This window comes from Halomonas almeriensis (genome assembly GCF_030409235.1).
Classification (GTDB): domain Bacteria; phylum Pseudomonadota; class Gammaproteobacteria; order Pseudomonadales; family Halomonadaceae; genus Halomonas; species Halomonas almeriensis.
Map to the genome: position 1 here is coordinate 1 of NZ_JAUFPO010000014.1, position 55,873 is coordinate 55,873.

A 55,873-nucleotide genomic window follows, 5' to 3' on the forward strand; every position below is an offset into this window, starting at 1 on the left:
AGGTGTTCTTGGGAGAGTACTCAGGAGGCCTGGACACTGCAGGTGCTGCACTTATTGATTGAATTCAGGAAAGGAAGCTACTCATGAGCCATTATCAGCGTGTCGTCATTACCGGCCATGGCGGTGTGGATGTCCTCGATACGGTCCAAGAGGCGATTCCCCAGCCGGGTGGAGGAGAGGTTTGTGTCAGGGTGTTGGCGGCGGGAGTGGGTTATGCTGACGTCATGGCCCAACACGGAGGCTATCCCTTGGCCCCGGGTGTGCCTTTTACACCGGGTTATGACCTTGTGGGCATCGTTGAGCAGGTGGGTGGCGACGTTGTCGGCATTGAAACAGGCCAGTATGTGGCGGCGCTGAATCCTGAATTTGGTTGTTACGCTGAGTACGCATGTGTGCCCCATGAGCTGTTGGTTCCTGTCCCGGATGAGCTGGACCCCGTGGAAGCAGTCAGCCTGATCCTCAATTATTTAACGGCCCATGCCCTTCTTCATGAAAAGGGGCAGCTTCATCACGGGGAAACCGTGTTGATTCACGCTGCCGCGGGGGGCGTCGGCACCGCGCTCCTGCAATTGGGCGGTCTGCTTGACCTGACAATGTACGGTACGGCTTCTGCCCGCAAGCATGTGACGGTTCGTGAAAATGGCGGGATTCCGATCGACTATCAAAACCAGGATTTCGTTGAAGCGGTCCGCCGTGATATTCCGGGAGGCGTTGATGCTGCGTTCGATCCATTTGGTGGGCCGAATCTGAGGCGTTCGTATAAAGCGGTACGAAAAAGTGGCCGTGTTATCAGTTATGGCTTTGCCGGTGAGCGCTTCGGAGGCATGAAGCAAATGGTCCTGGGTATGCTGCAAATGGCCGCTCTCAATAGCTGGCCTGACGGCAAGCGGGTCACGCTCTGCGCCACTCCCGGTGAAGTCAAGAAGGATTCATCATGGTACCGGGAAACGCTTGCCGAACTCTTTGCCATGCTGGCGTCAGGCAAGGTGAAGCCAGTCATTGGGGCGAGGGTACCGTTAGCCGACGTCCAGCGGGCGCATCGGATGGTCGAAAAGGGCGAGGTGAGTGGCAAGGTCGTACTGGTCTGCGGATCTTGAATCACCTCATGGCCTGGTGATTCCGAACTGTTCGGCGCTGCCATCATTCGGGTCTGGTACAGGAAGGGCCCCTTGATGCGGCCGTGAGCGGGCGACATCGCGCTTGCCCCGGAGCGGATACAGCGGGCAGTTCTGGCGGGTAACCTAGTGTAGTGCAATCGTAGTATGCTGAACCTCCAGCCCGCCCGGAGCCAGCTACTACCATGTCGTTACCGCCTTGCCCGCAATGCCAGTCCGAATTCGTCTATCAGGATCAGCGGCTTCTCGTATGCCCCGAGTGTGCTCATGAATGGGATCCTTCGATCGTCGAGCCCGAGGAGGGCGTGGCCATCAAGGATGCCAATGGTAATCCGCTGGCCGAAGGCGACAGGGTTACGCTGATCAAGGACCTCAAGGTCAAGGGAAGCTCCCAGGTCATGAAGATCGGCACCCGGGCTTTCATTCGGCGCATCAAGGATGGCAAGGACCATCAGCTCGACTGTCGGGTTGATGGGGCCGGCGAGATGATGATCACGGCGAGCTTCGTGAAGAAGGCATAAGGCTTCTCACCAGGAAGACACTATGACGTGGACCGGAGGTAAGCTATGCCAGTCCTTACAAGAGGAAGCTTGCAGGTCGATTACACGGACGAGGGACAGGGTCCGGTTGTCGTCTTGATACATAGCTCCGTCAGCGCCAATCAGCAGTGGCGGGCGCTCACTGAGGCGCTGAAGGACCGCTACCGAGTCCTGGCGGTCAATCTATTTGGCTACGGAGAAACGCCCCCCTGGCCGGGAAACTCCCCGCAGTCCCTGTATGCACAGGCTCAACCGGTTCTTGCCTTGAGCGAGGAAACAGCTGGTCCTGTCCATTTGGTCGGGCATTCCTTCGGCGGTACGGTCGCACTTAAGGCTGCAATGCTACTGGGGCCAAGGGTTGGCAGCCTGGTTCTGCTGGAACCGAATCCGTTTTACTTGCTCCAGCAAAACGGTCGCACGCGAGCATTACTGGAAGTATGCGGCCTGCGAGATCATGTGAAATGCTTTGGCGCATTGGGAGACTGGTCAAGAGTGGCGGAACGCTTTGCCGACTACTGGCTAGGCGACGGGGCGTGGCGTGCCATGCCCGAAAAGCGGCGAGCCGCCTTTATCAAGGCGTTGCCACCCAACTTCCACGAATGGGATGCCGTAATGAACGAGGAGACCACCATTGAGGAATGCAAGGGCCTGACGGCGAGAACATTAGTGGTCAGCGATCAGGCGACCCGACTTCCCATACGCGAGATCGTCGATATCCTTGCCGAGGCCTGTCCTCACTGGTCTTTCCATTCCGTGGCCAAGGGTGGCCATATGGCGCCGCTCACTCACCCGGAACTGGTCAATCCGGTCATACGTGACTTCCTTGACGCCGATCCTGCCTGATCCAGATTGGAAACACGCTCCAGCCAGTGGCTTCCACTGCGCGCTCTGACCGGGCCCCTCCATGGCGTTACCGCCTTGCCGGCAATGCCGGCCCACGCAAAAGGAACCCGCCGGTCTCGAGTGTGTGCTCGAGGTCGGCGGGTTCTTTACGTCTGACGCTGGGAAGCGCTGCTACCGGATCAACCGGCGATCTTGTCTTTCAGCACGCTGACGATGTCGTCGATCGGGATCATGGTGGCTTCGCTATCGCGGCGGCCCTTGTATTCCAGCTCGCCGTTGTCGAGGCTGCGGTCGCCAATGACGATGCGGTGGGGGATGCCCATCAGTTCCTGGTCGGCGAAGCGCACGCCGGGGCGCAGGTCGCGGTCGTCGAGCAGCACGTCGATACCGGCGTCGCTGAAGGCCTGGTAGAGGCGTTCGCTTTCGTCGCGCACGCGCTGCGACTTGTGGGCGTTCATCGGCACCAGGGCGACGTTGTAGGGGGCGATGGCGTCGGGCCAGATGATGCCGGCGTCGTCGTGGTTCTGCTCGATGGCGGCGGCGACCACGCGGGTCACGCCGATGCCGTAGCAACCCATCAGCAGCGGCACGGCCTTGCCGTTTTCGTCCAGCACGGTGGCGTTCATCGCCGTGGAGTACTTGGTGCCCAGCTGGAAGACGTGGCCGACCTCGATGCCGCGGGCGATGGCCAGGGTACCCTTGCCGTCCGGCGAGGGGTCGCCTTCGACGACGTTGCGCAGGTCGGCGACCCTGGGCAGGGCGACGTCACGCTCCCAGTTGATTCCGAAGTAGTGCTTGTCCTCGATGTTGGCGCCGGCGCCGAAGTCGCTCATCAGCGCCACGCTGCGGTCGATGACCAGCGGCATGTCGAGGTTGACCGGGCCCAGCGAGCCGGGGCCAGCGCCCACGGCGGCGCGGATTTCTTCCTCGGTGCCCATGGTCAGCGGCGCGGCCACCTCGGGCAGGTTCTCGGCCTTGACCTCGTTGAGCTCGTGGTCGCCGCGCACCAGCAGGGCGACGAGGCCGCCTTCGCTACCCTTGACCATCAGCGTCTTGATGGTCTTCTCGATGGGCAGGTTGTGCTTCTCGACCAGCGCCGCGATGGTCTTCACGTTGGGCGTGTCGACCAGCTCCAGGCTTTCCTGCGGGGCAGGGCGCTCGGGCGTCTCGCCCAGTGGCGCGGGCAGGGCCTCGGCCTTCTCGATGTTGGCGGCGTAGTCGGACTCGGTAGAGAAGATCACGGCGTCTTCGCCGGACTCGGCCAGCACCTGGAACTCGTGGGAGCCGGTGCCGCCGATGTCGCCGTTGTCGGCTTCCACGGCACGGAAGTCCAGCCCCAGCCGCGTGAAGATGCGCACATAGGCGTCGTACATGGCGTCGTAGGAACGCTGCAGGCCGGCCTGGTCGACATCGAAGGAGTAGGCGTCCTTCATGATGAACTCGCGGGCACGCATCACGCCGAAACGCGGGCGCGTCTCGTCGCGGAACTTGGTCTGGATCTGGTAGAAGTTCGAGGGCACCTGCTTGTAGGAGCGGATCTCGTTGCGCACCAGATCGGTGATGACTTCCTCGTGGGTCGGGCCATAGCAGAAGTCGCGGTCGTGCCGGTCGCGGATGCGCAGCAGCAGGTTGCCGTACTGGTCCCAGCGACCGGATTCCTGCCACAGGTCGGCTGGCTGAATGGCCGGCATCAGCACTTCCTGGGCATGGGCGCGATCCATCTCCTCGCGGACGATGTTCTCGACCTTGCGCAGCGTACGCAGCCCCAGCGGCAGCCAGGTATAGAGGCCGGCGTTGAGGCGACGAATCATTCCCGCGCGCAGCATCAACTGATGACTGACGATATCGGCGTCGGCGGGCGTTTCCTTCAGAGTGGCGATCAACAGTTGACTGGCGCGCATGAGGGGTCCGTGAGAGCTTGTTGGTTTGTGGCTATTAAAGCGGCATTGTACGACCTGGCGTGGATGGCGGCAAAAGGAGCCGGGATGCCTAGACCAGCTGGCGTACCTCGATGCCATCGGCAAGCCGCTGGGCCTGACGCAGCCAGTCGGCGTGGTTGTCGACCTGGCCGGTGTCGCGCAGTGCGGCGATGGTGGCCAGGTCGAGGGTGGCGAACTGCCAGCCCGGCGTGGCGTCGGCGCTCTGCACCAGAATGCCGTCCGGCGGGAAGCCGTGATCGCAGGGCGTGTAGACGGCGGCATGGCCGATATTGATGTCCACCGCCGGCGACCACAGGGCCTCGCCGATGGTCGGCGAATGAATCACCGCCACCTGCTGCTCGATGGCGCGGGCCTGGGAGCTCAGGCGCACGCGCTGGTAGCCGGCCTGGGTGTCGGTGCAGCTGGGTACCAGCAGCAGTTCGGCACCGGCGTCGATCAGCGCCCGGGCCAGCAGCGGAAACTCGCTGTCATAGCAGATCAGTACGCCCAGTTTACCGGCCGGGGTGTCGAAGACGCGCAGGCCGTCACCCGGCGAGATGCCCCAGTCGCCCCGCTCGAAGCGCGTCATCAGCTGCTTGTCCTGATGGTCGAAGCGGCCATCCGGGGTGAACAGCCAGGCGCGATTGACGAAGTGATCGTCGTCGATGGCCCAGGGCAGCGAGGGCGCCAGCAGGGTCACGCCATGCGCCATGGCCAGCTCCCGCCAGGTCTCGTGGAAGACCTCCCGCCAGGCCTGCAGGCCGTGCCGCTGAGCCCGGATATCGTCGCGTTCGGCCTCGGGCAGCAGCGAGGTCAGTTCCATGCCGCCGTACTCCGGAAAGACCAGCAGTTCGGCGCCCCGGCTGGCGGCGTCACGCACCCAGCGTGCGGCCTTGTGACGAAAGGACTCGATGTCGTCGAAGGCCTCGATGGGGTACTGGGCGGTGGCGACCCGCAGCGAGTGACGCGTCATGCCGACGCCTCCCGAATGTTGTCGATGCGATTGAGCCAGAACACCATGGGTTTGTCAGTCTCCTCGGTGTGTCCGACGTCCTTCCAGGCAAAGCTGGTGGCCAGTTCGGGGTGTCGCTGGTAGCCGCGCCCTTGCCAGAAGTCATGCAGCGGGCGGTAGTCTGCCGGCTTGAGGGGGTGATCCGCCGGGCGCTCCACGGCACAGAAGGCCACCCAGGCATAGCCGGCGGCCGCGGCGTGCTGCTCGCGGGCATCCATGAAGGCATGCCCGAGGCCGTGTCCGCGATACTCGGGCAGCAGCACCGACTCGCCGTAATAGAAGACATCGGCGACCCGGTAGCCCTGGGCCTCGAAGGGCGCGCGGAATTCCTCGACCTCATCGCTCAGCGGCTGCGCCGTGGAGGCGCCGACCAGCCGCTCGCCATCCAGCGCCAGCACGAAGAGGCTGCGCGGGTTCTCGGCATAACGCTTGAGATATTCGCCCTCATAGGCCGGATCGCCGTCATAGAGATAGGGGAAGTCGCGGAACACGCGAATGCGTAGGTCGGCGAGCCCTTCCAGGTAGGGGGTGATCTCGGCGCCCTGGCAGGTCGTCAGTCGGGGTTGCGGCATGGCTTGTCTCCTCGGCATCGCGGCGGGATGTCGGGCCCCGGGCCTGGCCCGGGGCTGGCCATGAGCCTATCAGGCTGTGGCGTGGCTGCCCATCCGGCGAGCGCGCAGCGGCCACTCAGTGACGCTGTCGCAACACCCAGAGGCTAACCAGACCCCAGAGGCTAACCAGACCATGGTGGCCACGAACAACGGTACGCCGACGATTATGGCAAGGCCTCCAGCGCGTAGGGTCGATAACCTTCGAGCAGGGCCCAGAGCCGCGCGGCCGTGTGGACGACCAACTGGAAGACGTGCCGCTCTTCGGGCCCGGCTGGCAGCCGGCCAGCCCGGCCGTCAGTGCCAGCAGCAGCGTGAACCGCGCGGGTGCCGAATGCATCAGCCAGGCGCGCCGCATGTGTCAGCCGCCCCAGATCAGCGAGCGCGCCAGCAGGCCGATCACCAGTGTCAGGGAGACGCTCAGCAGCGTGCCCAGCAGCACGTACTCGGTGAGCTTGCGCTCCTTGCGTTCGCGCAGGTCGCCGTAGCGCAGTACCGACTTGGCGGTCAGCAGGAAGCCCACGGCAATCAGCTCGTGCTGCAGCACCAGGGTCAGCACCAGCAGCCGTTCGAGCATGCCGATGCGCGCCCCGGCCGCCACCAGGGTGCCCTGGTCACTGACATCCTGACTCCAGGGCCGCAGGGCCAGCGCGATGGCCAGCGATAGCGGCCGCGTGACGATCAGGTAGGTCAGCAGCAGGCCCAGGGTCTCGGGGCGGGTGAGCCAGGCTGCGGCGGCCTGCAGCGGGGCGCTGTCGTCCAGCCAGACGGCCCAGACCGCCACCAGTACCAGCACGTGCAGGGCCTGGTCGAGCAGGAACCAGCGCAGCTTGTCCGCCGCCAGTTGTGCCTTGCCCAGATCGATCAGCCAATGGCTGACGGCCACCACCAGCGCCGCCAGGATGGCGAAGCCCACGCCGGCCCCCGCCAGACCCAGCACCGGCAGCACCAGCAGGCCGTGCAGGCCGGCATGCAGATAGAGGGCCGTGGAGCGGATGCCGTCCTGCTGGCGGGAGTCGACCCAGTGTTTCGGCTGCAGCAGGAAGTCGCCCAGCAGATGCGCCAGCAGCAAGCCGAGCAGGGGTGCGGTGGTCATCGGGTTGGGCCCTCCATGGCCAGTCGTTCGCGGAAGTAGGCCAGTGTATCGCCGAGCAGTGCCCAGCGAGCGGTCCGCAGCCGCTTGTGCACGCTGGGCTGGCGAATGCCCAGGCGCCTGGCCAGGGCCTGCTGGGATTCATCGTGCCACAGCCGCAGGTGGGAAATCTCGGCGGCGTGCGTCGTCCAGCCCTCGATCAGCTCATCGACATAGCGTAACAGCAGACCTAGGCCCGGGTCCGGCTCGGCATCCGGGCGCGTCAGGCTGAGGTGGGTGTCCTCCGCCATAGTGTCGAGCCCCTGTCCCGATGCCACGAAGACGGGGCCATCGGCGGCCGCCAGGGGCGCCTCGGGCTGCCAGTCATCCTCGCCCACGGCGATGGCGATGCGCGCATCCCAGCGTTGGTCTTGACCCTGGTGGATCAGTCCGGCGCGCAGCATCACGGCGGCTTCCAGGGCCGCGGCGGGCTCGGGCAGGGCCAGTTGAAAGCCGTCGCCGCGGAAACGCTCGAAGCGACCGTCATGGGCCCGGGCCAGGCGCTCGAGGGTCTCGTCCAGCACCGCGAACAGGGCCTGGCTATCATCCAGGCCGCGAGAGTCGATGATATCGCCGGTCAGCACCGCAATGGCTTGCGTCATGAGTAGGCATCCACGGGAATGTGGCTCACATTATAGCCCAAATAAGCTATACCATCGAATTATAGCCATTAAAGGCTATTATTTAATGATATAGCCCAAAAAGGCTATCGGGCGGCGTGCCGACCAGGCCGGGAAGCGCTGATTCATCTTGCGAGCTCCGTCATGGCGTCCTCCAACCCCGCCAGCGTCATCGGATACATGCGGTCCTCGATCAACTCGCGGATCAACCGGGTGGAGTGCGTGTACTCCCAGTGACGACGCGGCATGGGGTTCAGCCACACCAGTCTGGGGAAGGCGTGGGTCAGGCGCTGCAGCCAGACGGCGCCGGGCTCGTCGTTCATGTGTTCGACGCTGCCCCAGGGATGAGTGATCTCGAAGGGCGACATGGCGGCATCGCCGACCACGATCACCTGATAGTCGGCGCCATAGGTATTGAGCAGCTCCCGGGTGGGCAGGCGCGCCTGTTGATGACGCGATTGCCAGCTACCATTGGAATGCCAGACGCCTTCATACAGGCAGTTGTGGAAATAGAAGTGTTCGAGGTGCTTGAACTCGGCGCGGGCGGCGGAGAACAGCGCCTCGCAGTCACGGATATGGTCATCCATGGAGCCGCCCACATCGAGGAACAGCAGCACCTTCACGGCATTGCGCCGCTCGGGGCGCATGCGCACGCTGAGCAGCCCGCCGTTGCGCGCGGTATCGCGAATCGTGGTGTCGACATCGAACTCTTCCGCCGCTCCCTGGCGGGCAAAGCGCCGCAAGCGCCGCAGCGCCATCTTGATGTTGCGGGTGCCGAGCTCGCGGTCGGCGTCATAGTCGCGGTAGCGGCGCTCATCCCAGACCTTGGCGGCGCGGCGATGGCGAGAGCCGTCCTGGCCGATGCGGATCCCCTCGGGATGGTAACCATGGGCACCGAAAGGGCTGGTGCCGCCGGTACCGATCCACTTGTTGCCGCCGGCATGGCGCTCCTTCTGTTCCTCGAGGCGCTGCTTGAAGGTCTCGAGCAGGGCATCCAGGCCGCCCAGCGACTCGACCTGAGCCTTCTCTGCCTCGCTGAGCCGTTTCTCGAACTCGCGGCGCAGCCAGTCATCCGGGATCAGGGCGTCGATGGAGGCGTCCTGCGCCTGCACACCTTCCAGCCAGGCGGCGAAGGCGCGATCGAAGCGGTCGAAATGCCGCTCGTCCTTGATCATCACGGTGCGCGCGAGATGATAGAAGGCATCGAGGTCGGCGAACACCACGTCGTGCTCGAGCGCCGCATTGAGGTCGAGAAGCTCGCGCAGCGAGACCGGCACCTCGAAGCGCCGCAGGGATTCGAACAGGCCGATGAACATGGCGCTCAGCGCCTCTGCCGACGCATCATGAAGGCCAGGCGCTCAAGCAACTGGGTGTCCTGCTCGTTCTTGACCAGGGCCCCGGCCATGGGCGGCAGGGCACTGGCGGGGTCGCGCTGGTGCAGGGTCTCCTGGGCCAATTCATCGGCCATCAGCAGCTTCAGCCAGTCGACCAGCTCCGAGGTCGAAGGCTTCTTCTTGAGCCCCGGCGCCTCGCGCAGCTCGAAGAAGACTTCCAGTGCCCGGCTGACCAGCTGAGGGGCGATGTCCGGGAAGTGCACATCGACGATGGACTGCATGGTCGCCCTGTCGGGAAAGTCGATGTAGTGGAAGAAACAGCGGCGCAGGAAGGCGTCGGGCAGTTCCTTCTCGTTGTTGGAGGTGATCACCACCACCGGGCGGTGCCGGGCCCGGATGGTCTCGCCGGTCTCGTAGACGTGGAACTCCATGCGGTCGAGTTCCTGCAGCAGGTCGTTGGGGAACTCGATATCCGCCTTGTCGATCTCGTCGATCAGCAGCACCACGCGCCGGTCGCTGGTGAAGGCCTCCCACAGCTTGCCGGGATGCAGGTAGTTGGCCACGTTCTCGACGCCCTCGATGCCCAGCTGCGAGTCGCGCAGCCGGCTGACCGCATCGTATTCATAGAGGCCCTGGGCGGCCTTGGTGGTCGACTTGATATGCCAGGTGATCAGTTGGGTGTCCAGGGAAGCCGCCAGTTCCTCGGCCAGCAATGTCTTGCCGGTGCCGGGCTCGCCCTTGACCAGCAGCGGGCGCTGCAGGGTGACCGCGGCGTTGACCGCCTGTTTCAGGGACTCGGTGGCGACATAGGTCGCGCTGCTGTCGAACGCCATGAGTTGCCTCGCAGGAAGAAGGAGCGAAATTCAAACGAGTGTACGGAAGGTGGGGGGCGGCGACAATCTTCCCGGGGCCAGACCCGCAGTCCGTCCTGATCCCGGGTGGCGTGGCAAGGCAGGGAAGGGCGGCAGGAGGAAAACTGCCACCAAGGTCGGATTGTTGGCGTCGCCGATATGGCGTTTCATATACATCAACAACGACAGCGAATTCGGTCGTCGGTTTTCCGGCCACCCAAAAAAATGTCCCCCGAAGGGGACACAAGAGGAGCACGCCAGCTCACACCTTTTACTATCCGAAAAGCATGCTAGGATAGTGGGTCAATCAACAAAAACAACAAGATATCTATTCGAAGGCGGCGATCCAGGAAATTGGGTCGCCGCCTTTTCATGCTGTGCTGCACCATTGGGAGGCATCCAAGGGCCTGTATGCGCACTTGTGGGGCGCAGAGCAGGGCGTCTGGCCAGGGTCTTCGCGGGTGCAGCACCACTTGCCCGGGCGTGGTCCGGCAGGCAAGCTCGAGGCATGTGCAGCTTGTCTGATCACCACAGGAGCCAGAGCGCCATGCTGACCTATTCACTCGCCCACTGGATGGCCTTTCTCTCGACCGCGGTCCTGCTGAACCTCTCGCCGGGACCGGACATGGCCTTCATCCTCGGCCAGACGGCGCGGCATGGGCGACGCGGTGGTGTGGCGGCCATGTTCGGCGTGTGGAGCGGGGCGGCGTTGCATGTGGCGATGGCGGCACTGGGCCTGTCGGCGATACTCGCCACCTCGGCGCTGGCCTTCTCGCTGGTCAAGTGGGTGGGGGCCGCCTACTTGATCTGGCTGGGCCTGCAGATCCTGTTGAGCCGCGACAACGGCGATGCGCCCGACGTCAGCGTGGCCAGCACGCCGAAAACCGGCGCCATCTACCGCCAGGGCATCCTGGTCTCGGCGCTCAACCCCAAGGTGGCCATCTTCTTCCTGGCCTTCCTGCCCCAGTTCGTGGTGCCGGGAGCCGGCCCCGCCGCGCTGCAGCTCGCCTTTCACGGCGCCTTGATCATCGCCGTCGCCGCCGCCATCGAACCACCGCTGGTGCTGCTCAGCGCCCGCATCGCCCGCGCCATGCAGAACCAGAAGCGCCTCGGCCGCTGGCTGGAAAAAAGCCTGGGCGGGGTGTTTGTGGGGTTGGGGGTGAAGCTGGCGCTCAGTCAGCGCTAGGGAAATGAGCTTGAAGCTGGAAGAACGCGGCTGGCGCCGCAGCGAGAGTGAAGAGGGAAGAACGGCGCTATGCGCCTTGAAGAGGGAAGAACGGCGCTTCACGCCTCGAAGAGGGAAGAACGGCGCTACGCGCCTGGAAGAGGGAAGAACGGCGCTACGCGCCTTGAAGAGGGAAGAACGGCGCTTCGCGCCTGGAAGAAAACTCTTGACACCACAACCCCTGGCATCAGCCTGGCTTCTTCCTTCTTCCTTCTTCCTTCTTCCTTCTTCCTTCTTCCTTCTTCCTTCTTCCTTCTTCCTTCTTCCTTCTTCCTTCTTCCTTCTTCCTTCTTCCTTCTTCCTTCTTCCTTCTTCCTTCTTCCCTCTTGCCCTTGACTTACGGCTTACAGCTTACAGCTCATCCTACTCCCCCTTCTTCAACTGCTTGCGCAGGCCCTGGGGTACCTGCTTGATGATCAGCCGGTCGTTTTCCTCGTCGTATTCCACCGCGGCGCCGAGCAGGTGGGAGTCGAAGCTGATGGAGACGCCGGCGGCGCGGCCGGTGAAGCGTTTGAAGGCCTTGAGGGTGCGCTTGTCCGGGGGGATTTCCGGTGACAGGCCGTAGTCGCTGTTACGGATGTGGTCGTAGAAGGCCTTGGGTTGCTGTTCGTCGACGACTTCCGAGAGTTCGTCCAGGGTCATGGGCTCGCCGCGGCTGGCCTGTTCGCTGGCGTAGCCGATCAAGGCGTCGGTCTTCTCGCGGCTGGTTTCCTCCGCCATGTCGGTGCTTTCCACGTAATCGCTGAACGCCTTGAGCAGGGTTCGGGTTTCCTGGGGTGTGTCCACCGGCTGGCTGGCGCCGAGCACCTCGGCGAAGGCATCGGCAAGCTTGCGGCCGCCGCGATCCCGGGTGTAGGAGAGATATGGGTGTGAGGCGTTGCCCTGACGCCACTGGGTGATGTCGATCCTGGCGCCCAGCGTCATTTGCGCCAGGTTGAGCTGCGGGCTGGGCACGATGTCGAGATGATCGCCGATGCCGAAGCCGTCGCGCTGGAGGAGCAGGGCCATGAGCAGGTAGCGGGACTCGCCCTTTTGGTGATCGATGATCAGGAGGTGGCCGCCCAGCGGCAGGTGGGCATCAATCAGCGGGGCGATGGCACTGGCCAGTTCGCGGGTCAAGGTGGTGAAGTCCAGCTCACCGTCGAGGAAGCTGGCCAGGGCGCGGGGCAGACGGGCTGAGGTCTCGTCGCTGAACTGTCCCCAATCCTTGGCCTTGGCGTGATAGGCGGTGTTGAGTTCGGCGAGCAGGTCATCGAGGGTCGCGGAGGCCGCCAGCTCGCCTTCCGCCGGCACGACGCGCGCGCCCTGTTCGCCGGATGTGTCGATGCGATGAATGATGCTGTGCAGGATGGGCATGAGGACCTCGCGGCTCGCGGATGACGGCCGGCGATGATACCGCATCATCCCCGGCCGGGGCTGCCCCGAATGCGTCAGACAGCCCAGCGCGATTCAGCGCGGGTCGCGCTTAAGGCTTGAGACCATAGCCGCTGCGAAAGATCCAGTTGACCACGGCCAGCGAGATGGTCAGGAAGAGGGCGATCATGCCCAGACTGGCCCAGATGCTGACATCGCCCATGCCGTAGAAGCTCCAGCGGAAGCCGCTGACCAGGTAGACCACCGGGTTGGCCAGGGTCACGATCTGCCAGGCCGGTGGCAGCATGTCGATGGAGTAGAAGGTGCCGCCCAGGAAGGTCAGCGGCGTGATGACCAGCAGCGGCACCAGTTGCAGCTTCTCGAAGCCGTCGGCCCAGATGCCGATGATGAAGCCCAGCAGGCTGAAGGTCAGCGAGGTCAGCACCAGGAACAGCAGCATCATGAAGGGGTGCGCGATCTCGAAGGGCACAAAGAGCCGCGCCGTGGCCAGCACGATCAGCCCCAGGACGATCGACTTGGTGGCCGCCGCGCCCACATAGCCGAGCACCACCTCGAAGTAGGAGACCGGCGCCGAGAGGATCTCGTAGATGGTGCCGGTGAAGCGCGGGAAGAAGATGCCGAAGGAGGCGTTGGACACACTCTGGGTCAGCAGCATCAGCATGATCAGCCCGGGGACGATGAAGGCCCCGTAGCTGACGCCGTCCACCTCGCTGATGCGGGTGCCGATGGCCGCACCGAAGACCACGAAATACAGTGAGGTCGAGATGACCGGCGAGACGATGCTCTGCAGGATCGTGCGCAGGCTGCGGGCCATCTCGGCGGCGTAGAGGGTCTTCACGGATCGGAAGTTCATGCGTTCTCCTGCACCAGGCTGACGAAGATTTCCTCCAGGGAGCTCTGCCGGGTGTGCAGGTCCTTGAAGTGGATGCCAGCGGCCTGCAGGTCGGCCAGCAGCTCGGCGATGGCCGCTGGGTCGCCCTCACTCTCGCCGGGGCGCGAGGCATCGTAGGTATACACCAGGGCATGGCCGTCATCGGCAATCGTCAGGTTGTGGTCGGCCAGGGCCTCCGGGATGCCCGACAGCGGCTCGCTGAGGTGCAGGGTCAGGGCTTTGCTGCCCAGCTTGCGCATCAGCTCTCGCTTCTCCTCCACCAGCACCAGCTCACCGGCGCGTATCACGCCGATGCGGTCGGCCATTTCCTCGGCCTCCTCGATGTAGTGGGTGGTGAGAATGATGGTGACGCCATTCTCGCGAAGCTGGCGCACCACATCCCACATGTCGCGGCGCAGCTCGACGTCGACGCCGGCGGTGGGCTCGTCGAGGAAGAGGATCTGCGGCTCATGGGCCAGGGCCTTGGCGATCAGCACCCGGCGTTTCATGCCGCCGGAAAGCGTGATCAGCTTGTTGCGGCGCTTTTCCCAGAGGCTCAGCGAGCGCAGCGTCTTCTCGATGTGCAGTGGCGAGGCGGGCTTGCCGAACAGGCCGCGACTGAAGCTGACCGTGTCCCAGACCGTGGAGAAGGCTTCGCCGGTCAGCTCCTGGGGCACCAGGCCGATGCGCGAGCGGGCCTCGCGGTAGTCGCTCACGTTGTCGTGGCCGTCCACCAGCACCCGGCCTCCGCTGGCATTGACCAGGCCGCAGATCACACTGATCAGGGTGGTCTTGCCGGCCCCGTTGGGGCCCAGCAGGGCGAAGATCTCGCCGCGCTGAATGTCCAGGTCGATGCCTTTCAGGGCCTGGAAGCCGCTGTCATAGACCTTGGACAGGTCTTCGACTCGAATGACCGTCACGGTCTGTCTCCTGTCGCGGGGGTGTCATGCATCATGCCTTGCCGCTCAGGAGGGCAGGGCGGGGGCATCGAACTCGGCGGGCTCATCACTGTAGACGCAGACATTGGCTTCCTCGATCAGGCCGTCCGGCGACTGCACCTGTTCCTCGAAGAACGCCTGGATCTCGCGGCGCTGGCAATGCGCTTCGAAGGCCTCGCGGTTGGCCCAGGTCTCGTGGAAGACGATGGGGTAGCTGTCGCCCTGGGCAAAGGGGCTCTCGATACGCCGCGTCACGGTATAGCGCAGGCAGCCGTCCTCGCGATGGGTGTTCGGCTCAAGTGCCTGCAGGGCGGAGAAGGCGGCGGCTTCCTGCCCGGGCTTGGGCTTGAAGCTGGCGATGCAGTAGATCTTGCTCGACATGGGTTTCCATCGGTACGAGTAAACTGACAAGGCAGATGATGACCTTAACATGCGGCTGATATTGCGGGGGAGTATGACATCCCCCTGGCACCTTCCTTAGCCTATCGTCGTCTGGCGAAGCAACCCGTCACATTAGACATTGAGGGCATCGATTACCCATACAACAACAGTGGTGCCCCTATGCGTTACTCAGAGACCTACTCAGCGTCCATCGAACAGCCGGAGGCCTTCTGGCGGGACAAAGCGTCCTGGATAGACTGGTTCGAGGCTCCCGAGACCATTGTGTCGCGGCGTGAGGATGGCCACCATGACTGGTTTCCCGACGGCAGGCTCAACACCGCCGATCTAGCGCTTGATGCGCAGGTCCGGGCCGGCCGGGGTGATCAGCTGGCGCTGATTCATGACTCCCCCGTCACGGGCACGGTCCAGCGCTTCACCTATGCCGAACTTACCGCACGGGTAGCATGTTTTGCCGGGGCGCTGCGTGACAAGGGAGTGGGACCGGGTGACAGGGTGATCCTGTACATGCCGATGATCCCGGAGGCGGTGATCGGCATGTTGGCCTGTGCCCGGCTGGGTGCCATCCATTCGGTGGTGTTTGGTGGTTTCGCGGCGCACGAACTGGCGGTGCGCATCGACGATGCCCAGCCCAGGGTCGTGCTGACGGCTTCCTGCGGGATCGAGGTGGATCGCGTCATCGCCTACAAGCCGCTGGTGGATGCGGCTCTGGAAGAGTCCGTGCACCAGCCGGAGGCGTGCATCGTCTTTGCGCGGCCACAGGCCAGTGCTGAACTGCAGGCCGGCCGGGACTTCGACTGGGCCGAGCTCGAGGCCGCTGGCCAGGCCGTCGAGCCGGTGCCGGTGCGCGCGACGGATCCGCTGTACATTCTGTATACGTCCGGCACCACCGGCAAGCCAAAGGGGGTGGTGCGCGACAATGGCGGTCATGCCGTGGCCATGCGCTACAGCATGGCCGTGGTCTATGACGCCAGTCCCGGCGATGTGTTCTGGGCCGCCTCGGATGTGGGCTGGGTGGTGGGCCACAGCTATATCGTCTATGGCCCGCTGATCACCGGTTGCACCACCATCCTCTACGAGGGCAAGCCGGTGAAGACCCCGGATGCCGGGGCCTTCTGGCGCGTCTGCGCAGAGCATGGCGTCAATGTGCTGTTTACCGCTCCGACGGCGTTCCGCGCCGTGCGCAAGGAAGATCCCGAGGCAGAGGAGCTGTCCCGGTATGACATCCGATGCCTGAAACGCATCCTGCTGGCCGGTGAACGCCTGGACCCTACTACCCATGCGTGGCTGAGCGACAAGACTGGCCTGCCGATACTGGATCACTGGTGGCAGACCGAGACTGGCTGGGCCATCTGCTGCAATCCGGTGGGGATCGAGAAGCTACCGACGCAGCCCGGCTCGGCCGGTATGCCCACGCCGGGGTTCGATGTGGCCATTCTGGATGCCAGCGGCCAGCCCGTAGGCCCCGGCGAGCAGGGGCAGGTGGCGGTTCGCCTGCCGTTGCCACCGGGATGTCTGACGACCATCTGGGGCGATGATGAGCGTTTTCGCCACGCCTACCTCGATCCCGTACCCGGCTACTATTACTCGGGGGATGGCGGTTACCGCGATGCACAAGGCAACGTCTTCATCATGGGGCGCATGGATGACGTGATCAATGTGGCGGGTCATCGCTTGTCCACCAGCGAGATGGAGGAGGTGGTGGCGGCGCATCCGGCCGTGGCCGAGTGCTGCGTGATCGGCGTGCGCGATGAGTTGCGCGGCCAGCTCCCCGTTGGCCTGGTGTTGCTCAAGGATGGCGCGACCATCGCGGCCGATGACCTGGAAGACGCGCTGGTCGAGATGGTACGTCAGCGGATCGGCGCGGTGGCCTGCTTTCAGCGTGCCGAAATCGTCGAGCGCCTGCCCAAGACGCGTTCCGGCAAGATCCTGCGGCGGGTGCTGCGCGACATCGCCGATGGCGAAGACTACGCCGTCCCCTCGACCATCGATGATCCCGCCATTCTGGAGGACATCGAGAAACGGCTGCATTCCTGAGTGCGTCGTGCCCCCAGGCACGGCTCGACCACGGCCCGCGCCAAAGGATGCACCGCCCGGCAGGCCGGGCGGCGGGCCCTGCCCGGCACATCAGAGGAAGACCGCGAAACTCTCGGCGTTGATCAGCATGTGCGCCACCACACTGGCCGCGTAGCCCAGGGCGATGATCGGTGCCCAGCGCATGTGGCCGGCAAAGGTGTAAATGCCGCGTGCCTGACCCATCAAGGCCACGCCGGCGGCGGAGCCCACCGACAGCAGGCTGCCGCCGACGCCGGCGGTCAGGGTGATCAGCAACCAGTTGCCCAGGGACATGTCGGGCTCCATGGAGATCACCGCGAACATCACCGGGATGTTGTCGACCACCGCCGAGATCATGCCCAGCACGATATTGGCCCAGACCGGGTCCCAGCCCGTGTAGAGCGTCTCGGACAACAGGCTCAGGTAGCCCATGAAGCCGAGGCCGCCCACCGACATCACCACGCCATAGAAGAACAGCAGGGTGTCCCACTCGGAGCGCGCCACACGAGTGAAGACATCGAATGGCACCACGCTGCCCAGCGCTTCGAGCTTGCGCCAGTCCCCGCGCTTGCTGTAGCGCGTGCGTTTGCGCTCCAGTGAGCGGGGCAGGCTGCGCCGCAGGTAGAAGCCGAAGAACTGCAGGAAGCCAAGGCCGGTCATCATGCCCAGTGCCGGCGGCAGGTTGAGCATGGTGTGGCAGAGCACCGAGATGACGATGGTCACCAGAAACAGGCCAACGATGCGCCGCGCACCGCGCTTGAGCCAGATGTCCTCTTCCAGGGCCGCCGGCTTGCGGTTCTTGATGAACAGGCTCATGACGACGGCCGGCACCAGATAGTTGACCAGCGAGGGTCCCAAGAGCTTGAAAAACTGCTGGAACTCCACCAGCTTGGCCTGCCAGACCATCAGGGTGGTGATGTCACCGAAGGGACTGAAGGCGCCGCCGGCATTGGCAGCCACCACGATGTTCACACAGCAGATGTTGATGAAGCGCTTGTCGCCCTCGGCCACCTTGAGCACCACGGCGCACATCAGCATGGCGGTGGTCAGGTTGTTGGCGATGGTCGAGATCCAGAAGGCCAGAATGCCGGTGATCCAGAACAGCGAGCGATAGCTGAAGCCCGTCTCGATCAGCCAGGCGCGCAACTTCTCGAAGACGCGGCGCTCTTCCATGGCATTGATGTAGGTCATGGCCACCAGCAGGAAGAGCAGCAGTTCACTGTATTCCAGCAGGGTGTCGCTGAAGGCCTCTTCCGCGGTATTGGGCAGGCCCGAGCGCATGTAGGTCCAGCCGATGAGCGCCCAGATCAGACCGGCGGCGACGAGCACCGGCTTGGATTTGCGCATGTGCAGCTTTTCCTCGGCCATGACCAGGGCATAGGCGGCGAGGAAGAGGGTGACGGCGATAAAGCCGGGGATGGTATAGGTCAGGTCCAGCTCGCCGGCGGAAGCTGCCTGGGCAAGGGGGCTGAACAGCAAGATACAGAAAGCGAGCACGCAAGAACCTGGCCACCGGGCGCTGTGCCGGGGCCAGTAGGGGTCACGATGGCGAGTCAGCATGACTGAGGCATCCTGAGGTCTGGAGGGAGAATGGGGCGAAATCGCGGCGTATTCTATACTAATCAAACACTGTTCGCTATTAGTTAGGCGACTAATAGGGTGCCCGATGAGGACACGCTGGTTGCGGCATGCGGGTGCTGGCCGGTGGCCACGGCAATCGCGCAGGCCCCTGTCTGACGTTATCCTGTATGGAGGAAAAGCCGCAGATCACAGGAGTGCGACATGCAGCAAGCCGCATCTGATACCGCCATTCCGGTGGGCATCAGCGCCTGCCTGACCGGTGCCGAGGTGCGTTACAACGGCGGTCACAAGCGGTCGCGTTACTGCCTGGAGGTGCTCGGAGAACGGCTGCGCTTCGAGACCTTCTGCCCAGAGCTGGAAGCCGGGCTCGGTGTTCCCCGGGAGCCTGTGCGGCTGGTCGGCCGTGCCGGTGAGACACCCCGTGTGCGTGGCACCCAGAACACCGAGCGGGATGTCACGGCGAGTATCGAGCAGGTCGGCATCGACTTCGTCGGGGCGCATCGTCACCTGCGTGGTTTCATTCTCATGAAGGGGTCGCCGAGTTGCGGCCTGGAAAGGGTCAAGGTCTACCACGAGAACGGCATGCCGAGTCACACGGATTCCGGCGCCTTCGTGCGCGTCATGCGCGAGCATTTCCCCGAGCTGCCGCTGGAAGAAGAGGCCAGGCTCAATGACCTGGGGCTGCGCGAGAACTTCATCTCGCGCATCTACGCCCTGGATGACTGGAAGCGCAACGTCGAGCCGGATCCCAGCCATCACGCCATGCTGCAGTTCCACAGTCGCCAGAAGTTTTTGCTGATGGCCCACCGAGTGTCGGCCTATCGCGAGCTGGGGCGCTATCTGGCAGAAGCGCATCAGCGGCCACTGGCCGAGACCCGCCACTACTATCTGCAAGCCTTTATGCAGGCGATCTCGCGGCCGGCCACGCGCAAGTCGCACACCAATGCGTTGATGCATGTGCTGGGGTATCTGAAGCATGCCCTGGATGGCCAGACGCGACGCGATCTGCGCCAATCCATCGAAGAGTATCGCCTCGAACAGGTGCCGCTGGCCGTGCCCATGCGCCTGCTGAATCACTATCTGAAACGTCACGGTTCGGACTACATCCTTCAGCAGTCCTACCTGGATCCGCATCCCTATGAGCTGGGGCTGCGCAATGCGATATGACGCCGAGCCATGCGGCCTGCCGGGCCTCCGAGGTCACGGTGGCCACTGACGGCGGGACGCTCGACCATGCCACACGCTTGCGTCGTCTGGGCGAGGTGCTGGAGGCTTGGCACAGTGTCTGGCAGCCACTGCCGTTCCAGCATCCCCTGCTGCCCTGGGAGGCAGACCACGGCGAGCTGGCCGCGGCCCTGCGCGACTTGTCCGATGCCGAGGCCGAGCGCCTGCAGGATGCGCCGCTCTCGGCCAGCGCGCTGTCGCAATGGCTACCCGTCGAGGAACTGGCCACTCTGGTCGAGCTGCCGGATCTCGCTGCAGGTGGCGAGCCGACACTGCCCGATGGCTGGGGCGTCTTCGTCGGCGGTCGCAAGTGGCGGCAGATTCAGGCCTTTGCGCCCCTGGTCAGTGCCGACCGGCCACTGCTGGAGTGGTGCGCGGGCAAGGGGCATCTGGCGCGAGGGCTGGCGCGTTGGCATGACAGGCCGGTCGACGCCCTGGAGTGGCAGCCCGCGCTCTGCGAGGCGGGCGGGGCGCTGGCGTATCACCAGTCGGCTGCGGTAAGGCTACATCAGCAGGATGTTATGGCCGCGGATGCCGAGTGCTGGCTGAACGAAGAGCGGCGTGTCATGGCGCTGCACGCCTGCGGGGATCTGCATGTGAGGCTGCTGCATCTGGCCGCCCGCCGGCGCGGTGCCGTGACCCTGGCTCCCTGCTGTTACCAGCGCACGGCCGACGCCTGGTACCAGCCAATATCGTGTCAGGCCCGCCGCGAGATGAACTGGTCGATGTCACGGGACGACCTTGCCATGGCGGTGCAGGAGACCGTCACGGCCCCCGGTAAGGTGCGTCGCGAGCGGCGCCTGGCCAATGCCTGGCGCCTGGGCTTCGATGCCCTGCAGCGTTCGCTCACCGGGCGCGACCGTTATCTGCCTGTGCCCAGCCTGGCCTATGGCCAGTTGCCGACAACCTTCGCTGGCTTCTGCCGCTGGGCTGGCGAACGCAAGGCGGTGGAGCTGCCCGGCACAATCGATTGGGCGGCGCATGAAGCCGAGGGCTGGCGCCGGCTGGCTGAGGTCACGCGCCTCGAACTGGTGCGGCATGTCTTTCGGCGTCCTCTGGAGGTCTGGCTGGCGCTGGATCGGGTCAGGCTTATGGAAGAGGCGGGCTTTGACGTGCGTCTGGGTACCTTCTGTGACCGCCAACTGACGCCACGTAACCTGGTGATCGAGGCCGAGCCCTGGGCCTGAGCATTGATGTCAGTGCGCCACGCGCCCGGTGGCGCCGCTATGGCGCTTTCATGGCCGGCCAAAGCGGGCTAGCATGTCGGCCACGCGGCGAGAGTCAGTGAACAAGCGTCCAGCTGGGGAATAAAGGGAATGAAGATCACGATTTTTGGTACCGGGTATGTGGGCCTCGTCACGGGAGCCTGCCTGGCGGATGTGGGGCATGAGGTGCTGTGCATGGATGTCGATGCCGACAAGATCGCACGCCTGGAAGCTGGAGAGATTCCCATCTACGAGCCGGGGCTGGAAGAGTTGGTGAGTCACAACATGGCCTCGGAACGATTGGCGTTCACGACCCGGGCGGATCGAGCCGTCGAATTCGGCACTCTGCAGTTCATCGCGGTGGGCACGCCCCCGGACGAAGACGGCAGTGCCGATCTGCAGTACGTGCTTTCGGTGGCCCGGACCATCGGCGAGCACATGAACGACTTCAAGGTGGTGATCGACAAGTCCACTGTGCCGGTCGGCACCGCTGGTCGCGTGCGCCACACGATCAAGGAAGTACTCGAGCAGCGCGGCGCGAGCCTCGAGTTCGAGGTCTGCTCGAACCCGGAGTTCCTTAAGGAGGGAGCCGCCATCGAGGATTTCTCGCATGGTGCCCGCATCGTCGTTGGTACCGAGTCCGAACGCGTGCGTGAGCTGATGCGCGACTGCTACGGCCCCTATATCCGCCTGCAGGAAAAGCTGATGTTCATGGACGTGCGTGCCGCCGAGTTGACCAAGTACGCGGCCAACGCCATGCTCGCCACCAAGATCAGTTTCATGAACGAGATCGCCAATCTGGCCGAGCGCCTGGGCGCGGATGTCGAGCAGGTGCGACGCGGTATCGGCTCGGATCCGCGTATCGGCTACCACTTCATCTACCCCGGCTGTGGCTACGGCGGCTCCTGTTTTCCCAAGGATGTGCGTGCCCTGACGCGCACGGCCGGTGATGTCGACTATCAGGCGGAATTGCTCAGCGCGGTGGAAGGCGTCAACCAGCGCCAGAAGCAGACGCTGTTCGACAAGCTCGAGCGGGCCTTCGACGGCGATCTGGCCGGACGCACCATTGCTGTCTGGGGCCTGTCCTTCAAGCCCAATACCGATGACATGCGTGACGCCCCGAGTCGCCTCCTGATGGAATCTCTGTGGCGGGTCGGGGCGCGGGTGCGTGCCTTCGACCCGGAGGCCATGGACGAGTGCCGGAGGATCTACGGTCAGCGCGATGATCTGAGCCTCGCCGAGACCCGTGAGGCCGCCGTCGAAGGGGCCGATGCGCTGGTCATCTGCACCGAGTGGAAGGTCTTCCGCATGGTCGACTTCGACTGGCTGAAGGACCAACTCGGCATGCCGGTGGTGGTCGACGGCCGCAACCTCTACAACCCCGAGACCGTTCGCCGGGCGGGCCTGATGTATTACGCGGTGGGGCGTGGTGATTCCCTGCACCAACCCGTCTGAGGATTGCGTTTCCCTGAGCGCCGAGTCATCCGTCCTGCAGGGCGCGCTCCAGCGTGGCCAGGCGGCCGGGCGTCAGGGCGTCGGCTACCGCCGAGATGCGCAGCACATGGCCCAGGTCGGGATGCGCCGGGCGGGCAATCAACTTGCCTTCCGCCAGCAATTCACCATGGACCTGTCCGGCCAGCTCGGCACTGGAGAGCCGAATGCCCAGAAAATTGGTGGCGCTCGGCAGTACTTCGGCCCCCAGGGAACGGAAATGTTCGGCCAGTGCCTCGCGGCGGGCAATCACATCGGCAATGTGCTGCCGGGTTTCGTCGGGATGGTCGAGCACCACCTCGGCGGCGGCCAGAGTTAGGGCCGAGACGGCATAGTGAATTCGCACCTTCATCAACATGTACAGCGTTTCGGGCTCGGCGATCGCATAACCAATGCGCATGCCGGCCATGCCATGCGCCTTGGAAAGCGTTCGGCAACGAATCACACCTGGCATGACCTCACGAGCAATGGGCGTGTCAGCATCCGGCCGAAAGTCATGATAGGCCTCGTCGAGAAGCAGCCAGCAGTCCTCCGGTAGAGCCCGGCGAAGCGCCTTGACGGCGTCATCGGTATGCAGGTGACCACTCGGGTTGTCCGGATTGGCCAGATAGACCAGGCGCGCCTCTTCCTGGTGAGCCGCCTCCGCCAGGGCTTGCAGGTCCGGCGAGAGGCCGTGTTCATCCTCGTGGTAGGCCACCTCGACCAGCCGACATCCCTGGCCGCGGGCAAAATAGCCGAAGGTCGGATAGGTGCCGGCGGAGCTGATCACGCTTTGCCCGGCCGGGGCAACCGCTCGCAACGCCAGGGCCAGCAGGCTGTCGGCGCCCGCATCCACCAGCAAGGCCTCAAGCGGAATACCCTGCTGCTGTGACAGCCGCTCACGCACGCCGAGCGCCTCGGAATCCCCGTAACAATAGGCATGCTCGACCATGGCATCGCCGAAGTGGCGGCGCAGCGCCGCATGCGGCATGTCCAGGCCCTCGTTGGAGCCCAGCCGGTGGGGGATGGTGCGCCCCAGGCGGCGTTGCAGCACCCAGATGCCGGGGAAGGGGTTATCGGGGCCGGGATGATACAGGTGGTCGGCAAAACGTGGCATGTCATCTCTCGCGGGGCAATGAATGGAGAGGCAGCGAGCCCGGCAGGCTTCGGCGCCTGTGCCGGCTCAGCCGGGCGTCGTCGCGTGCGTTGCCTGGAGGGCGCGGCGCCGGGCACGGATGGGGAACCCGATGGCGATTCCGCGGTCGATCCGTGCATGAAGCGTCTGCCTCGTTGGGCAGCAACGCTTGCCCATTATGAGCAACAGGAGTCTTGTCATGCTGGCCTCATTGCAACGCTGGATCAACGACATGACGGCGCAGTCGTCCTCCGCGGAGCCGCCGAGCCTGGCGCTGGCCACTGCGGCCTTGTTATGCGAGGTGATGCGCGCCGACTACCGCCTCGAGCCTGCCGAGCTCGAAGCCTTGCGCGAGGAGCTGCGTCAACGTTTCGGGCTCGAGGAGCAGGTGCTGAGCGAGCTGATGGAGCTGGCCCAGCAGGAAACCGAAGCCTCGGTGGACCATCACCGTTTCGTGCGCCTGATCCGTGACGAGTGCGACGCCGAGTCACGTATCGAGCTGGTGCGCGCGATGTGGGCCCTGGCCTACGCCGATGGCCACAAGGACGCCCTGGAAGAGCATCGCATCCGCCGCCTGGCCGAACTGCTCCATGTCAGCCATGCCGATTTCGTGCGCACGCGCCACGAGGAGCAGCAGCGCGCCGCTGGGGAATCATCCTGAGGTTTCCGGGGACGGACTGCCCCGGGCGGAAAGTGTTGGTATGCCAGGCGTCTCGGCCTGATAGAATGGCAGTCGTGACCCTGCCGTGTGCATGAGACAGCGGTCGGGATTTCGACAGGCGTTGGCAAGCGAGGGGAGACGGATGGTGCGGCAAGTGACGGTGCTGGGGGCGGGCATGATCGGCGTGTCGGTGGCATGGTATCTGGTTCGGCGGGGCTTCGACGTGACCCTGATCGACCGCCAGGCGCCGGGGCAGGAGACGTCCTTCGGCAATGCCGGCCTGATTCAGCGCGAAGCGGTGCGGCCTTATCCCTTTCCGCGCGATCTGGCCACCCTGGTCCGCGTCCTGCCCAACCGCCAGGTCGATATTCGCTATCGCCCGGGCGGCATGTGGCGTGCGGCCTGGCCGCTGTTTCAGTACTGGCGAAATTCCGGCGGCAGTCGCTACGCGCGTCTGGTGCCGGAATATGCTGCCCTCATTCAGCGTTGCCTGGACGCGCATGGCGAGATGATCGAGGCTGCCGGGGCGGAGTCCCTGATCGGTCGCGATGGCTGGCTGGAGGTCTATCGCAGCGCTGACAAGCTCGCCGAGCGCCTTGAAGAGGCCCGGCAGATGGGGGCGGAGTATGGCGTGCACTTCCGTCATCTGGATGCCGGAGAGCTGGCGGAACTGGAGCCGGATCTGACCGATCGCTGCGCGGGGGCGATTCACTGGCTGAACTCGTGGACGGTCGCCGATCCCAGTGCCCTCGTTCAGGCCTATGCCCGGGCCTTCGAGGCCGAGGGCGGGCGCCTGCTGCTCGGCGAGATTCAGGATGTCAGGCAGGATGCCGACGGCTGGCAGGTGGATGTCGACGCTCAAACTCATCATGCCGAAGACCTGGTGATGGCGCTGGGGCCCTGGTCGCGCAACTGGCTCGAGCACCTGGGACTGTCGGCTCCCATGTTCGTCAAGCGCGGTTACCACATGCACTATGCCGGGGCCGAGGGGGCAACCCTCAGGCACTGGGTCATGGATGCCGAGGTCGGCTATGTGATGGCGCCCATGAAGGCCGGCATTCGGCTGACCACCGGGGCCGAGCTGGAGCGACTCGAGGCGCCGCCGCACCATGCACAGCTGGCCGCCGCGGCAGGGCGAGCCAATGAGCTGCTGCCCCTGGGCGAACGACTCGATGCGGTTCCCTGGAAGGGTGCGCGTCCCTGCATGCCGGACATGAAGCCGGTGATCGGGCCGGCGCCGGGCAAGCGTGGCCTGTGGTGCGCCTTCGGCCATGGCCACCATGGCTTCACCCTGGGGCCGGCCACCGGGCAGTTGCTGTCACAGATGATCGCCGGTGACACGCCGGATATCGAGATGGCGCCGTATCGCCTGGACCGCTTCTAGCCGGAAGCCGGGCGCGATGACCGCCCGTCGTGGCGATAGGTGACGGCCGGCGAGGCGTTACAGCCGGCCGTCGCTTTTTTATCCGGCTTTGGTTCGCTGCCTGGCCTTCCGACGCCTCAGGAACGTATGGATCAGCAGTTTGATGGCCAGGGTGAAGATGAACACCAGCCAGCCCGCTGTCGCCAGGACGTTGAACAACAACAGCTTCTGCTCGCCGTTCAGGGGCGTGATCCAGTAATCGATGCCGATCGCCATCAGAAAGGCGAGTGCCAGCGGCAGCACCAGGATGTGCATCCACATCTCGGTGCGGCGCTTGCGCACATGATAGCGGCTCATCATCACCCGCGAAGGGCGATGCACGAAGCTGATCATGATGAGACTGCCGGCCATCAGCATGGCGGCAAGGGTCGGTTCGATATTGCCGATGTGGACCGTGTAACTGATCGACCAATAGACCATCAGCCACATCAGGCCGGCCAGGATGGCGACGAGATCGGCGTAATAGCGTACCTTCGGCATGGTGTCCTCGTGGCGTTGCTCAGGCCGGGGATGATACGTCAAATCATCCCGGCGTGAAGCATTTTCTGAGCGTGATTCCCTCGGTCTTTTGCTCGCCGCAGTGCCGCGACGGCCACCGCAGCCGGCCACGCAAGGGAAGCATTTTCCCTGCTCGGGCGGCTCCGGAGGCAGGCGACATTGCGGTATACTCGTCACCATGAATCCACGTCGATAACAGGATATGCCGTGAACTCGATCACCCTGACTCGCCCGGACGACTGGCACCTTCACCTCCGGGACGGCCAGGTGCTGCCTGCCGTGGTGCCTGCCAGTGCCCGCCAGATGGGCCGTGCCATCATCATGCCCAATCTCAAGCCACCGGTCACCACTACACAGCAGGCGCTCGACTATCGTCAGCGTATTCTGGCGGCCGTGCCCGACGGCGAGGCGTTCGAGCCGCTGATGACGCTCTACCTCACCGATAACACCAGTGCCGAGGAAATCGAGCGGGCCCATGCCAGCGGCCAGGTGCATGCGGTCAAGCTGTATCCCGCCGGTGCCACCACCAACTCGGCAGCCGGCGTCACCGACCTGACCCATTGCGATGCGGCCATCGGCGCCATGGCCCGACTGGGCATGCCGCTGCTGGTGCATGGCGAGGTCACCGATGCCGACATCGATATCTTCGATCGCGAAGCCGTCTTCATCGAGCGGGTCATGAAGCCGCTGCTGGATCGTCATCCGACGCTCAAGGTGGTGTTCGAGCACATCACCACCGCCGATGCCGCGGCCTTCGTCACGGCGGCGCCGGCCAATGTGGCCGCCACCATCACCGCGCACCACCTGTTGTTCAATCGCAACCACATGCTGGTGGGCGGCATCCGCCCGCATTACTACTGCCTGCCGATCCTCAAGCGCGAGCGGCATCGCCAGGCCCTGATCGAGGCCGCGACCGCGGGCAGTGGCAAGTTCTTCCTGGGCACCGACAGCGCTCCGCATGCCAAGGGTGATAAGGAAAGTGCCTGTGGCTGTGCCGGCGCCTACACCGCGCCGGTGGCCCTGGAGCTCTATGCCACGGCCTTCGAGCAGGCCGGCGCGCTGGACCAGCTGGAAACCTTCACCAGCCACGCCGGGCCGGACTTCTATGGCCTGTCGCGCAATGCCGATAGCGTGACCCTGGAACGCGAGACCTGGACGGTCCCCGAGTCGTTGCCGTATGTCCCGGATCAGGACATCGTGCCCATGCGGGCAGGGGAGAGCCTGGGTTGGAAGTTGAGGGTGTGAGGGGGGAAGAGGGAAGACAGAAGAGGGAAGAGCTGGAAGTGGCGAGCGACGAGAAACGAGGAACGAGCGGTTGGAAGCAGGCCGCAGGCCGGATGCTGGGATGCGAGATGACGAGCCGCGAGAAACGAGAAACGAGCGGTTGGAAGCAGGCCGTAGGCCGGATGCTGGGATGCGAGATGACGAGCCGCGAGAAACGAGGAACGAGCGGTTGGAAGCAGGCCGTAGGCCGGATGCTGGGATGCGAGATGACGAGCCGCGAGAAGCGAGAAACGAGCGGTTGGGAGCAGACCGCGGAGCGGGTAGCGGGAAGTTGAAGGCAGAGGGAAGAGGGAAGAGCTGGAAGCTTGAAGCCGGAAGCTGGAAGTGTTGAGCGGCGAGCGACGAGAAACGAGGAACGAGCGGTTGGGAGCAGACCGCAGGGCGGGTGCCGGGATGCGAGATGACGAGCCGCGAGTAACGAACTACGAGAAGTAGAAGCGAGAAACGCGAATCGAGCGGTTGGGAGCAGGCCGCGTAGCGTTGAGTGCGGTGTGTATGGACGAAAAGGCCCCGCCAGAGTGGTTCTGGCGGGGCCTTGGGGCTTCTTGCCGGCGGTGTGTCAGCCGGCGGTGGTGGCGTCGGCGGTGCGGGTGGTCTGCGCGAGGCGCTGAATCATGCCGCTGACCATGCGCGTCGAGTGGTCCGCGGCCCTGGCCAGGAATTCCTCGAAAGAGAGGTGGTTGTCGCCACCGCCGGCAATGTCCGAGAGGGCGCGAATGACCACGAAAGGGCAGCCGTACAGGTGGCAGGTCTGCGCAATGGCGGCGGCTTCCATCTCTGCGGCCAGCATGGTCGGGAAGCGCGAGCGGGTCTGGGCGACAAGCTCGGGGCAGGCCATGAAGACATCGCCGGTGGCGATTAGTCCCTCGGTCACCCTGACCTCGTTCATGGCTTCCACGCTCTGGCGGGCCAGCTCCACCAGCTTGGCGTCCGGCAGGTAGGCGGCCGGCATCTGCGGCACCTGGCCATGCTCGTAACCGAAGACCACGGCATCCACGTCGTGGTGACGGACCTCGCTGGAGACCACCACGTCGCCGATTTCCAGCCCTTCGCCGAAACCGCCGGCGGAGCCGGTATTGATCACGGCCTCGGGCTGATACATGTCCAGCAGCAGCGTCGTGCCCACGGCCGCGTTGACCTTGCCGATACCCGATTGAAGAATCACCACCTCGACATCATGCAGCCGGCCACAGTGGAAAGTGCTGCCCACGTGATGGCGGGTCTCGCAGTCTTCCAGCATCGCCTTGAGCTGAGCGACTTCCTGGGACATGGCGCCGATGATGCCGATGCGTTTCATCTATTCGTTCTCCACGGGGCAAGGCGTGACGACTGAGGTGTGACGTGTAAGGCGTAAAGGCCAGGCTGTGACCGGATATTGACGATCAGGCGCCTTCGGCGAAGACCTGATGCCACTCGCTGCGCTTGGCGAGCAGGTCGCGCGCCAGGTCCTTGGCGCCTTCCAGGCTATGGCTGGCGGCCCAGCCGCACTGCTCTTCATTGCAGGCAGGCACTTCGTCGGCTTCCAGCACGTCGTTCAGCGTGCCTTCGACGAGCTCGAGCATGCCGTCATAGTCGTCATGGTTGAGCATGGCGATGTAGAAGCCCGTCTGGCAGCCCATGGGGCTGATATCCAGCACCAGGTCGGAATGGTTGCGCGACTTCTCGGCCATCAGATGCTCGAGCGAGTGCAGCGCCGGCATGTCCATGTGGCCCTTGTTCGGCTGGCAGATACGCAGGTCATACTTGTGGATGGTGTCGCCGTGCTGGCCGGTCTTCACATCCGCCAGGCGGACATAAGGCGCCTTCACCTTGGTGTGATCCAGATTGAAGCTCTCGACGTTCATCTTGTCGCTCATCGACGGACCTCGCGATATCTAGCAGTGGAAAGTCAGCGCGCATTCTACCTGAGTACAGGCCAGGGTGCACGACGCAGGCCTCGCCGGCCCCTCACACCTCATTTTCTTCCTTCTTCTTACTTCCCTCTTTTTATCTTCCCACTGCCTTCAACTTCCCGCTACCCGCCCGCGGCTGGCTTCCAATCGCTCGTTTCTCGTTTCTCGTTTCTCGTCGCTCGTTACTCGCGGCTCGTCATCTCGCATCCCAGCACCTGACCCGCGGCTGGCTTCCAACCGCCCGTTCCTCGTTTCTCTTCGCTCGTTGCTCGCGGCTCGTCATCTCGCATCCCAGCACCTGACCCGCGGCTGGCTTCCAACCGCTCGTTCCTCGTATCTCGTAACTCGTCGCTCACCACTTCCAGCTTCCAGCTCTTCCTTCTTCCTTCTTCCCTCTTTCACCCCTTGGCATCATGCATCTCGGCCGCCAGCAGGGTGTTCTCGAGTAGCGAAGCCACCGTCATTGGCCCCACGCCACCGGGCACCGGCGTGATGTGGCTGGCGCGCGCCGCGGCCGACTCGAATTCGACATCCCCGGTCAGCTTGCCGTCTTCCTGGCGGTTGATACCCACATCGATGACGATGGCGTCGTCGCGCACCCATTCGCCCTTGACCAGCCCCGGGGTGCCCACGGCCACCACCAGCAGTTCGGCGCGCCGCACATGGGCTTCCAGATCCCTGGTGAAGCGATGACAGACCGTGGTGGTGCAGCCCGCCAGCATCAATTCCAGTGACATCGGGCGCCCGACGATGTTGGAAGCGCCCACTACGGTGGCATCCAGGCCACGAATGTTGAGGCCGCTTTCCTGCAGTAGGGTGATCACGCCCTTGGGGGTGCAGGGGCGCAGCAGGGGCAGGCGCTGAGCTAGGCGCCCGAGGTTGTAGGGATGAAAGCCATCGACATCCTTGTGCGGATGCACACGCTCGAGAATAGGGCGCGGGTCCAGGTGATCAGGGAGGGGCAGTTGAATCAGGATGCCATCGACGTCCGGCGCCGCATTGAGTTCATCGACCAGTGATTCCAGATGCTGCTGAGACGTATCGGCCGGTAACTGATGCTTGAACGACAGCATACCGGCTTCCTCACAGGCACGATGCTTGTTGCGTACATAGACCTGCGATGCCGGATCCTCGCCGACCAGAACCACCGCCAGACCCGGAGCGCGCGACCCGGCATCGAGGCGCGCCTGAACCTGTAGAGCAACCTGCTGGCGAACACGGGCGGCGATGGATTTGCCATCGATCAGTTGGGCGTTCATCGGCTTCCCTCTGGCGGTCGAATGAATAGACGTGTGTGAAGTCGCGGCCGATTTTCGCATGAGCGGGCGTTCAGGCAAAGCGAGCGGACGATATCGGGCTTGACGCCGGGGGAAAGTCACGTAGAATACGCATCGCTTGACGGGGCCTGCTACGGCGACCGTTAGGGCCGTGCAAAAGCCGGCGGGGTGTAGCGCAGTTTGGTAGCGCGCCTGCTTTGGGAGCAGGATGTCGGGGGTTCGAATCCCTCCACCCCGACCACAAGTCGTTGAAAGGGTGAAGTTTTTTCCCTGTTCTGGCTTGCGGCTGGGTGCCTGGCAACGTAAGATGCGCCTATAGCTCAACCGGATAGAGCAACGGCCTTCTAAGCCGTAGGTTGCAGGTTCAAGTCCTGCTGGGCGCGCCATCTCGGTGCAAGGTCCTGAGGGCTTGCAGTCAAGTCAAGGCAACCTGTTTGCCTGTGTCAGGGTAGTACAGCACTTTGTTGTGACTGACCCATGATAGGTTGTTGTCAGTGGTGGATGTAGCTCAGTGGTAGAGCCCCGGATTGTGGCTCCGGTGGTCGTGGGTTCGATCCCCATCATCCACCCCAGTGACAGACAATCGCAGTTTCAGGCAGTGGTGGATGTAGCTCAGTGGTAGAGCCCCGGATTGTGGCTCCGGTGGTCGTGGGTTCGATCCCCATCATCCACCCCATTTGCCTTCCCTTCGAAAGATTCCCGGTCCGCCTCGTCGTTATCTGTCCCGTTTGCTAGAGCTAGAGTCAGATGTTCACTCAGCTCATTGGCCTGGTCTCAGCGATTGGTCACGTCTGCCGACGAGACGAATGGTTCAGCGCCGATCCTCATCCGTTTTTGCCCTCCTGCCCTTGAAATTCCGGTATTCGCCCTTATCTGTTACTGGATGGCGCTTGCCAGTGACAGGCGGGATTCATAGAATCCCCACTCTGAATGTTTCAACGCTATTCCATAGAACCAACGCCCCTGTCGGTGTAGAGGACAATTCATGCAAGTTTCCGTCGATACGACCTCCCAGATTGAACGCCGCGTCAAAGTGCAGGTACCCGCCGCCGAGATCGACGAGGCCGTGGACACCCGCCTAAAGGATGCCGCCAAGAGCGTGCGTATCAACGGCTTCCGTCAGGGACGGGTGCCGATGTCGGTCGTTCGCCAGCGTTACGGCGCCGATGTGCGTAACGAAGTGGTCGGCGAAGTGATGCGTGAGCGTTACGTCCGTGCCATCACCGATGAGAGCCTTAACCCGGCCGGCAATCCGCAGATCGAGACCGAAGTCAACGAGGCCGGCAAGGATCTGGAGTTCACCGCCATTCTCGAGATCTACCCGGAAATCGAGCTGAACTCCATCGAGGGCACCGAGGTCGAGCGCCCTGTAGTCGAGGTCAGCGATGCCGACGTGACCGAAATGATCGAGAGCCTGCGCAAGCAGAACGCCGGCTGGCAGGAAGTCGAGCGTCCCGCCGCGGACGGCGACCAGGTTACCATCGACTTTCAGGGCTACCTGGGCGACGAGCCTTTCGAGGGCGGTAGCGCCGAGGGCCATGAGCTCACCATCGGTTCCGGCAGCTTCATCCCGGGTTTCGAAGAGCAGTTGATCGGTGCCAGCGCTGGTGAAGACAAGGAGCTCAAGGTCACCTTCCCGGAAGATTACCAGGCGGAGCAGCTGGCCGGCCAGGAAGCCACCTTCAAGGTCAAGGTGCATGCCGTGAAGGCACAGGAGCTGCCTGAGGTCGACGCCGAGTTCGTCAAGCAGTTCGGTGTGGAAGACGGCGATCTGGAGCGTTTCCGTGAGGAAATCACCAACAACATGAAGCGTGAGGCCACTCAGGCCATCGATAACCGCGTGAAGCAGCAGGTGCTCGAGGCGCTCAAGAAGGCCAACGACATCGAGGTGCCGCAGTCGCTGATCCAGCAGGAAACCGATGGTCTCAAGCGCCAGGCGGCCCAGCAGTTCGGTCTCGGAGAGGACTTCGACGTCAGTCAGCTGCCCGATGAGCTGTTTGCCGAGCAGGCCAAGAGCCGCGTGCAGATCGGCCTGCTGCTGGCCGAGGTGATCAAGGTCAATGAGCTGGATGCCAGCGACGATGAGATCAAGGCCAAAGTCGAGGAACTCGCCCAGCAGTACCAGGAGCCCGAGCAGGTCGTCGAGTACTACATGGGTAACGACGAGATGAAGAACCAGGTCAAGTCGGCCGTCCTGGAAGAGAAGGCCGTAGACATCCTGCTCGAGCAGGCCACCGTCACCGACGTCGAGATGAGCTACCAGGACGCGCTCGCTGCGGCTCAACAGCAAGGTGGTGAAGAGGAAGCCGAGGAAGAAGCCGAGCAAAGCCAGGCTTGATCCCCCCTCGAGATCCCGCCCGGCGCGATGCCGGGCGGTTAATCAGCCGCCGATCCCATACATCGGATGCAAGGACATCACCCAGATGAGTAACGACATCGATATCCAATCCGCCGGCGGCCTGGTGCCCATGGTGGTCGAGCAGAGCGCACGGGGCGAGCGGTCCTACGACATCTATTCCCGCCTGCTCAAGGAGCGTGTGATCTTCCTGGTGGGGCCGGTCGAGGATTACACCGCCAACCTGCTGGTCGCGCAGTTGCTGTTCCTGGAGTCCGAGAACCCCGACAAGGACATCCATCTGTACATCAACTCGCCGGGTGGTTCGGTTACTGCCGGAATGTCGATCTATGACACCATGCAGTTCATCAAGCCCGATGTGTCCACTGTCTGTATCGGACAGGCGGCGAGCATGGGGGCCCTGTTGTTGACCGGCGGTGCCCAGGGCAAGCGCTATTGCCTGCCCAACTCACGGATGATGATCCATCAGCCACTGGGCGGTTATCAGGGTCAGGCCTCGGACATCGAGATTCACACCCGTGAGATTCTCGGCATCCGCGAACGCCTTAACCAGATCCTGGCCCACCACACCGGCCAGGAATTCGAGACGATTGCCAAGGATACCGACCGCGACAATTTCATGAACGGCGAGCAGGCCGCCGAATATGGCCTGATCGACGCCGTGCTGGATAAGCGGCCGACATCCTGATAGCGTGAAACTCACCACGCTTTGACTACGTGATTCACGGTGGCCTCCGGGCCGCCGCTGCGAGAGAGGTACGCGAATGGCCGACGGCAAAGGCAAGGACGAAGATGGCAAGCTGCTGTACTGCTCGTTCTGTGGCAAAAACCAGAACGAAGTACGCAAGCTGATTGCCGGCCCGTCCGTATATATCTGCGATGAGTGTGTCGACCTGTGCAACGACATCATTCGCGAGGAAGTTCTCGATGCCGATGCCGAGAGCGATGAGGAGCGCCTGCCCGCCCCGCGCGAAATTCGTCACACTCTCGACGACTATGTGATCGGCCAGGACCGCGCCAAGATGGTGCTGTCCGTGGCGGTCTACAACCATTACAAGCGGTTGCGCTATGGCACCAAGGATGAAGTCGAGCTCGGCAAGTCGAACATCCTGCTGATCGGCCCCACGGGTAGCGGCAAGACCCTGTTGGCCGAGACCCTGGCGCGCCTGCTCAATGTTCCCTTCACCATCGCGGATGCCACAACGCTTACCGAAGCGGGCTATGTCGGCGAGGATGTCGAGAACATTATCCAAAAGCTGTTGCAGAAGTGCGAATACGATGTCGAAAAGGCCCAGCGCGGCATTGTCTACATCGACGAGATCGACAAGATCTCGCGCAAGTCCGACAACCCCTCCATCACTCGGGATGTCTCGGGTGAGGGTGTCCAGCAGGCACTGCTAAAGCTGATCGAGGGGACCACTGCTCAGGTACCGCCCCAGGGTGGCCGCAAGCATCCTCAGCAGGAGTTCCTGCAGGTCGATACCACCAACATGCTGTTCATTGTTGGTGGTGCCTTCGCCGGGCTCGACAAGGTCATTCGTGACCGCGCCGAGCAGGGCGGCATCGGCTTCAATGCCGAGGTCAAGGGCAAGGACGAAACCAAGGGCTTCGGGGATCTGCTGCTCGACGTGCAGCCCGAGGATCTGGTCAAGTTCGGCCTGATTCCCGAGTTCGTCGGTCGTCTGCCGGCCATCGCGACCCTGACCGAGCTGACCGAGGATGCCCTGGTACAGATCCTCACCGAGCCCAAGAACTCCTTGATCAAGCAGTATGCGCGTCTGTTCGAGCTCGAGAACGTCGAACTCGAGTTCCGCGAGGACGCACTGCGCGCTGTGGCCAACAAGGCCATGGAACGCAATACCGGGGCACGCGGGCTGCGCTCGATTCTCGAATCGGTGCTGCTCGACACCATGTACGAGATTCCCACGGTCGAAGGGGTCTCCAAGGTAGTCATCGATGCCTCCGTGGTCACTGGCGAGAGTAAACCCCTCTTGATCTATTCCCAGCAGGAGGAAGAGGCGCGCGTCGACGGTACCGACGGCTAGCCAGCCTGAATGGTTGCTCCCTGATTCGACCGGACTCGCTCGGGGAGTCGTCATTACAAGGGCCGCCCAGCGGCCCTTTTCTATGTCGTGCCGTGGCCCTGACCTTGCAATGTCGGGGACTCGCCCCCATCCCTCGGGTATTCACCCGAACCGTTTGAGGAACGTCTGCGATGCAGCAGAACGCCGAACAGACCCAGAGTCTGCCCCTTTTGCCGCTGCGGGATGTTGTTGTCTACCCGCAAATGGTCATTCCGTTATTCGTCGGCCGGGAAAAGTCGATCCAGGCGCTCGAGACGGCAATGGAAGCCGATAAGCGTGTGCTCCTCGTGGCGCAGCGTGAAGCGAGCAAGGACGATCCGGATAACGAAGACTTGTTTTCCATCGGCACCGTCGCCGAGATCATGCAGTTGCTCAAGCTGCCTGACGGCACCGTCAAGGTACTGATCGAAGGCGAGTCGCGGGCCGACATCCGTGACATCCAGGTCGCCGAGGAAGGTTACAGTCGCGCCGAAGTGGTGCTGCGCGAGAGCGAGCCGCTTTCCGAGCGCGAGCAGGAGTCCCTGGTACGCGTGCTGCTCAATCAGTTCGAGCAGTACGTGAAGATGTCCAAGAAGGTGCCCAACGAGGTGCTAAACTCGCTGTCGGGCATCGAGGACCCGAGCCGCCTGGTGGATACCATCTGTGCGCACCTGTCGTTGAAGATCGACGACAAGCAACAACTGCTCGAGATGGATCGCGTGCGCGATCGCGTCGAACACCTCATGGCGCAGATCGAGTCTGAGATCGACCTGCTGCAGGTTGAGAAGCGCATTCGCTCGCGGGTCAAGGACCAGATGGAAAAGTCCCAGCGCGAGTACTATCTCAACGAGCAGATGAAGGCCATCCAGAAGGAGATGGGCGAGCTCGAGAACGTCCCTAATGAGGCAGACAAGTACGAGCAGGCCATCAACGAATCCGGCATGCCCAAGGAGGCCGCCGAGAAGGCCCGTCAGGAGCTCGGCAAGCTGCGCATGATGTCGCCGTCCTCGGCCGAAGCCACGGTGGTGCGCTCCTACCTGGACTGGCTGACGGCGGTACCCTGGAAGAAGCGCACCCGGGTGCGCCACGACATTCAGCATGCCCAGAAGGTGCTCGACGAGGATCACCATGGCCTGGAAGAGGTCAAGGAACGCATTCTCGAGTACCTGGCGGTCCACAAGCGCGTCAAGAAGCTCAAGGGCCCGGTATTGTGCCTGGTCGGCCCGCCCGGTGTCGGCAAGACATCGCTTGGCCAGTCGATCGCCCGCGCCACCAACCGCAAGTACGTGCGCCTGGCACTTGGCGGCGTGCGTGATGAGTCTGAGATCCGCGGTCACCGCCGCACCTACATCGGCTCGCTGCCCGGCAAGATGGTTCAGCGCATGAGCAAGGCCGGGGTCAAGAATCCGCTGTTCCTGCTCGACGAAGTCGACAAGGTCGGCATGGACCACCGGGGAGACCCCTCGTCGGCTTTGCTGGAAGTGCTTGATCCCGAGCAGAACGACAAGTTCAGCGACCACTACCTGGAGCTTGATTACGACCTGTCCGAGACCCTGTTCATCTGCACCGCCAACTCGATGAACATTCCCGGACCGCTGCTCGACCGCATGGAAGTGATTCGCCTGCCCGGTTACACCGAGGACGAGAAGCTGGCCATCGCGCGTCGCTACCTGGTGCCCAAGCAGCTCAAGGCCAACGGCTTCAAGGCCGACGAATTGACCTTCTCCGATGAAGCGCTGCTGGAAGTGATTCGCTATTACAGCCGCGAGGCCGGGGTGCGTGAGCTCGAACGCCAGATCGCCAAGGTTTGTCGCAAGGTGTTGCGCAAGCGCCTCGAGCAGGAAGGTAAGGAAGGGGCCCTGGCACCCGACCACCTCTCGGCCGCCGACATCGAGGAATATGCCGGCGTGCGTCGTTACAGCTATGGCCTGGCCGACCAAGAAGATCAGGTCGGACGTGTTACCGGCCTGGCCTGGACCTCGGTGGGCGGGGAGCTGCTCAACATCGAGTCCGTGGTCACGCCCGGCAAGGGGCGCCTCGACAAGACCGGCTCGCTGGGCGACGTCATGAAGGAATCCGTCAGTGCCGCCCAGACCGTGGTGCGTGCCCGAGCCATTTCGCTGGGTGTCGACCCGGAGCGCTTCGAAAAGGAAGACCTGCACATCCACGTTCCCGAGGGCGCCACGCCTAAGGATGGTCCCAGTGCCGGCATCGCTATGGTCACCGCCATGATCTCGGCCTATACCGGTCGTCCGGTGCGCTGTGACGTGGCCATGACCGGCGAGGTCAACCTGCGCGGCGAGGTCCTGCCGATCGGTGGACTCAAGGAGAAATTGCTGGCGGCCAGGCGCGGTGGTATAAAGACCGTGCTGATTCCCGAGGAGAACCGGCGGGATCTCAAGGAAGTGCCGGATAACATCAAGGATGCACTGGATATCAGACCAGTGCGGTGGATCGACGAAGTCCTTGATGTGGCGTTGACCGAAAAGACAATTTCGGATGACGACGAAACCCGAGCAGAAGAAGTTGCGTCTACTCAATCAATGATCAGTACTCACTGACGTTTTTTTCATCTTCATGCCGAGGCAAAAAGCCCGGCATGATGGGGATTATCAGGGATGGTCGCTTGACACATCTTTCAGCGCGTTGCTATAAACTAGCGCTATGCTGTGCTGGCACCATTCAGCTGTAAGTCTCGCTGAGTAGAGTTAATTTACGAAACAGTCAAGGGGTGAAGTGTGAATAAATCCGAACTGATCGAAGCCATTGCCGCTTCTGCCGATATCCCCAAAGCCTCTGCATCGCGTGCACTGGATGCGATGGTGGACACCGTGGCAGATAGCCTCAAGAAGGGCGACAGCGTGTCTCTGGTGGGTTTTGGTACGTTCACAGTCAAGGAACGTGCGGCGCGCACCGGTCGTAACCCGCAGACCGGCGAGCCGATCCAGATCAGTGCCGCCAAGGTGCCGAGTTTCAAGGCTGGCAAGGCACTCAAGGACTCCGTCAATTAAGGTATCGTCCTGCGTCGATCACCATTGGCTTCGAGTCCTGAACGGGCGCATCGCATCGCGGTGCGCCCGTTTTTATCTTTAACACCCGGGCGAGCCGCCCATACCCTGTCGCAACACGATGCGTTGGCCCGGCCGAGGTCGCCAGGCCTTGCCTGATGCGTATAATGTTCCGCGATCAGAAACTTTAGATACAGCCGAGGCTTGCATGCTGCAAAGTATTCGTGACCGCTCCGCGAGCTGGGGCGCCAAGATCATCATCGGTGCCGTGGTGGTTGCCATGGGCCTTTTCGGGGCCGACTCGCTGATTGGCCTGCTGGGCAATGATGGCAACGACGTGGCCACCGTCAATGGCGAGCCCATCCAGCGTCAGCAGCTGGAGCTAGAGGTTCAGCGTGCCATCCGCAGTGGTCAGGTACCGCCGGACCAGGAACGCGAGCTGCAAGCGCAGATGCTCGACAGCCTGATTGCCGAGCGTCTGTTGACCCAGTACGCCGAGGAGGGCGGTCTGCACCTCTCCGAGAGCCAGATCGATCAACTGATCGTCAACCTGTCGCAATTCCAGGATCAGGATGGCAATTTCTCCCAGGAGCTGTTTCAGCGCCGGCTGCGCCAGGCCGGCTTCACGCCGTTGGCTTTCCGCGATCAGTTGCGCTCCGACATGAAGCGTAACCAGATCCGGCAGGGGCTGGCGACCAGCGAATTCACTCTGGAGACCGAAGAGCAGCGCCTGGCCGCCCTGCAGCGTCAGACCCGCAGCTTCCGCCACCATGCCCTGAGCGCGGAGGACCTGGAAAGCCAGCCCGAGGTCAGTGACCAGGAGCGTCAGGCCTATTACGAAGCCAATGCCGAGCAGTATCAGCGTCCCGAGCAGGTCAAGCTGGCCTATGTACTCGTGGACCGGCAGCGCATGGCGGAGCAGGTCGAACTGAGTGACGACGAGTTGCGTCAGGCCTGGCAGGACGAGGCCGCCAACGTCGACCGCCGCGTGTCCCACATCATGGTCAACTATGGTGAAGAGCGCACCCAGCAGGAAGCGCGCAAACGCCTCGATCAAGCCCGCCAAGCATTGGCTGACGGCGCCGCCTTCGAGGAGCTGGCCGCCGAGTACTCGGATGATGCGTCCACCAGCGAGCAGGGCGGTGACCTGGGGATCATCAGCCGCGGCTTCTTCGGCGAGGCGTTCGATGACGCTGCCTTCAGTCTCAACGAGGGGCAGGTGTCGGATATCGTCGAGACCGACAGCGCCCTCCACCTGATCAAGGTCACCGAGCTCGACCGCCCGTCCTTCGAGGAATCGCGAGAGCGCCTGGCCGAACAGGAGGCCATGCAGCGTGTTTCCAACGACTTCGACGAGCGGGTCCAGCGCCTGATCGACGAGAGCTTTTCGGCCGAGGACCTGCAGAGTGTCGCCGACTCTCTCGACCTCGAACGTCAGACCACAGACTGGGTGAGTCGCGATGACGTCTCCGGCGTTCTCTCCGAGCCTGGAGTGATGGACCAGGCCTTTGCGCCGGAAGTCATCGAGGAAGGCTTCAACAGCGACGTCATCGAGCTCGACGAGGACCGCCGGCTGGTCCTGCGCGCCCTGGATCATCGTGAGGCTGCCACTCTGCCGCTCGAGGACGTGCGCGAGCAGGTGACCCGTGCAGTGCAGGCGCAAAAGACGGTAGAAGCGCTGCAGGCGCGAGCCGATGAGATGATTGCGCCACTGCGTGCCGGCGAATCGCTCGCGGTCGACTGGCAGCAAGTCGACAGCCTCAGCCGCCGTGACCAGACCACCGTGGCCCAGCCGGTTGTCAGCCAGGTCTTCAAGCTGGCTCATCCCGAGGGTGAGCAGAGCGTCTACGGCCACGCTGTGGATGGTCAACGCGTTGTGCTGATTGCCCTCGACAGCGTCGGCGAAGGCGAAGTCAACGAACAAAGCGAAGCCATGGTCGCGCGTATCGCCAACCAACTCCGCTCCCAGGCCGCCGTCGAAGGCCTGCTCGAATACCTCCGCGACAACGCCGAAATCGAACGCTTCTAAACCGCCTCACGAGCCACGAGACACGAGCCACGAGAGACGAGCTGCCCGCTACACGCAGCTCGTCTCTCGCCATGCCTCCAACCGCTCGCGGCTCGCACCCCACCACTTCCAGCTTCAGGCTTCCAGCTTTTCCTTCCCCCTTCCTTCTTCCCTCATCCGACTTTTCACTTACAGCTTAAAGCTTACAGCTTACAGCTTAGCGCTCTGCCCCCCGGCCGCTCCAACACACGCCATTGTCGCCATGACAGATGCCGCCGGATCGGGCACTGACTAGGCTGGATGTGACAGAATGCATCTTAATAAGTCTCCCAACTCGACCCTAACCGTGCACAGGGGGCCATAATGTATCGAGTGCGTCGCTTTGCGGTTCGCCATGCCCATGCCTTCGAACGCTTGTATGCCGGCCTCGAGGTGGTGCTCAAGCGGTCGGCTCCGCTGCTTGAGCGTATCGGCTATCAACGTCTCGAGGCGCCGGTGGCATGGCTCGAGAAACACCTCAAGGGCTTTCTCTTCGACTGCCAGATGTGCGGCCACTGCGTGCTCAGTTCGACGGGCATGTCGTGCCCCATGAACTGTCCCAAGCACTTGCGCAATGGCCCCTGTGGCGGTGTGCGTGAAGATGGCGGCTGCGAAGTCAAGCCGGAGATGCGTTGCGTCTGGCTGGATGCTTGGGAGGGCAGCCAGCGCATGAAGCACGCCGAGCGTATCGAGGTCGTGCAACTGCCGGTGGATGCCAGCCAGCAGGGCACCTCCTCCTGGCTCAAGGTGGCACGTGGCGAGCATGGTGCAGGAGGTTCCCATGAAGTTCGATGACGAACCCGTCCCCGGGTATTCGCTGCCCGTTCTGCCCGGGCATGTGTCGCCGGGAAGGCTGGAACGGGTACTGCGCGCCGGGCGCTTTGCCGTGACCACCGAGATCAGCCCGCCGGATTCCGCCGACCCGGCAGAGGTATTGCAGCGCGCGGCCATCTTCGATGGCTATGTCGACGCCATCAACGCCACCGACGGCTCCGGCGCCAACTGTCACATGTCCAGTGTGGGCGTGTGCTCGCTGCTCACCCGGGTCGGCTACGCCACCATCCTTCAGATGTCCTGCCGCGATCGTAACCGCATCGCCATGCAGGGCGAGATCCTGGGCGGAGCCGCCATGGGCGCCTGCAACCTGCTGTGCCTGACCGGCGACGGTGTCCAGGCCGGTGACCACCCAAATGCTCGGCCGGTCTTCGACCTGGATTCCATGTCCCTACTTAACATTGCCCGAGGCATGCGCGACAACGCCTGTTTCGAGAGTGGGCGGGGAATCGACAGTCCGCCAAGGCTTTTCCTGGGGGCGGCCGAGAACCCCTTCGTGCCGCCTCGGCATTTACGCGCCCAGCGGCTGGCCAAGAAGAAGGCCGCCGGTGCCAACTTCATCCAGACCCAGTATTGCTTTGACCCTGCCACGCTGCGCGACTTCATGGCCGAGGTCGGCGACATGGGGCTACTGGAGGGCCCGGATCGGCTACATGTGCTGGTCGGCATGGGGCCGTTGGCTTCGGCACGCAGTGCACGCTGGATCCGCGATCATGTCCCGGGCGTGCATATTCCGGACCATGTCATCCGGCGCCTGGAGGGCGCCCGGGACCAGCGCGAGGAGGGCACCCGGCTGTGCCGTGACATTCTCCAGGAAGTGCGCGAGATCGAGGGTGTCAGTGGCGCTCACATCATGGCGTATCGTCAGGAAGGCAAGGTGGCCCGCATCATCGAGGAAAGTGGTGTGCTGGAAGGGCGCTCGCCCTGGTACCCAGGACGCGACAATCCGGCAGAGCTTAACCCCGAGGCCGCCAGCGCGGCCGGGCCAGCGGCCACCGGGTCCGGCTGGTAGCCCTTACCGGCTGTGGAGCGGGAAATCGCGCAGCGTCAAGGCTTCGCCTGGCGCCGCGACGATTTCCCAGCCACGGTCGGGCTGCCAGTCACCCAGTACATAGCGGCGCGCCGGTTGGCCATCCACGTCCAGGTTGTGAACATCGGGGCGATGGGTATGGCCATGAATCAGCGTCGTCACGCCATGCTGGCGCAGGCTGGCCACCACTTCCTCCGGCGTGACATCCATGATGTCCTCGGCTTTGTTGGAATTGGCCTCACCGGACTGGTCGCGAAGCTGTCGGGCCAGTTCGATGCGCTCGGTAATCGGCATGGCCAACACCTGTGCCTGCCACTCGGGCTGACGTGACTGGGCGCGAAAGGCCATGTAGGCCTCGTCACGCGTGCAAAGGCTGTCGCCGTGCATCAGCAGAACCCGCTCATCGCCCAGGGTGACCAGGCTGGGGTCGGGCAGGAGGGTGGCGCCGGCATCGGCGGCAAAGCGCTCACCGAGCAGGAAGTCGCGGTTGCCGTGCATCAGGTAGATGGCCGTGCCCTGGTCGGCGAGACGCTTGAGCGCCTCGGCAATCCGCCGGGCGAGCGGCGCGTTGCCGGTCGGGTCGGCATCTCCCAGGTCGAGCAGGTCGTCGCCGATCCAGGCCTCGAAGAAGTCGCCCAGGATGTACAGCGCTTCGGCGCCTCGGGCCCGTTCGTCCAGCCAGTCGAGAAACCCCTGGGTTATTGCCGGGGCACCGGGATGCAGGTGCAGGTCGGAAATCAGCAGAGTGGCCATGTCAGCGTCCGTGGTTGCCGGATGGTGGGCGGGGAGGAAGACGTCGCGCCTCCCGGTGATCGCGCGTCAGGCTCAGCCGGCCGCATTCTGCAGGCGCGCCGTCTTGAGGACCACGTCCTCGGCGGGCACATCGGCATGCATGCCGCGGCGTGTGGTTTCGACCTTCTTGATGCGCTCGACCACGTCCATGCCCTCGACCACCTCGGCGAACACGCAGTAGCCCCAACCCTGCAGGTTCTTGCCGCGATGATTGAGAAAGTCGTTGTCGGCCACATTGATGAAGAACTGCGCGGTGGCGGAGTGCGGGTCCTGGGTGCGGGCCATGGCCAGGGTGCCGACTCGATTGGGCAGGCCGTTATCGGCTTCATTCTCGATGGGGTCGCGGGTCGGCTTCTGGTTGAAGTTCAGATCGAAGCCGCCTCCCTGCACCATGAAGCCGTCGATCACACGGTGAAAGAGGGTGTTGTCGTAGAAGCCGTCGCGGACATACTGTTCAAAGTTGGCCGCTGTCTTCGGGGCTTTCTCGTGATTCAGGGCGATGACGATGTCGCCGAAGTTCGTTTCTAGCGTGATCATGACGATTTCCTGTCGATTGGCCGGATGCCTTGGCGCCGTGCATGGGCGTGGCGCTATAATAGCGGTTTTGCGTCGATGCGCGAAGCCGGAATCCCCGGCCACGATCGACAGGCCCGCGTCCAACCAGAGGTTGCCCAATCAACATGACCGAGACCACCAGCGCGCCGAATTTCATTCGCAACCAGATCCAGGAAGAACTCGAGGCTGGCCGTCACGACAGGATCGTCACCCGGTTCCCGCCGCATCCCAACGGCTTTCTGCATATCGGCCACGCCAAGTCGATCTGTCTGAATTTCGGGCTCGCCGAGCAGTTCGGGGGCGACTGTCACCTGCGCTTCGATGACACCAATCCCGACAAAGAAGAGCAGGCCTACATCGATGCCATCAAGGCCGACGTCAACTGGCTGGGCTTCGAATGGGCTGGCGAAGTGCGTTACGCCTCCGATTACTTCGACCAGCTCTACGCCTGGGCCCGGCACCTGATCAACGAAGGCAAGGCTTATGTGGATGACCTCTCGCCGGACGAGATTCGCGAATATCGCGGCACCCTGACCGAAGCCGGCACCCCCAGCCCGTATCGCGACCGCGGTGTCGAGGAAAACCTCGACCTGCTGGAACGCATGCGGGTCGGCGAGTTTGCCGAGGGCGAGAAGGTGCTGCGCGCGCGGATCGACATGGCGTCACCCAACATCAACCTGCGCGACCCCATCCTCTACCGCATCCGTCATGCCAGCCATCACCAGGCCGGCGACAAGTGGAAGATCTATCCGTCCTACGACTTCGCGCATGGCCAGTCCGATGCCATCGAAGGCGTCACTCACTCGCTGTGCTCGCTGGAGTTCGAGGATCACCGTCCGCTCTATGACTGGTTTCTCGCGCAGTTGCCGGTACCGTCGCAGCCGCGTCAGATCGAGTTTGCACGGCTCAACCTAAATTACACCCTGACCTCCAAGCGCAAGCTCAAGCTGCTGGTCGACCAGGGCTATGTCGACGGCTGGGACGACCCGCGCATGCCCACCATCTCCGGCATGCGCCGCCGTGGCTACACGCCGGCCTCGGTACGCAAGTTCTGCGAGATGATCGGTGTCACCCGTGCCGATGGCGGCCTGGTGGACATCGCCATGCTCTACCACGCCATTCGCTCGGATCTCGAGGACAACGCCCCGCGCGCCATGTGCGTGCTCAAGCCGCTCAAGGTGGTGCTGACCAATGTCCCCGAGGATCATGAAGAGGTCTATGACGTGGCCGGCCACCCCGCTCGCGACGACATGCCGGTGCGCCGTGTGCCCTTCACTCGGGAGATCTACATCGACCGGGATGACTTCATGGAAGATCCCCCGAAGAAGTTTTTCCGCCTGGCTCCGGGCAAGGAAGTTCGCCTGCGCAACAGCTACGTGATTCGCTGCGACGAGGTCATCAAGGATGATGCCGGCGAGGTGGTCGAGCTGCGCTGCTCGGTAGACTTCGACACCCTCGGCAGGAACCCCGAGGACCGCAAGGTCAAGGGCGTGCTGCACTGGGTCAGCGCCGCGCACGGTCTGCCGGTCGAGGTACGTCTCTACGACAACCTCTTCCAGGTCGAGCAGCCCGACAAGGACCGCGATGCCGACTTCCTCGAGCACCTGAATCCCGAGTCGTTGGTCACCGTCCAGGGTTTTGCCGAGCCGAGCCTGGCGGGGGCGCCGCCGGAGAGTCGCTACCAGTTCGAGCGCGTCGGCTACTTCTGCGCCGACCGCTACGCCAGTCGCGCCGACAAGCTGGTGTTCAACCGCACCGTGGGACTCAAGGACACCTGGGCGAAGATCAGGAAGAAGGGCTGATATGCAGATCTACAACACCCTGACACGTCGCAAGGAAGCGCTCACGCCTCTAGAGGCCGGCAAGGTGCGCATGTACGTGTGCGGCATGACGGTCTACGACTACTGCCACCTGGGTCACGCCCGGGTGATGGTGGCCTTCGATGTCATCACCCGTTATCTGCGGGCCCGGGGCTATGACGTCAATTATGTGCGCAACATCACCGACATCGACGACAAGATCCTCAAGCGTGCCGAGGAAAACGGCGAGAGCATCCAGGCGCTCACCGAACGCATGATTGACGCCATGCACGAGGACGAAGGCCGCCTTGGCGTCCAGCGGCCCGACCACGAGCCGCGCGCCACCGGCCATGTCGACGACATCACGGCGATGATCCAGACGCTGATCGACAAGGGCTATGCCTATGCGGCGGACAATGGCGATGTCTACTACCGCGTGCGCCGTTTCGCCGAGTACGGCAAGCTCAACAACCGCGACCCCGACGAAATGCGGGCCGGCGCCCGGGTGGATGTCGACGCGCACAAGGAAGACCCGCTCGACTTCGTGCTGTGGAAGGCCGCCAAGCCCGGCGAGGCCGAATGGCCCTCGCCCTGGGGGCCAGGCCGCCCCGGCTGGCATATCGAGTGCTCGGCCATGTCGACCTGCTGCCTGGGCGACACCTTCGATATTCATGGTGGCGGGCCGGACCTGACCTTCCCCCACCACGAGAACGAGATCGCCCAGAGCGAGGCCGCCACCGGCAAGACCTACGTCAACACCTGGATGCATGCCGGGGCCGTGCGCGTGCAGCACGAGAAGATGTCCAAGTCGCTGGGCAACTTCTTCACCATTCGTGACGTGCTCGAGCATCACGACCCGGAAGTGGTGCGCTATCTGCTGGTGGCCAGCCATTACCGCAGCCCGATCAACTATGCACCGGACTCCCTGGCCGATGCCCGCAAGTCTCTGGAGCGTTTCTACAACGCCCTGGACGGGCTGGACCTCGAAAACGCCACGGCGGGGCAGGTGGATGAGCGTTTCGACGCGCGCTTTACCGAGGCCATGGACGACGACTTCAACACCGCCGAGGCGCTCTCGGTGCTCTTCGATCTGGCCCGGGAAGTCAACCGGGCGCGCAAGGAAGTTCCCGAGCAGGCGGTGGCCCTGGCCGCGGAACTCAAGCGGCTGGGCGGTGTGCTGGGATTGCTGCAGCAGGTACCCGCCGACTTCCTCAAGGGTGGAGCCGGCGAGCTGCCGCTCGGCGAGGACGAGATCCAGGCGCGCATCAGCGAGCGTGCCGAGGCCAAGCAGGCACGTGACTTCGCGCGGGCCGATGCCATCCGCGACGAGCTCGCCGCCCTGGGCATCGTCCTCAAGGACAGCCGCGAAGGCACCTCCTGGGTGTTCGAGGCCCCCGGCGAATGAGCCGGGGCATCAGGGACGACAGGTGAAGCCATGTCATTGACGCCCAGCGAATGCTCGGATGCCATCCAGTATCTACGGCAGGTGCTGCCCGGCCTGCAGGCGGTCTACCTGTTTGGCAGTCAGGCGAATGGCAGTTCGCGTCTGGACAGTGATGTCGACCTGGCCGTCCTGTTGCCCCGGCCACTGGAGGCCGAGCGGCGCTGGGAAGTGGCCCAGACACTGGCTTCTCGTCTGGGGCGTGATGTGGATCTGGTGGACCTGCGCGGTGCATCGACCGTCATGCAGCATCAGGTTCTGAGTCATGGCGGGCCGGTCTGGTCCGCCGGGTCCGTTGCCGACGAGTACGAGCTGAGCGTATTCAGCGAGTATTGGGACCTCACCATCCAACGGCGCGAGCTGGTCGACGATATCAAGCAACGGGGGCGTGTCCATGGCCGATGATGTCTTGCTCAACAAGGCTGATTTTGCCCGGCCGTCGCGCGTGGCGTTGCTGAACAGCTTCTGACTCGAGGCCATCAGCCACTGGGCCCCAGGGGAATCTGCCGGGGCCAGTCATCCTCCACGACAAAGACCCGCTGCCAGCCCTTGCCGGGACGGTAGAGCGCCAGCTGCCGCGGTGCGCCGCTGTGCGCGAAGTGTTCTGCCAGGCAGGCGGCCAACTCATCCAGGCCGAGCAGATGACGGCGGGCAGGAGGGGCCAGCCAGTGAGGCTTGCCCAGCCAGCTGCCCCGGGTCGCGTCGTCCAGCGTGGCGGCGAAGGCCGGCCAGTGTGCCCAGTGTAGCCAGAGCCCACGGTAATGGGCGGAGTGGGCCTGAACGGGGGCGGGCATTGGGTGTTCCCAGGGATAGAAGAGCACGCCGGGCATGGCCAGACGCTGCTGCAGACGTCCCTGCCAGGATGGGCCGAGGGCGGTGGCCAGGGCATCCCGGGCATCCGGCGAGTGGGCCAGGGGGAACTGGTGACGTTCCAGGTGGGCCTGCTTGAGAGCCAGGCTGTCCATGCCGTTGGTGCCGATCCAGCGGGCCGGGTCGTTCGGCCTGCCGGGCCCGCTCGGCAGGCCCAGATAGAACTTGATCGCCAGCTCCAGGTGAATCGGTGTGGTATCGCCCTGTCGCTGTTGATAGACCAGATCCAGCTCACCCCGGGTGCGGCGCCCGCGAATCACCGCCAGGTTGTGCACCCGCAAGCGTGTCCCCGGCGCCGTCTGCAGCAGGTATTGCCAGAGCCGCTCATGGTAGTGACCGAGACGCGAGGCGCCGGGCTCCCCGGTCATGGCCTCCAGCATCGCGGGCGCCTCGGCCTGTCGATCCAGGTAGCCCTGCAGGGCCTGCCGGCTCCCCAGGCCCAGGGATTGGCGCGTCGGCCGGCCCGGCCAGGCCAGGGACAGCAGGTCCGGGGCGCTCAGCAGCCAGGCCAGGTTACGTACCTGCGGATGCTGCCAGCGTTCGAGAAAATCGGTATCGTAGGGTGGCATGAGGCCTCAGGATGACATCGCCATGGTGTTCCGACAGTCTGGTATGTGGCACTTTATACTTCACCCGACATTCCCGACCAGCAGGTGCTAATGATGAACTCGTCTCTCACGCGTTTTGCCGCCCTGGCGGCCGGTGGCCTGATGGCCCTGTCCATGACGGCCCAGGCCGACACCCCGAAAGAGGGCGATCCGGTGGTCGTGGCCTCCAAGATCGACACCGAAGGCTCGGTGCTGGGGCAACTGATCCTGCAGCGCCTGGAGAACAACGGCATCAAGGTGGAAAACAGCCTGCAGCTTGGCACCACCAGCATCGTGCGCGAGGCCCTGACCTCCGGCGAGATCGACCTCTACCCCGAGTACACCGGCAATGGCGCCTTCTTCTTCGACATGGCCGACAGCGATGTGTGGAAGAATGCCGAGGATGCCCATGCGACCGTCAAGGCCGAGGATCGCAAGCGCAACGGCCTGGTCTGGCTGACCCCGGCCGACGCCAACAACACCTGGGCGATCAGCCTGAGGGGCGAGCTGGCACGCCAGAACGAGCTCACCAGCCTCGAGGATCTGGCGGCCTATCTGGATGATGGCGGTGACTTCAAGCTGGCAGCCAGTGCCGAGTTCATCGAGTCGCCCCAGGCGCTGCCGGCCTTCCAGGATGCCTACGGCTTCGAACTCAGCGACGACCAGCTGCTGGTGCTCTCCGGCGGCAACACCGCCGCCACCATGCGCGCCGCCGCCCAGCAGACCAGTGGTGTCAATGCCGCCATGACCTATGGCACCGACGGCGGCCTTCAGGCACTCGACCTGGTGGTCATGGACGACACCCTGGGCGTTCAACCGATCTACCAGCCCGCCCCGGTGATTCGCGAGTCGGTGCTCGAGACCTATCCCGAGATCGAAAGCCTGCTGGCACCGGTCTTCGAGGCCCTGGACCGCGACACCCTGCAACGTCTCAACGGCAATGTGGCCGTCAAGGGGCTTCCCCCGGCGGATGTGGCGGCCGACTTCCTCGAGTCGCTGTCCGACTGACTTCGACTGGAGAGGCGCCGATCAAGCGCCTCTCGTGAATTCCTGAACATCTGAATGGCTGAGCGGCTTGATGCGAGAGGGAGCAGGGTCCAATAGCGTGCTGGTCAGTCTGATGCTGGTACTGCTGGTCAGCTGGCTTGGCCTGGATGCGGTCAGTGTGGCCGCCAACCGTATTGTTCCCGGAGAGGGCATCGGCCTGGGCGGTGTGGCCGGCTGGCCGGGCATTCTGCTCAGCGTTGCGCCCATGCTCGGCGTGTTGTGGCTGGCCTGGCGGCCGAGCCCCGGGCGCCTGCGGGTGGCGCTGCTGCTGGTCATGGCGATGCTCGCGGCCCTGCCCGTATGGCTGGTGGTGGCGGCCGCGCTGACGGTAGACCCGGCACTTCCCCAGTCGCGTCTGTCCATCGGCCCCGCCGTATGGCTGGCGCTCTTCATGCTGTTGCTCTCGCGTATCGAGTTGCGCGGCCGTATCCGTGTGCCGCGCTGGCAGGGGGCGCTGCTCGACCTCCTGCCTCTGCTCAGCCTGGGGCTGTGCCTGCTGACGGCTCTCGAGCCCCTGGCGCTGCGTCAAGAATACTTGGCGCGAGAGCCGGCCTTCATCGCGGCCATCGGCGAGCACCTGTTGCTGGTCAGTGTCGCTGTGCTGGTCAGTCTTTCGCTGGGCGTGGGGCTGGCCATGGCCATGCGCCGCTGGCCGAGCGCCCAGCGTTTCGGCTTCACGCTGCTCAACTTTCTGCAGACCATCCCCAGCCTGGCCCTGTTCGGCCTTTTGCTGGCGCCATTGGCCTGGCTGTCCAATCGCTTCGAGTGGATCGATGCACTGGGCGTCAGTGGCATCGGCTGGGCGCCGGCGCTGCTGGCGCTGGTCGCCTACAGCCTGCTGCCCATGGTCCGCAACACCTATGTGGCCCTAGAGGAAGTGGACCCGGGCGTTATTGATGCCGCCCGTGGCATGGGCATGAGCCGCGCCCAGATCTTTCGCCAGGTACGTCTGCCCCTGGGCCTGCCGGTATTGCTCGAGGGTATTCGCATCACCACGGTTCAGGCCATCGGCCTGACCGCCGTGGCTGCGCTGATCGGGGCCGGCGGGCTGGGGCGCTTCATCTTTCAGGGGCTGGGACAGGCGGCCATGGACCTGGTGCTGCTGGGCGCCTTGCCGATTCTGATCATGGCCCTGCTGGCCGATGCCCTGCTGGGCGCCCTGACCGAACGACTGCGACCCGGAGGCCTGCGGTGATCGAATTGATGCAAGTCAGCAAGCGTTTTGGCGACGCTCTGGCGGTGGACGACGTTTCGCTGAATATAGCCCGGGGCGAGCTGTGTGTGCTGATCGGAACCTCGGGGTGTGGCAAGTCGACGACCCTGCGCATGATCAATCGTCTGATCGAACACAGCGCCGGGGAAATCCACCTGGAAGGGCAGCCGGTGCGCGAGTTCCGCGAGGAAGTGCTGCGCCGGCGCATCGGCTATGCCATCCAGAGTACCGGGTTGTTCCCGCACTGGACGGTGGCGCGCAACATTGGCCTGGTGCCGGGCCTGCTCAAGTGGCCACGGGCGCGCATCCGCGAACGGGTCGAGGAACTCATGGCGCTGCTAGGGCTCGAGGTGGCGGAGTTTGCCGACAAGTACCCCAGTCAGCTTTCCGGCGGCCAGGCCCAGCGGGTCGGCGTGGCCCGGGCCCTGGCCGCCGACCCGGACATCCTTTTGATGGACGAACCCTTCGGCGCCCTCGACCCGATCACCCGGGAGTCGCTTCAGGACGAGCTGATTCGCCTCCAGGCCCGGCTCAACAAGACCATCGTCTTCGTCACCCACGACATGGACGAAGCCCTGCGGCTGGCAGATCGTCTGGTGGTCATGAATCAGGGTCGCATCATCCAGCAGGGCCATCCGCTCGAACTGCTGCGCCGGCCCGCCGATGGTTTTGTCGAGTCGCTGCTGGGTGGTGAGGATCGCGGCCTCAAGGAAGCGGCCCTGCTGCCGGTCAGCCAGCGCATGGTAGCGCTGGACGACGCGCCGCCGGATGAGCAACAGGTGGCGCAGCATGCCACCCTGCGCGAGGCGCTGTCGATCATGCTGTGGCGCCATACCGAGCGCCTGACCGTGGTCGATGAGGCGGGCCGGCCAGTGGGGCAGTTGTATCTGGCACAGCTCGTGGGCATTAACGGCGAGGCCTCGGGGAGGGGGCATGACCGCCACCACCGAGCCGCCGGCTAAGGGCAGGGTACCGTCATGAATCACACCGCTTCTACGGCGACTCGTTCGTCGCCCTGCGCCAACGGGTCTGCGGCAAGGCGCTGGCTGGCCCCCCTGGCTTGGCTGTTGCTGTTGACATACGCCTGCTGGGGCATGCCGTGGCTTGAGCCGTTGTTTCGCCTGGTCGAGCCCGATAGCCGCGACGTCATCTATGCCAGGGCCGACTTCTTCCTGCTGCTGGGTCGTCATATGTTGGTCGTAGGCGTTGCCGCCCTGCTGGCGATCGGCATCGGCGTGGCCGCCGCCATTGCCGTGACGCGCCCAGCGGGCCGCGACTTCCTGCCCATGGTCAGTCAGCTGGCCTCCATGGGACAGACCTTTCCGCCCGTGGCCGTACTGGCGCTGGCCGTGCCGGTGCTCGGCTTCGGCACCCTGCCGGTCATCGTCGCGCTGTTGCTCTACGGCCTGCTGCCCATCGTGCGCAATACCCTGGCCGGCCTGGAAGGCATCGATGGCGGGGTGGCGGAAGCCGCCCGCGGCATGGGCATGACCGGTGGCCAGCGGCTGCTTCGGGTCGAGCTGCCGCTGGCCGCTCCCATCATCCTGGCCGGCATCCGTACCTCGGTGACCATCAACATCGCCACCGCCGCCATCGGCTCCACGGTGGGCGCCAGCAACCTCGGCGACCCCATCATCTCGGGCATCGTCAACGGCAACATCGCCTATGTGCTGCAGGGCGCGCTGCTGATCGGCCTGCTCGCGCTGAGCGTCGACAGCCTCTTTGCGCGCTTGCAGCCCGCTTCCCCGCAATAGCTGCCAGCCTGAATGGCTGGTCAGCTACTTCCAACTTGGCTATTCTGCCTCTACAGTTTACGTTAACGTAAATCGAAAGCGCGGAATGTCGGGGCAACCCCCTGGCAGTCCGCCATGACAATGACAATACTTCCCCCAAAAGGGGCAAGGATGATCATCACATGACAACAAGACCCGACAGCACCATGCCGCCGGCGCCCATGACCGGCACACCGGAGTTTCTGGCCGGTGACGAATACCGCATCCCGACCTGGTGCGTCCTCGGCGAGGACGGTCGACCGCTCGAAGGCGCGCAAGCGCCGGACATCGAGCGCGACAAGGCGCGCCGCATCTATGAAGCCATGCTGGCCACCCGCGTGATGGACGAGCGCATGATGGCCGCCCAGCGCCAGGGGCGCCTGAGTTTCTACATGCAGTGCACCGGCGAGGAGGCCGCCGTGGTCGGCGCCACTGCCGCCCTCGACGATGCCGACATGATCATGGCGCAGTATCGCGAGCAGGGCGCGCTGGTCTATCGCGGCTTCAGCTTCGACGAGTTCATGAACCAGCTGTTCGGCAATCAGCTCGACTATGGCAAGGGCCGGCAGATGCCGATTCACTACGGCTCGCGCAAGCTGCACTATATGACCATCTCCTCGCCGTTGGGCACCCAGATTCCCCAGGCCACCGGCTATGCCTACGGCCAGAAGCTGGCCGGCAATGGCCTCTGCACCCTGGTGTTTTTCGGCGAGGGCGCCGCCTCCGAGGGCGATTTTCATGCCGCCCTGAACATGGCGGCGGTCCACGACGCGCCGGTGATCTTCTTCTGCCGCAACAACGGCTACGCCATCTCCACGCCCACCGTCGAGCAGTTTGCCGCCGACGGCGTGGCGCCCCGGGCACTCGGCTATCGCATGCATGTCATCCGCATCGACGGCAACGACATCCTGGCCGTCTACCGCGCCACCGAGGAAGCCCGGCGCATCGCCGTGGAGCACAACAAGCCGGTGCTCATCGAAGCCATGACCTATCGCCTGGCGGCTCATTCCTCCTCTGACGATCCCTCCGGCTACCGCTCGCGCAAGGAGGAGGAAGCCTGGCGCGAAAAGGACCCCATCCTGCGCATGAAACGCTGGTTGATCGAGCGCGACTGGTGGAGCGATGACGAGGAAAATGCCCGCCAGGACGAGCTGCGTCGCGAAGTGCTGGAGACCATGAAACGCGCCGAGAAGCGTCCGCCGCCCGACCTGGGCACCCTGGTCAGCGACGTCTACGCCGATGTCACCCCGGCCCTGCAGCGCCAGCTCGATGCCCTGACGGCGCATGTGCGTCGTTATCCGGATGCCTATCCCCGGGGAGCGAGCTCGCTGGACCCGGACGTCAAGGACAGCACGGATGTCACGACCGATCAGGGAGGCGCCTGAGATGCCCAACATGAACATGCTGCAGGCCATCAACCAGGCCCTGGACATCGCCATGGCCGAGGACGACAAGGTGCTGTGCTTCGGCGAGGACGTCGGCAGCTTCGGCGGGGTCTTCCGGGCCACCAGTCACCTGCAGGAAAAATACGGCCATGCGCGCTGCTTCAACACGCCGATCGTCGAGCAGGGCATCGTCGGCTTCGCCAATGGCCTGGCCTCGCAGGGCTCGGTGCCGGTGGCGGAGATCCAGTTCGCCGACTACATCTTTCCGGCCTTCGACCAGCTGGTCAACGAGACCGCCAAGTTCCGCTATCGCTCCGGCGACCTGTTCAACGTCGGCGGCCTGACCCTGCGCGCCCCTTATGGCGGCGGCATCTCCGGCGGTCACTATCACTCCCAGTCGCCGGAAGCCTATTTCGCCCACACGCCGGGCCTGAAGATCGTCATTCCGCGCAATCCCTACGAGGCCAAGGGCCTGCTGCTGGCGTCGATTCGTGACCCCGATCCGGTGCTGTTCTTCGAGCCCAAGCGGCTGTATCGCGCCTCCACCGGCGAGGTGCCCGAGGAGGACTATCAACTGCCCCTCGGCGAGGCGGCCGTTACCCGCGAGGGCAGCGATGTCACTTTGGTGGGCTGGGGCGCGCAGATGGAGGTCATCGAACGCGCCGTGGAACTGGCCGAGAAGGACGGCATTTCCTGCGAGGTCATCGATCTGCGCACCATCCTGCCCTGGGACGAGGACACCATCGTCGACTCGGTGCTCAAGACCGGCCGCCTGGTCGTCACCCACGAAGCGCCGCGCACCGGCGGCTTCGCCGGCGAGATCGCTGCCACCGTGCAGGAGCGCTGCTTCCTGTATCTCGAATCGCCCGTGATGCGAGTGACCGGCCTGGATACGCCCTTCCCGCAGACGCTGGAGAAGGAGTACCTGCCGGATCATCTCAAGATCCATGAAGCGATCCGCGCCAGCGTGAACTTTTGAGCCGATACCCAGGGAGACACCGATGACCCAGTTCAAGTTGCCCGATATCGGCGAAGGTATCGTGGAATGTGAAGTCGTTGAATGGCACGTGCAGGAAGGCGACAGCGTGGCCGAGGATCAGCCGGTGGTCGAGGTCATGACCGACAAGGCACTGGTCGAGATCACCGCGCCGGAAACCGGCACCATTACCCGGCTGCATGTGGCCAAGGGCGAGACCGCCCGGGTCCATGAACCCCTCTTTGCCTACGACGCCGAGGGCGGTGAGAGTGACGAAAGTACTGAAAGCGGCGAGAGCGGAGACAACGCCGAGCCCGCGGATGACGCCGAAGACGCGCAAGGCGAGGGCAGCGCGCCCGCTGACGCCACGCCACGCCCCGCATCGCCGCAGGCCGAAGCGCCAGCGGTAGCCCCGCCGGCAAGCGGCCGCGGCGCCTACGGGCGCATTCCGGCCAGCCCGGCGGTGCGGCGTCTGCTGCGCGAGAACGAGCTGCGCCTCGACCAGGTGCCGGGCTCCGGCAAGGACGGTCGCGTGCTCAAGGAAGACGTGCTGAGCTTTCTGGACGGCGCCGTGGCCACTCAGTCGGCCGAGAGCAACGCGGCCTCGAGCGGCCCGAGCCCCGCTGGCGAGGCCACGTCGCGTGTCGAGCCGCTGCGTGGTGTTCGCGCCGCCATGGCCCGACAGATGGTCGAGTCCGCCTCGACGATCCCGCACTTCCAGTACGGCGAGGAGATCGACGTCACCCGGCTGCTGGCCCTGCACGATCGCCTCAAGCCCCAGGCCGAGGCGCAGGAGACACGCCTGACGCTGATGCCGCTGTTCATGAAGGCGCTGGCGCTGGCCGTCCAGGCCCATCCGATTCTCAACAGCCGGCTCGACATGGAGGCCGGCGAGATCCACTACCAGTCGCACTGCAACATCGGCATGGCGGTGGACGGCAAGGCCGGCCTGATGGTGCCCAACGTCAAGCAGGTCGAGTCGCTGTCGCTGCTCGAGGTGGCCGCCGAGGTGCAGCGACTGACCACTGCGGCCCGCGAAGGGCGGGTATCCCGCGCCGACCTGCAGCAAGGCACCATCAGCATGTCCAACATCGGAGCCCTGGGCGGCACCTACGCCGCGCCCATCATCAATGCTCCGGAGGTCGCCATCGTCGCCATCGGCAAGACCCAGTGGCTGCCGCGCTTCGACGCCAACGGCGAGGTGGTCTCGCGGGCCATCATGACCGCCACCTGGGCCGGCGATCACCGCCTCATCGACGGCGGCACCATCGCCCGCTTCTGCAACGTCTGGAAGGGCTATCTGGAGGACCCGGAAACCATGCTGCTGTCGTTGCGCTGAATCGGCTTTAAATGATGAGGTGAAAACAAGGAGTCTGTTGAGGGAAAGGGAGCGTCAGCTCTGGTGATCACAAAGCAGTGGTGACAGGGAGGTACCACCCGACTATAATGTAGCTACAATGTAGCCACTAAATACAGGAGTCCATCATGAGTGCTGATACCGTGGTTCGCGCCCGCATTGACAGTGAAACCAAGGAGCGTGCCACTGCCGCTCTGGAGGCCATGGGGTTGTCCGTGTCCGACGCCATTCGGCTGCTGATGTTGCGAGTCGCCGA

Annotated in this window: 51 protein-coding genes and 4 tRNA genes (1 of these 55 cut by a window edge); 35 read left to right on the forward strand and 20 right to left on the reverse strand. The window is 63.9% G+C overall.

Features of this window, described 5'->3' with window-relative positions:
* Nucleotides 1-83: 83 nt before the first annotated feature.
* From QWY74_RS12045 to QWY74_RS12055, 3 genes are all read left to right on the forward strand, one after another.
* Nucleotides 84-1,097, forward strand: coding sequence for a medium chain dehydrogenase/reductase family protein (locus QWY74_RS12045; RefSeq protein WP_290314389.1), 1,014 nt, complete (start codon nt 84-86; stop codon nt 1,095-1,097).
* 203 nt (nt 1,098-1,300) lie between these two features.
* Entirely contained in the window at nt 1,301-1,636 is a 336-nt protein-coding gene (locus tag QWY74_RS12050) for a zinc ribbon domain-containing protein YjdM (protein WP_290314390.1), read from the forward strand.
* Nucleotides 1,637-1,705: 69 nt separating this feature from the next.
* The gene (locus QWY74_RS12055; protein WP_290314391.1) at nt 1,706-2,497 is read left to right on the forward strand and encodes an alpha/beta fold hydrolase; all 792 of its coding nucleotides are present in this window, start codon (nt 1,706-1,708) and stop codon (nt 2,495-2,497) included.
* Nucleotides 2,498-2,676: 179 nt separating this feature from the next.
* On the opposite strand, the gene QWY74_RS12060 is transcribed toward QWY74_RS12055, so the two are convergent.
* From QWY74_RS12060 to QWY74_RS12090, 7 genes are all read right to left on the reverse strand, one after another.
* A complete protein-coding gene (locus QWY74_RS12060) occupies nt 2,677-4,398 on the reverse strand; it encodes a proline--tRNA ligase (protein ID WP_290314393.1) in 1,722 nt (573 codons plus the stop codon).
* 88 nt (nt 4,399-4,486) lie between these two features.
* Entirely contained in the window at nt 4,487-5,389 is a 903-nt protein-coding gene (locus QWY74_RS12065; protein WP_290314394.1) for a carbon-nitrogen hydrolase family protein, read from the reverse strand.
* Nucleotides 5,386-6,000 carry a GNAT family N-acetyltransferase gene (locus tag QWY74_RS12070; protein ID WP_290314395.1) on the reverse strand — a complete coding sequence of 205 codons (615 nt, stop codon included), beginning with the start codon at nt 5,998-6,000 and terminating at the stop codon, nt 5,386-5,388. The genes QWY74_RS12065 and QWY74_RS12070 overlap by 4 nt, the downstream gene beginning before the upstream one ends.
* Nucleotides 6,001-6,397: 397 nt before the next feature.
* Nucleotides 6,398-7,132 carry a DUF3307 domain-containing protein gene (locus QWY74_RS12075; RefSeq protein ID WP_264826777.1) on the reverse strand — a complete coding sequence of 245 codons (735 nt, stop codon included), beginning with the start codon at nt 7,130-7,132 and terminating at the stop codon, nt 6,398-6,400.
* The gene (locus tag QWY74_RS12080) at nt 7,129-7,770 is read right to left on the reverse strand and encodes a hypothetical protein (RefSeq protein WP_264826779.1); all 642 of its coding nucleotides are present in this window, start codon (nt 7,768-7,770) and stop codon (nt 7,129-7,131) included. The genes QWY74_RS12075 and QWY74_RS12080 overlap by 4 nt, the downstream gene beginning before the upstream one ends.
* 143 nt (nt 7,771-7,913) lie before the next feature.
* A complete protein-coding gene (locus QWY74_RS12085; RefSeq protein ID WP_264826781.1) occupies nt 7,914-9,104 on the reverse strand; it encodes a vWA domain-containing protein in 1,191 nt (396 codons plus the stop codon).
* Nucleotides 9,105-9,109: 5 nt separating this feature from the next.
* Nucleotides 9,110-9,955, reverse strand: a complete 846-nt coding sequence (locus QWY74_RS12090) for an AAA family ATPase (RefSeq protein WP_264826782.1) — start codon at nt 9,953-9,955, stop codon at nt 9,110-9,112.
* 565 nt (nt 9,956-10,520) lie between these two features.
* Here QWY74_RS12090 and QWY74_RS12095 point away from each other — a divergent pair.
* Together QWY74_RS12095 and QWY74_RS12100 are read left to right on the forward strand one after the other, a co-directional pair.
* Nucleotides 10,521-11,159, forward strand: a complete 639-nt coding sequence (locus tag QWY74_RS12095) for a LysE family translocator (RefSeq protein ID WP_264826784.1) — start codon at nt 10,521-10,523, stop codon at nt 11,157-11,159.
* A 69-nt stretch (nt 11,160-11,228) separates the two neighbouring features.
* On the forward strand, nt 11,229-11,534 hold the full coding sequence (locus QWY74_RS12100) for a hypothetical protein (protein ID WP_290314396.1): 306 nt from the start codon (nt 11,229-11,231) through the stop codon (nt 11,532-11,534).
* A 27-nt stretch (nt 11,535-11,561) separates the two neighbouring features.
* On the opposite strand, the gene QWY74_RS12105 is transcribed toward QWY74_RS12100, so the two are convergent.
* The 4 genes from QWY74_RS12105 to QWY74_RS12120 all read right to left on the reverse strand — a co-directional run bounded on the left by QWY74_RS12105 (nt 11,562) and on the right by QWY74_RS12120 (nt 14,762).
* A complete protein-coding gene (locus QWY74_RS12105; RefSeq protein ID WP_290314397.1) occupies nt 11,562-12,554 on the reverse strand; it encodes a nucleoid-associated protein in 993 nt (330 codons plus the stop codon).
* 109 nt (nt 12,555-12,663) lie between these two features.
* Nucleotides 12,664-13,425 (reverse strand): ABC transporter permease, encoded by a 762-nt coding sequence (locus QWY74_RS12110; RefSeq protein WP_264826787.1) that lies wholly within the window; start codon nt 13,423-13,425, stop codon nt 12,664-12,666.
* Nucleotides 13,422-14,363, reverse strand: coding sequence for an ABC transporter ATP-binding protein (locus tag QWY74_RS12115; protein WP_290314398.1), 942 nt, complete (start codon nt 14,361-14,363; stop codon nt 13,422-13,424). Before QWY74_RS12115 ends, QWY74_RS12110 begins: the two co-directional genes overlap by 4 nt.
* A gap of 45 nt (nt 14,364-14,408) precedes the next feature.
* The gene (locus QWY74_RS12120) at nt 14,409-14,762 is read right to left on the reverse strand and encodes a putative quinol monooxygenase (RefSeq protein WP_264826789.1); all 354 of its coding nucleotides are present in this window, start codon (nt 14,760-14,762) and stop codon (nt 14,409-14,411) included.
* Nucleotides 14,763-14,942: 180 nt separating this feature from the next.
* Here QWY74_RS12120 and QWY74_RS12125 point away from each other — a divergent pair, with 180 nt between their 5' ends.
* Nucleotides 14,943-16,817, forward strand: a complete 1,875-nt coding sequence (locus tag QWY74_RS12125) for an AMP-binding protein (RefSeq protein ID WP_290314399.1) — start codon at nt 14,943-14,945, stop codon at nt 16,815-16,817.
* 90 nt (nt 16,818-16,907) lie between these two features.
* On the opposite strand, the gene nhaD is transcribed toward QWY74_RS12125, so the two are convergent.
* Nucleotides 16,908-18,395: a sodium:proton antiporter NhaD gene (gene nhaD, locus QWY74_RS12130; RefSeq protein ID WP_264826793.1), complete on the reverse strand. Its 1,488-nt coding sequence runs from the start codon at nt 18,393-18,395 to the stop codon at nt 16,908-16,910.
* A gap of 222 nt (nt 18,396-18,617) precedes the next feature.
* Between nhaD and QWY74_RS12135 the strand changes: the two genes are divergently transcribed.
* The 3 genes from QWY74_RS12135 (at nt 18,618) to QWY74_RS12145 (ending at nt 22,300) form a co-directional block, all read left to right on the forward strand.
* Nucleotides 18,618-19,583: a YbgA family protein gene (locus QWY74_RS12135; protein ID WP_290314400.1), complete on the forward strand. Its 966-nt coding sequence runs from the start codon at nt 18,618-18,620 to the stop codon at nt 19,581-19,583.
* Nucleotides 19,580-20,827, forward strand: coding sequence for an SAM-dependent methyltransferase (locus tag QWY74_RS12140; protein WP_264826795.1), 1,248 nt, complete (start codon nt 19,580-19,582; stop codon nt 20,825-20,827). The genes QWY74_RS12135 and QWY74_RS12140 overlap by 4 nt, the downstream gene beginning before the upstream one ends.
* A gap of 129 nt (nt 20,828-20,956) precedes the next feature.
* Nucleotides 20,957-22,300, forward strand: coding sequence for a UDP-glucose dehydrogenase family protein (locus tag QWY74_RS12145; RefSeq protein WP_290314401.1), 1,344 nt, complete (start codon nt 20,957-20,959; stop codon nt 22,298-22,300).
* 25 nt (nt 22,301-22,325) lie between these two features.
* On the opposite strand, the gene QWY74_RS12150 is transcribed toward QWY74_RS12145, so the two are convergent.
* Nucleotides 22,326-23,432, reverse strand: coding sequence for an aminotransferase class I/II-fold pyridoxal phosphate-dependent enzyme (locus QWY74_RS12150; RefSeq protein ID WP_264826798.1), 1,107 nt, complete (start codon nt 23,430-23,432; stop codon nt 22,326-22,328).
* Between the two features lie 217 nt (nt 23,433-23,649).
* On the opposite strand from QWY74_RS12150, the gene QWY74_RS12155 reads away from it, so the two are divergent.
* Together QWY74_RS12155 and QWY74_RS12160 are read left to right on the forward strand one after the other, a co-directional pair.
* Nucleotides 23,650-24,111 (forward strand): tellurite resistance TerB family protein, encoded by a 462-nt coding sequence (locus tag QWY74_RS12155; RefSeq protein ID WP_264826800.1) that lies wholly within the window; start codon nt 23,650-23,652, stop codon nt 24,109-24,111.
* Between the two features lie 142 nt (nt 24,112-24,253).
* Nucleotides 24,254-25,495: an NAD(P)/FAD-dependent oxidoreductase gene (locus QWY74_RS12160; RefSeq protein WP_264826801.1), complete on the forward strand. Its 1,242-nt coding sequence runs from the start codon at nt 24,254-24,256 to the stop codon at nt 25,493-25,495.
* 78 nt (nt 25,496-25,573) lie between these two features.
* On the opposite strand, the gene QWY74_RS12165 is transcribed toward QWY74_RS12160, so the two are convergent.
* Nucleotides 25,574-26,014: a hypothetical protein gene (locus tag QWY74_RS12165; protein WP_264826802.1), complete on the reverse strand. Its 441-nt coding sequence runs from the start codon at nt 26,012-26,014 to the stop codon at nt 25,574-25,576.
* 225 nt (nt 26,015-26,239) lie between these two features.
* Between QWY74_RS12165 and pyrC the strand changes: the two genes are divergently transcribed.
* Nucleotides 26,240-27,277, forward strand: a complete 1,038-nt coding sequence (gene pyrC / locus QWY74_RS12170) for a dihydroorotase (protein WP_264826803.1) — start codon at nt 26,240-26,242, stop codon at nt 27,275-27,277.
* A 598-nt stretch (nt 27,278-27,875) separates the two neighbouring features.
* On the opposite strand, the gene mtnN is transcribed toward pyrC, so the two are convergent.
* The 3 genes from mtnN to folD all read right to left on the reverse strand — a co-directional run bounded on the left by mtnN (nt 27,876) and on the right by folD (nt 30,467).
* The gene (mtnN, locus tag QWY74_RS12175; protein WP_264826805.1) at nt 27,876-28,613 is read right to left on the reverse strand and encodes a 5'-methylthioadenosine/S-adenosylhomocysteine nucleosidase; all 738 of its coding nucleotides are present in this window, start codon (nt 28,611-28,613) and stop codon (nt 27,876-27,878) included.
* A gap of 85 nt (nt 28,614-28,698) precedes the next feature.
* The gene (locus tag QWY74_RS12180) at nt 28,699-29,172 is read right to left on the reverse strand and encodes an S-ribosylhomocysteine lyase (RefSeq protein ID WP_264826806.1); all 474 of its coding nucleotides are present in this window, start codon (nt 29,170-29,172) and stop codon (nt 28,699-28,701) included.
* A gap of 434 nt (nt 29,173-29,606) precedes the next feature.
* On the reverse strand, nt 29,607-30,467 hold the full coding sequence (gene folD / locus QWY74_RS12185; RefSeq protein ID WP_264826807.1) for a bifunctional methylenetetrahydrofolate dehydrogenase/methenyltetrahydrofolate cyclohydrolase FolD: 861 nt from the start codon (nt 30,465-30,467) through the stop codon (nt 29,607-29,609).
* A gap of 182 nt (nt 30,468-30,649) precedes the next feature.
* Here folD and QWY74_RS12190 point away from each other — a divergent pair.
* The 12 genes from QWY74_RS12190 (at nt 30,650) to QWY74_RS12245 (ending at nt 41,805) form a co-directional block, all read left to right on the forward strand.
* Nucleotides 30,650-30,726: transfer RNA gene (locus QWY74_RS12190), tRNA-Pro, on the forward strand.
* A 68-nt stretch (nt 30,727-30,794) separates the two neighbouring features.
* Nucleotides 30,795-30,871 (forward strand) — tRNA-Arg (locus tag QWY74_RS12195).
* Between the two features lie 111 nt (nt 30,872-30,982).
* Nucleotides 30,983-31,057 (forward strand) — tRNA-His (locus tag QWY74_RS12200).
* Nucleotides 31,058-31,086: 29 nt separating this feature from the next.
* Nucleotides 31,087-31,161: transfer RNA gene (locus QWY74_RS12205), tRNA-His, on the forward strand.
* A 309-nt stretch (nt 31,162-31,470) separates the two neighbouring features.
* Nucleotides 31,471-32,823 (forward strand): trigger factor, encoded by a 1,353-nt coding sequence (gene tig, locus QWY74_RS12210; RefSeq protein ID WP_264826808.1) that lies wholly within the window; start codon nt 31,471-31,473, stop codon nt 32,821-32,823.
* Between the two features lie 85 nt (nt 32,824-32,908).
* The gene (clpP, locus tag QWY74_RS12215) at nt 32,909-33,529 is read left to right on the forward strand and encodes an ATP-dependent Clp endopeptidase proteolytic subunit ClpP (protein WP_264826810.1); all 621 of its coding nucleotides are present in this window, start codon (nt 32,909-32,911) and stop codon (nt 33,527-33,529) included.
* A 76-nt stretch (nt 33,530-33,605) separates the two neighbouring features.
* Nucleotides 33,606-34,886 (forward strand): ATP-dependent Clp protease ATP-binding subunit ClpX, encoded by a 1,281-nt coding sequence (gene clpX, locus QWY74_RS12220; protein WP_264826811.1) that lies wholly within the window; start codon nt 33,606-33,608, stop codon nt 34,884-34,886.
* Nucleotides 34,887-35,056: 170 nt separating this feature from the next.
* On the forward strand, nt 35,057-37,465 hold the full coding sequence (gene lon, locus QWY74_RS12225; RefSeq protein WP_290314402.1) for an endopeptidase La: 2,409 nt from the start codon (nt 35,057-35,059) through the stop codon (nt 37,463-37,465).
* A 177-nt stretch (nt 37,466-37,642) separates the two neighbouring features.
* Nucleotides 37,643-37,915, forward strand: coding sequence for an HU family DNA-binding protein (locus QWY74_RS12230; protein WP_264826813.1), 273 nt, complete (start codon nt 37,643-37,645; stop codon nt 37,913-37,915).
* Between the two features lie 205 nt (nt 37,916-38,120).
* Nucleotides 38,121-39,941 (forward strand): SurA N-terminal domain-containing protein, encoded by a 1,821-nt coding sequence (locus QWY74_RS12235; RefSeq protein WP_290314403.1) that lies wholly within the window; start codon nt 38,121-38,123, stop codon nt 39,939-39,941.
* Between the two features lie 342 nt (nt 39,942-40,283).
* Entirely contained in the window at nt 40,284-40,754 is a 471-nt protein-coding gene (locus tag QWY74_RS12240; RefSeq protein ID WP_264826816.1) for a methylenetetrahydrofolate reductase C-terminal domain-containing protein, read from the forward strand.
* Complete coding sequence (locus QWY74_RS12245; RefSeq protein ID WP_290314404.1) at nt 40,741-41,805, forward strand: methylenetetrahydrofolate reductase; 1,065 nt, start codon at nt 40,741-40,743, stop codon at nt 41,803-41,805. The genes QWY74_RS12240 and QWY74_RS12245 overlap by 14 nt, the downstream gene beginning before the upstream one ends.
* A gap of 3 nt (nt 41,806-41,808) precedes the next feature.
* On the opposite strand, the gene QWY74_RS12250 is transcribed toward QWY74_RS12245, so the two are convergent.
* Together QWY74_RS12250 and QWY74_RS12255 are read right to left on the reverse strand one after the other, a co-directional pair.
* Entirely contained in the window at nt 41,809-42,576 is a 768-nt protein-coding gene (locus tag QWY74_RS12250) for a UDP-2,3-diacylglucosamine diphosphatase (RefSeq protein ID WP_290314405.1), read from the reverse strand.
* A 72-nt stretch (nt 42,577-42,648) separates the two neighbouring features.
* Nucleotides 42,649-43,152: a peptidylprolyl isomerase gene (locus QWY74_RS12255; RefSeq protein WP_264826820.1), complete on the reverse strand. Its 504-nt coding sequence runs from the start codon at nt 43,150-43,152 to the stop codon at nt 42,649-42,651.
* Nucleotides 43,153-43,295: 143 nt separating this feature from the next.
* Here QWY74_RS12255 and QWY74_RS12260 point away from each other — a divergent pair, with 143 nt between their 5' ends.
* From QWY74_RS12260 to mntA, 3 genes are read left to right on the forward strand one after another with little or no spacing between them, the layout of a single operon-like run.
* Nucleotides 43,296-44,972, forward strand: coding sequence for a glutamine--tRNA ligase/YqeY domain fusion protein (locus tag QWY74_RS12260; RefSeq protein WP_290314406.1), 1,677 nt, complete (start codon nt 43,296-43,298; stop codon nt 44,970-44,972).
* A 1-nt stretch (nt 44,973) separates the two neighbouring features.
* Nucleotides 44,974-46,374, forward strand: coding sequence for a cysteine--tRNA ligase (gene cysS, locus QWY74_RS12265; protein WP_290314407.1), 1,401 nt, complete (start codon nt 44,974-44,976; stop codon nt 46,372-46,374).
* A gap of 30 nt (nt 46,375-46,404) precedes the next feature.
* Nucleotides 46,405-46,815: a type VII toxin-antitoxin system MntA family adenylyltransferase antitoxin gene (gene mntA / locus QWY74_RS12270; RefSeq protein WP_290314408.1), complete on the forward strand. Its 411-nt coding sequence runs from the start codon at nt 46,405-46,407 to the stop codon at nt 46,813-46,815.
* A 74-nt stretch (nt 46,816-46,889) separates the two neighbouring features.
* Here mntA and QWY74_RS12275 read toward each other — a convergent pair whose 3' ends face one another.
* Nucleotides 46,890-47,849 (reverse strand): DUF1853 family protein, encoded by a 960-nt coding sequence (locus tag QWY74_RS12275; protein WP_290314409.1) that lies wholly within the window; start codon nt 47,847-47,849, stop codon nt 46,890-46,892.
* Between the two features lie 141 nt (nt 47,850-47,990).
* Between QWY74_RS12275 and osmF the strand changes: the two genes are divergently transcribed.
* The 8 genes from osmF to QWY74_RS12315 all read left to right on the forward strand — a co-directional run.
* Nucleotides 47,991-48,875, forward strand: coding sequence for a glycine betaine ABC transporter substrate-binding protein OsmF (gene osmF, locus QWY74_RS12280; protein ID WP_290314417.1), 885 nt, complete (start codon nt 47,991-47,993; stop codon nt 48,873-48,875).
* Between the two features lie 70 nt (nt 48,876-48,945).
* Nucleotides 48,946-50,109, forward strand: coding sequence for an ABC transporter permease (locus QWY74_RS12285; protein ID WP_290314410.1), 1,164 nt, complete (start codon nt 48,946-48,948; stop codon nt 50,107-50,109).
* Nucleotides 50,106-51,089, forward strand: a complete 984-nt coding sequence (locus tag QWY74_RS12290) for an ABC transporter ATP-binding protein (RefSeq protein WP_290314411.1) — start codon at nt 50,106-50,108, stop codon at nt 51,087-51,089. Before QWY74_RS12285 ends, QWY74_RS12290 begins: the two co-directional genes overlap by 4 nt.
* A gap of 15 nt (nt 51,090-51,104) precedes the next feature.
* Nucleotides 51,105-51,881 carry an ABC transporter permease gene (locus tag QWY74_RS12295; RefSeq protein ID WP_290314412.1) on the forward strand — a complete coding sequence of 259 codons (777 nt, stop codon included), beginning with the start codon at nt 51,105-51,107 and terminating at the stop codon, nt 51,879-51,881.
* Between the two features lie 161 nt (nt 51,882-52,042).
* The gene (locus tag QWY74_RS12300; protein ID WP_290314413.1) at nt 52,043-53,284 is read left to right on the forward strand and encodes a thiamine pyrophosphate-dependent dehydrogenase E1 component subunit alpha; all 1,242 of its coding nucleotides are present in this window, start codon (nt 52,043-52,045) and stop codon (nt 53,282-53,284) included.
* Between the two features lies 1 nt (nt 53,285).
* On the forward strand, nt 53,286-54,263 hold the full coding sequence (locus tag QWY74_RS12305; RefSeq protein ID WP_290314418.1) for an alpha-ketoacid dehydrogenase subunit beta: 978 nt from the start codon (nt 53,286-53,288) through the stop codon (nt 54,261-54,263).
* Nucleotides 54,264-54,285: 22 nt separating this feature from the next.
* Nucleotides 54,286-55,599, forward strand: a complete 1,314-nt coding sequence (locus QWY74_RS12310) for a 2-oxo acid dehydrogenase subunit E2 (RefSeq protein ID WP_264826833.1) — start codon at nt 54,286-54,288, stop codon at nt 55,597-55,599.
* A gap of 146 nt (nt 55,600-55,745) precedes the next feature.
* A protein-coding gene (locus QWY74_RS12315) for a type II toxin-antitoxin system RelB/DinJ family antitoxin (RefSeq protein ID WP_264826834.1) crosses the window boundary here: on the forward strand, nt 55,746-55,873 show its 5' end (the start). The gene runs 130 nt beyond the window's last position; only the first 128 of its 258 coding nucleotides appear in the window; the start codon lies at nt 55,746-55,748; the stop codon falls past the right edge of the window.

Excerpts from the sequence above, each read along its gene's own strand:
- QWY74_RS12045 (WP_290314389.1), top strand. The coding sequence starts at position 84 with ATGAGCCATTATCAGCGTGTCGTCATTACCGGCCATGGCGGTGTGGAT.
- QWY74_RS12050 (WP_290314390.1), top strand. The coding sequence starts at position 1,301 with ATGTCGTTACCGCCTTGCCCGCAATGCCAGTCCGAATTCGTCTATCAG.
- QWY74_RS12060 (WP_290314393.1), bottom strand. The coding sequence starts at position 4,398 with ATGCGCGCCAGTCAACTGTTGATCGCCACTCTGAAGGAAACGCCCGCC.
- QWY74_RS12065 (WP_290314394.1), bottom strand. The coding sequence starts at position 5,389 with ATGACGCGTCACTCGCTGCGGGTCGCCACCGCCCAGTACCCCATCGAG.
- QWY74_RS12070 (WP_290314395.1), bottom strand. The coding sequence starts at position 6,000 with ATGCCGCAACCCCGACTGACGACCTGCCAGGGCGCCGAGATCACCCCC.
- QWY74_RS12075 (WP_264826777.1), bottom strand. The coding sequence starts at position 7,132 with ATGACCACCGCACCCCTGCTCGGCTTGCTGCTGGCGCATCTGCTGGGC.
- QWY74_RS12080 (WP_264826779.1), bottom strand. The coding sequence starts at position 7,770 with ATGACGCAAGCCATTGCGGTGCTGACCGGCGATATCATCGACTCTCGC.
- QWY74_RS12085 (WP_264826781.1), bottom strand. The coding sequence starts at position 9,104 with ATGTTCATCGGCCTGTTCGAATCCCTGCGGCGCTTCGAGGTGCCGGTC.
- QWY74_RS12090 (WP_264826782.1), bottom strand. The coding sequence starts at position 9,955 with ATGGCGTTCGACAGCAGCGCGACCTATGTCGCCACCGAGTCCCTGAAA.
- QWY74_RS12095 (WP_264826784.1), top strand. The coding sequence starts at position 10,521 with ATGCTGACCTATTCACTCGCCCACTGGATGGCCTTTCTCTCGACCGCG.
- QWY74_RS12100 (WP_290314396.1), top strand. The coding sequence starts at position 11,229 with ATGCGCCTTGAAGAGGGAAGAACGGCGCTTCACGCCTCGAAGAGGGAA.
- QWY74_RS12105 (WP_290314397.1), bottom strand. The coding sequence starts at position 12,554 with ATGCCCATCCTGCACAGCATCATTCATCGCATCGACACATCCGGCGAA.
- QWY74_RS12110 (WP_264826787.1), bottom strand. The coding sequence starts at position 13,425 with ATGAACTTCCGATCCGTGAAGACCCTCTACGCCGCCGAGATGGCCCGC.
- QWY74_RS12120 (WP_264826789.1), bottom strand. The coding sequence starts at position 14,762 with ATGTCGAGCAAGATCTACTGCATCGCCAGCTTCAAGCCCAAGCCCGGG.
- QWY74_RS12125 (WP_290314399.1), top strand. The coding sequence starts at position 14,943 with ATGCGTTACTCAGAGACCTACTCAGCGTCCATCGAACAGCCGGAGGCC.
- nhaD (WP_264826793.1), bottom strand. The coding sequence starts at position 18,395 with ATGCTGACTCGCCATCGTGACCCCTACTGGCCCCGGCACAGCGCCCGG.
- QWY74_RS12135 (WP_290314400.1), top strand. The coding sequence starts at position 18,618 with ATGCAGCAAGCCGCATCTGATACCGCCATTCCGGTGGGCATCAGCGCC.
- QWY74_RS12140 (WP_264826795.1), top strand. The coding sequence starts at position 19,580 with ATGACGCCGAGCCATGCGGCCTGCCGGGCCTCCGAGGTCACGGTGGCC.
- QWY74_RS12145 (WP_290314401.1), top strand. The coding sequence starts at position 20,957 with ATGAAGATCACGATTTTTGGTACCGGGTATGTGGGCCTCGTCACGGGA.
- QWY74_RS12150 (WP_264826798.1), bottom strand. The coding sequence starts at position 23,432 with ATGCCACGTTTTGCCGACCACCTGTATCATCCCGGCCCCGATAACCCC.
- QWY74_RS12155 (WP_264826800.1), top strand. The coding sequence starts at position 23,650 with ATGCTGGCCTCATTGCAACGCTGGATCAACGACATGACGGCGCAGTCG.
- QWY74_RS12160 (WP_264826801.1), top strand. The coding sequence starts at position 24,254 with ATGGTGCGGCAAGTGACGGTGCTGGGGGCGGGCATGATCGGCGTGTCG.
- QWY74_RS12165 (WP_264826802.1), bottom strand. The coding sequence starts at position 26,014 with ATGCCGAAGGTACGCTATTACGCCGATCTCGTCGCCATCCTGGCCGGC.
- mtnN (WP_264826805.1), bottom strand. The coding sequence starts at position 28,613 with ATGAAACGCATCGGCATCATCGGCGCCATGTCCCAGGAAGTCGCTCAG.
- QWY74_RS12180 (WP_264826806.1), bottom strand. The coding sequence starts at position 29,172 with ATGAGCGACAAGATGAACGTCGAGAGCTTCAATCTGGATCACACCAAG.
- folD (WP_264826807.1), bottom strand. The coding sequence starts at position 30,467 with ATGAACGCCCAACTGATCGATGGCAAATCCATCGCCGCCCGTGTTCGC.
- tig (WP_264826808.1), top strand. The coding sequence starts at position 31,471 with ATGCAAGTTTCCGTCGATACGACCTCCCAGATTGAACGCCGCGTCAAA.
- clpP (WP_264826810.1), top strand. The coding sequence starts at position 32,909 with ATGAGTAACGACATCGATATCCAATCCGCCGGCGGCCTGGTGCCCATG.
- clpX (WP_264826811.1), top strand. The coding sequence starts at position 33,606 with ATGGCCGACGGCAAAGGCAAGGACGAAGATGGCAAGCTGCTGTACTGC.
- lon (WP_290314402.1), top strand. The coding sequence starts at position 35,057 with ATGCAGCAGAACGCCGAACAGACCCAGAGTCTGCCCCTTTTGCCGCTG.
- QWY74_RS12235 (WP_290314403.1), top strand. The coding sequence starts at position 38,121 with ATGCTGCAAAGTATTCGTGACCGCTCCGCGAGCTGGGGCGCCAAGATC.
- QWY74_RS12240 (WP_264826816.1), top strand. The coding sequence starts at position 40,284 with ATGTATCGAGTGCGTCGCTTTGCGGTTCGCCATGCCCATGCCTTCGAA.
- QWY74_RS12245 (WP_290314404.1), top strand. The coding sequence starts at position 40,741 with ATGAAGTTCGATGACGAACCCGTCCCCGGGTATTCGCTGCCCGTTCTG.
- QWY74_RS12250 (WP_290314405.1), bottom strand. The coding sequence starts at position 42,576 with ATGGCCACTCTGCTGATTTCCGACCTGCACCTGCATCCCGGTGCCCCG.
- QWY74_RS12255 (WP_264826820.1), bottom strand. The coding sequence starts at position 43,152 with ATGATCACGCTAGAAACGAACTTCGGCGACATCGTCATCGCCCTGAAT.
- QWY74_RS12260 (WP_290314406.1), top strand. The coding sequence starts at position 43,296 with ATGACCGAGACCACCAGCGCGCCGAATTTCATTCGCAACCAGATCCAG.
- cysS (WP_290314407.1), top strand. The coding sequence starts at position 44,974 with ATGCAGATCTACAACACCCTGACACGTCGCAAGGAAGCGCTCACGCCT.
- mntA (WP_290314408.1), top strand. The coding sequence starts at position 46,405 with ATGTCATTGACGCCCAGCGAATGCTCGGATGCCATCCAGTATCTACGG.
- QWY74_RS12275 (WP_290314409.1), bottom strand. The coding sequence starts at position 47,849 with ATGCCACCCTACGATACCGATTTTCTCGAACGCTGGCAGCATCCGCAG.
- osmF (WP_290314417.1), top strand. The coding sequence starts at position 47,991 with ATGGCCCTGTCCATGACGGCCCAGGCCGACACCCCGAAAGAGGGCGAT.
- QWY74_RS12285 (WP_290314410.1), top strand. The coding sequence starts at position 48,946 with ATGCGAGAGGGAGCAGGGTCCAATAGCGTGCTGGTCAGTCTGATGCTG.
- QWY74_RS12295 (WP_290314412.1), top strand. The coding sequence starts at position 51,105 with ATGAATCACACCGCTTCTACGGCGACTCGTTCGTCGCCCTGCGCCAAC.
- QWY74_RS12300 (WP_290314413.1), top strand. The coding sequence starts at position 52,043 with ATGACAACAAGACCCGACAGCACCATGCCGCCGGCGCCCATGACCGGC.
- QWY74_RS12305 (WP_290314418.1), top strand. The coding sequence starts at position 53,286 with ATGCCCAACATGAACATGCTGCAGGCCATCAACCAGGCCCTGGACATC.
- QWY74_RS12310 (WP_264826833.1), top strand. The coding sequence starts at position 54,286 with ATGACCCAGTTCAAGTTGCCCGATATCGGCGAAGGTATCGTGGAATGT.